The following is a 55907-nucleotide window of genomic DNA, read 5'->3' on the forward strand; positions in this document are numbered from 1 at the left end:
GAAATCCCTTCGGTCACGCTGGCGCAGCGGGTGACGGAGATGGCCTATGCCGAGGCGGGGATCAGCGCGGCGGATCTGGACTGCGTGGAACTGCACGACGCCTTCGCCATAGAGGAGATCCTCTATACCGAAACCTTCGGTCTGGCACCCAAGGGCGAGGGGCAGCATTTCCTGCGCGACGGCGGGTCCTCCATCGGCGGGCAGTGCTGCGTGAACTCCTCGGGCGGGCTGATCGGGCAGGGGCATCCGCTTGGCCCGACCGGGCTGGGGCAGGTGCACGAGATCGTCAACCAGCTGCGCGGGCGCAACGGCGACCGGCAGCAGCCGGACGCGAAGATCGGCATGGCGCACATGATCGGGCTCGGCTCCATCGCGATTGCGCATATCCTTCAGAAAGAGGTCTGAGATGTACGAGTACGAGACGCTTCTGGTCGAGCGGCGCGACAACGGCGTGGCCATCGTCACCCTGAACCGGCCCGACCGGATGAACACGATGAATCTCGCCATGAAGCCCGAACTGGCGGACCTTTTCGGGCAAAAGCTGGTCGAGGACAGGGGGCTGCGCTGCGTGATCCTGACCGGCGCGGGGGACAAGGCCTTCTGTGCCGGTGCGGACATCAAGGAACGGGCGTCACAGAAGCTGCCGCTGGCGGAATACTATGCCAGGCAGAAGGCGACCCATGACATGACGCTGATGATCGAGAATTTCGAACGTCCCGTCATCGGCGCGATCAACGGCTATGCGCTTGGCGGCGGGATGGAACTGGCCCTGTCGACCGACATCCGCATCGCGGCGGATCATGCCAAGATGGGCCTGCCGGAGGTCAACCTGGGCGCCTTTCCGGCGGCGGGGGGGACACAGCGGATGCCGCGGCTGATCGGGGCGCCGCTGGCAAAGGAACTGATGTTCACGGGGCGGCATATCACGGCTGAGGAGGCGCTGGCCTATGGTCTTGTGTCCCGCGTCGTGCCGGGGGTGGAATTGATGAAGAACGCCCTGGAACTGGCTGACACCATTGCGGAAAAGCCGCCACTATCGGTCAGTTTCATCAAGGGCGCGGTCAACACCGGGATGCAGGTCGGGCTGGAGGCCGGGTTGCAGTACGAACGGCTGAACGCCGCCATCGTGCTTCAGTCCGAGGACCGGACGGAAGGCATGACCGCCTTTGTCGAAAAACGCAAACCCGTGTTCCGGGGCGTCTGAGGTGGGCCAGATCCTCCGCACCCGCCTGACCGAGATGTACGGGGTTCCGCATCCGATCGTCGTCGGCGGCATGATGTGGATGTCCCGGGCGGGTTTCGTCGCCGCCTGCGCGCGGGCCGGGGTCATGTCCTTCATGACCGCGAAAAGCTACGCGACGCCGGAGGAGTTCACCGCGGGGCTGGAACGCTGCATCGACCTGGCAGAGGGGCATCCCTTCGGCGTCAACTTCTCCATTTCCCGCTACCGGCCGAACCACATCGTTGCGGCGGGGGTGGATATAGCCCTGGACCGGGGGGTGCGGCACTTCGAAACCGCCGGGTCGCATCCGGGCGAACTGATCGCGAAGATCCACGCGCGGGGCGGCACCGTCATGCACAAGTCGACGCAGGTGCGCCATGCGGTGAAGGCGGCGCGGGACGGTGTGGATGCGCTGGTGTTGGTGGGCATGGAGGCCGGGGGGCATCCTGGGACAAATCCGCATCCTTCGCACATCCTCCTGTCCAACCTGCTGAAAGAGGTGGATATTCCGGTCGCGCTTGGCGGCGGGATCGGCACCGGCCGGCAGATTCTCGGCTGTCTGGCGCAGGGGGCGGATGCGGCGGTTCTGGCGACGCGCTTCCTCACCGCGACGGAGCTGGACCTGCATCCGAACTATGCCGCGCGGATGGCGTCGGCGGGCATGGACGACACGATGGCAGTGCTGCAGTCGCTCAAGGATACGTGGCGCGTGCTTCGGAACGAGACCGCGATGAAGGTGGCGGAGATCGAACTGTCCTTCGCGGGTCGGGAGGTGCGGCATGAGGATTTCGGAGAGCTGGTGAAAGGCGACTACGCCCGCCGCAACGCCTACACGACCGGGGACATGGACGTCGGGCTGATGTCCTGTTCCGCCGCGATTGCCCATGCCGGGGCGGGGCAGAGCGCGGGGGAAATCGTGGCGCAGCTTGTCGCGGAACTTGAGGAGGCGGTTCAGTCGTTGCAAGGGAAAATGCGCTGACCGGCGGTGCAGGGGGTTGCATCTGCTAGCCCGTTTATTGTCTACAGTTTACACTTTGAGCATTTGACGCCCCCGGCGTTTTGGCTAACCATCGGCCCGTTGCGGACTCGGCCCCCGGAACGCGGGGCCGCCGATCGAGGAGATTCCCATGACTGACACCCGCACCCCCCGCAGGGGACGCGTCGAGGATTATCGCCTGACGACCGGACAGGGCCGGTATACCGACGACCTTAAGGCGGAGGGCGCGCTCTGGGCGGTGTTCGTGCGTTCGCCCTACGGTGCGGCGTCGATCGCGGGCATCGACGTGTCGGACGCGGTGGAGATGCCGGGCGTGGTGGCGGTCTTTACCGAGGCTGATCTTGCCGGGGACGGGGTCGGGGCGGTTTCGGCGGCCATGGCGCTTGAAGGGCCGGACGGGCACAAATGGGTGCAGACGGACCGCTACCTTCTGGCGCGGGACGAGGCGCGGTTCATCGGCGAACCGCTGGCCATGGTGGTGGCAGAGACGCGCGAGGCGGCGCTGGACGCGGCAGAGGTCGTGGCCGCGGACCTGTCCGAACACGAAGCGGTCGTCACGATTTCCGACGCCAAGGCCGATGGCGCGCGGCTGGTACATGCGGACCGGCCCGGCAACCTCGGCGCGGACTGGGCGCGGGGGGACTGGGCGGCGGCAGAGGCGGCGCTGGCGGCCTCGGCGCACCGGGTGACGCTGTCCGCCCCGATCTCGCGCGTGACGGCGGTGACGATGGAGCCGCGGACGGCCCTTGCGCGGCCGGAACCGGGCGGACGCTTCGGGCTCTACGCCAGCCACCAGAACCCGCCGGCGATGCGCGGTGCGCTGGCGGCGGCCTTCGGGATGGAGCCTGCGGCGATCCGCGTGGTCGGACCCGATGTGGGCGGGGCCTTCGGCATGAAGTCCGGCCCGGTCCGGGAAGAGATGCTGTGCTTCTGGGCCTGCCGCAAGCTGAACCGCCCCGTACGCTGGCGCGCCGACCGGAGCGAGGCGCTGCTGTCGGACGAGGGCGGGCGCGCGGTGGAGTTCACGGCGGAACTGGGGCTTGATGCGGAGGGGCGGTTCACGGCGCTTACCGTGATGCTGGAGCTGGACATGGGCGCCTATGCCTCGGCCCGATCCCTGCCGCCGGTATTGAATTTCGGTGGTGTGGCGGGCGTTTACCAGACGCCGGTGATCGCCGGAGGGCTGAGGGGCTACCTGACGAACACCGTTCCCGTCGCGCCCTATCGCGGGGCCGGACGGCCGGAGGCGACCTTCATCATCGAAAGCCTGATCGACAAGGCGGCGCGGGAACTTGGCCATGACCGGATCGAATTGCGGCGCAGGAACCTGATCCGCGAAGACCAGATGCCGTGGCCCGCGAACTGGTATTTCGGCTACGACTCCGGGTCGTTCGAAAAGGTGATGGACGCCGGGATCGCGCGCGCCGGGCTGGACGGATACGCCGCGCGGCAGGCGGACTCGCAGGCCAGGGGGCGTGTGCGCGGGTTCGGCCTCGCGCTCTGCATCGAGACGGCGGGCGGCATGTGGGGCCGGCGCGGGGCGGACTGGACCAACGTGGAACTGCATGGCGACGGCACGATCTCGGTCGCCGCGGGCGCGTTTTCCGCCGGACAGGGGGTGGAGACGGCCCTGATCGACCTCGCCGCTGAGGGGTTCGAGGTTTCGGCAGACCGCGTCACCTATGCGCAGGGCGACACCGACGTGATGGCGAAGGGCGGCGGCATGGGCGGTTCCGGCGCGATGATCAAGGGCGGCTCGGCTCTCAAGGGCGCGGTGGAGACGATCCTGGCCGATGCGAAGGCGCTGGCCGGTGAGGAACTGGAGGCCGACGTGGCCGACATCGAATATGCCGAAGGCGTGTTCCGGATCGCGGGGACGGACCGGGAAATCACGCTGGACCAGGTGGCGAAGGTGGCCGGAGAGAAGGGCATCCCCCTGAAGGCAAACGGAGAATTTTCGCCCGAGGCGCCGACCTTCCCGAACGGCTGCCACATCTGCGAGGTGGAGCTGGACCCGGAGACGGGGCGCTTCGACATCGTCGGTTACGCCGCTGTGGAGGACATTGGCCGGGTGCTGCAGCCGCAGATGGCGGAGGGGCAGATCCAGGGCGGGGTGGCCCAGGCCCTGGGGCAGATTTTCCTCGAGGAGATCAAATACGGGGAGGGCGACGGACAGCTACTGACAGGGTCCTTCATGGACTACGCCATGCCCCGCGCCGCGGACCTGCCGATGTACAACTGCGGGTTCTACGAGGTGCCCACGGGCATGAACCCGCTTGGCGTCAAGGGCGTGGGAGAGGCCGGATCGGTCGGCGGGCTCGCGGCAGGGATGAGCGCGGTGATGGACGCGCTCGCCCAGGTCGGGGTGACGGAGTTCGCGATGCCCGCGACCCCGGGCCGGGTCTGGGCGGCGATTGCGTCGGCGAAGGGGTAGGGCGGAGCGGCCCGGCGCGGGGTCTGTCCTGCGGGTTCCGGTCTTTGCGCGGTAGTGGAAAACCCGCCCTACGGACTGACCCGCCGTTTGCGCAGGGTGGGTTTCCAACCCACCAGTTAGTCACGTCGCCGGATCACGCCGCCGCAAGGTTGCCGAGCGTCGCGACCTTGTCCGCGAACCTCAGCGGCGCGCCGGTCCGGGCCTGAAGCTCATCCCGCGACAGGCCGGCGATCATGTCGGTCACGGTGAACTGCCCGTCCGCCACGTCGATCACGCAGAGGTCGGTGAAAAGCCGCCGCACCACGCCTGCGCCGGTCAGCGGATAGGAGCATTTGTCCACCACCTTCAGCCCGCCGTTCTTGTCGGTGTGGGTCATCATCACGTAGATGCGCTGCGCCCCGGCGGCGAGGTCCATCGCGCCGCCGATCGAGGGCAGCGGGTCATCCGCCCGGCGTGCCCAGTTGGCGAGGTCGCCGTTCGGCGCGACCTGATAGCCCCCCAGAACGCACAGCTCCAGGTGCCCGCCGCGCACGATGCCAAAGCTCCAGGCATGGTCGAAGAACGATGCCCCCCTGACCGTCGTGATCGGCTTCTTGCCGGCGTTGATCAGGGTCCAGTCGATGTCTTTCTCCTCGGGGTACGGACCCATGCCGAGGATGCCGTTTTCCGAATGCAGCAGGATCTCGCGCCCCTCGGGCAGATAATTGGCCACCAGTTCCGGCATGCCGATGCCGAGGTTCACGTGCCAGCCGTCCTCGATATCCTGGGCAAGGCGGGCTGCGATGCCGTCGCGGGTCAGCGGGGTCATGCGGATTTCCTCCAGTCCTGCCAGCTTTCTTCCGAAACCGGCTGCGTCGTGAAGACATAGTTGGTGAAGACCCCCGGCGAATGCACGTTGTGCGGGTCGATGTCGCCCAGTTCCACGATCTCGTCCGCCTCGACGATGGTGCGGGTGGCGGCGGCGGCAATCAGCGGGTTGAAGTTGCGGGCGAGGTTTTCGAAGGTCAGGTTGCCGAACCGGTCTGCCTTGTGCGCCTTTACCAGACCGATTTCGGCCTTGAGCGCGGTTTCCAGCACATGGCCGCGCCCGTCGAATTCGCGGGTCTCCTTGCCCTCCGCGACAAGCGTTCCGAAAGAGGTCGGCGTGTAGAAGGCGGGAATGCCGCAGCCACCGGCGCGAATCCGCTCGGCCAGGGTGCCCTGCGGCATGACCTCGAGCTCCATCTCGCCGCGGGTCACGAGGTCCAGCATCACGTCCTGCATCGCGCCGCGCGGGAAGGAACAGGTCAGCTTGCGCACCCGGCCCGCGCGGAACAGCGCGGCGAGCCCGGTTTCGCCGTCGCCGGCATTGTTCGAGATCAGGTCCAGGTCCTTGATCCCGCTGTCCAGAAGCGCCTTGATAAGCATGTTCGGCCGACCTGCCTCACCAAAGCCCGCGACCATCACGCGGGCCCCGTCACCGATGCCGGCAAAGGCTTCGGCCAGGTCGTTGCATCGTCTGTCCAGCACCTCTGGTCCTCCGTCTTGCGGGTATGGTTCAGCTTTTCTACCGGTCGGTCAATAGCCATTGACGCGTGCCGACAGCATGTTTTAGCGTGACCGTAGAGTGCAAAAGGGAATTCTGCAATGCGGAAACCCTGGCGCGGGGAGGACTGATTTGAGCGAACAGAAAGTCACCGTCCGGCGGGACGGCGAGGTCGGAGTCATCGAGATCGACAACCCTCCGGTGAACGCGCTTGGCGGCGCGGTCCGGAAGGGCATCTGGGACGGGTTGCATGACTTGCAGGGGGCGGGCGTCAGCGCCATCGTGCTGGCCTGCAAGGGGCGGACCTTTTCCGGGGGCGCGGACATCACCGAATTCGGCAAGCCGCCGGTGGAACCGGGCCTGTCGGTGCTGATCGACGAGATAGAGGCCTCCGACGTGCCGGTTGTGGCTGCGGTCTTCGGCACGGCCCTTGGCGGCGGGTTCGAAATCGCGCTCGGCTGTCACTACCGGGTCGGGCCGTCCTCGGTGAAGCTGGGCCTGCCCGAGGTCAAGCTGGGTCTTCTGCCCGGCGCCGGGGGCACGCAACGCCTGCCGCGCGCCATCGGGATGGAGGCCGCGCTGCCGCCGATCGTGACCGGTGATCCGATCCCCGGGGATGAGGCAGCGAAGCTTGGCCTGCTGGACCGGGTGATCGAGGGCGATCTGACCGAGGGCGCCATCGCCTTTGCGCGCGAGGTTGCGGGCAAACCGGTGCGGCGGCTGTCGCGGGATGACACGGCGCTGGCGTCGACCAAGGCGGACCCGATCGCGTTCGAGGAGGCGGCGACACGCCTGCTGTCCCGGTCGCGCGGGCTGAAGGCGCCGGCTGCCTGCGTTCAGGCGGTGCGCAACTGCCTGACGATGGATTTCGCCGATGGATCGAAGTGGGAGCGTGAGACCTTCCACGACCTGCGCAGCGGCGAGGAGAGCGCGGCACAGCGGCACCACTTCTTTGCCGAACGCGCGGCGCTCAAGCTGCCGGGCGTGGGCAAGGAGGTGCAGCCGCGCCCGGTGAAGAAGATCGCTGTGATCGGTGCGGGGACCATGGGCGGTGGCATCACCATGTCGATGGCCACCGGCGGCTATGACGTCGTCATGATCGACAAGAGCCAGGAGGCGCTGGACCGCGGCTTCGGCATTATCGAGAAGAATTACCGCAAGACCCAGGCCCGCGGCGGCTTCACGGAGGCGGAGGTCGACGGCGCATTGTCCCGCATCTCTCTGGCGACAGAGCTGTCGGCGGCGGCGGATGCGGACATGGTGATCGAGGCGGTTTACGAAAACCTCGACCTGAAAAAGTCGATCTTTGCGGAGCTCGACAAGGTGGCCAAGCCGGGTGCGGTGCTGGCGTCGAATACCTCCACGCTGGATGTGGATGAGATCGCGGCGGCGACGTCGCGACCTGCGGACGTCATGGGGATGCACTTCTTTTCCCCGGCCAACGTCATGAAGCTGCTTGAGAACATCCGGGGGGAAAAGTCGTCTCCGGACATTCTGGTGACCGCGAATACGGTCGGGAAGCAGGCGGGCAAGATTCCCGTGACCGTCGGCGTCTGCAACGGGTTCGCCGGTAACCGCATGGGCGGGGCACGGGCGCGGCAGGTGCAGCGGATGCTGCTGGAAGGCGCGATGCCGCAGGATGTGGACCGGGTGGCGAAGGCCTTCGGGTTCGCCATGGGGCCGCTGGCGGTGAACGACCTTGCCGGGCTCGACATCGGCTATGCGGTGCGGAAGGAGCGGGGAGAGAAGAGCCCGATCGCGGACAAGCTGGCAGAGATGGGACGTTATGGCCAGAAGACCGGGGCGGGGTTCTACCTTTACGAAGGCGGATCACGCACGCCGATCCCTGACCCTTTCGTCGAGAACCTGATCCGCGAAACAAGCGCCGAACACGGCTTCACCCCGCGCGAGATTCCGGAGCAGGAGATCCTCGACCGGCTTCTGTTCCCGCTCATCAACGAGGGGGCGCAGATCCTCGACGAAGGCATCGCGATCCGGTCCTCGGACCTCGACCTGATCTGGGTTAACGGGTTCGGCTTTCCGCTGGCGAAGGGCGGGCCGATGTTCTGGGCCGACCGGGAAGGCGTCGGCAATGTCTACGAACGGCTGAAGGGGTATTACGAGGTTTCGGGCGATCCGAACCTGGAGCCCAAGCCGCTGCTGCAGCACCTGGCCAAGACCGGGTCCAGCTTTGCCGACTGGTCGAAGGGGAGAGGATGATGAGCGCAACCGCAAGGGCCACCGCGCCCGCAGACCGTCCGTGGTATCGCTGGTACGCCGAGGGGGTGGACCCGCATTTCACGCCGAAACCCCAGACAGTGAACGACCGCATCGCGCATAGTTTCGCCACCTGGCCGGACATCGCGATGATCGAATACTACGGCCGCGAATTCACCTATGCCCAGATGCACGGTCTCGTCAGCCAGGCGGCGCGGGCGCTGAAGGCGGCGGGCATTGGCAAGGGCGACCGGGTCGCGCTTCACCTGCCGAACTGTCCCTGGCATCCGATCTTCTTCTTCGGCACGCTCTGGGCCGGCGGGGTGGTGACGCATCTGTCGCCGCTGGATGCGACGCAGGAGATCGCGCACAAGCTCGAGGACTCCGGTGCGAAGCTGGTGATCTCCCTCACCACGCCGGAATTCGCGGGCCGCTTCCCGTCGCTGATCGAGGCGGGGACCTGCCCTCCGCTCTACCTCTGCCCCGATCCGGTGTCGGCACAGGGGCGCGACTGCCCGGTTCTGCCCGGGGCGCATGCGGTGGAGGACCTGCTGTCCGGGCAGAGCACGGACCCCATGGATGCGGCTCCGGTCAGCCCGGAAGACCTTGCACTTTTGCAATATACCGGCGGTACGACCGGCATTCCCAAGGCCGCGATGTTGACACATTCGAACCTTGCGACCACTTCGCAGATGTATTCGGAGATGGGCAAGAACGAAGCGGCTTCCGCCCCAGGCAAGCCCGCGCTCGGCTACTCTCCGCTGTTCCACATCATGGGGCTAAGCTCCGGCATGATCAAACGGGTGAGCGAGGGCGGCACGCTCTGCCTGCGGCTTCGCTTCGACGCGGCTTCCGCCATCGACGAGATCGAGAAGAAGGGGATCGTATCGCTTGGCGGCGTGCCGACGACCTGGATCGCGATCCTTGCCCTGCCGGATATCGACAAGCGGAACCTGTCCTCGCTCGAATACGTCGGGTCGGGCGGCGCGCCGCTTCCGGTCGAGGTTTACAACCGGGTCAAGCAGCTTACGGGTCTGAAGATCCGCGGGGGCTGGGGGATGACCGAGACCTCTCCGGCCGGGACGACGGTGCCGAAAGGCATGCCGGACGAAAAGCTGGGCACCATCGGGGTGCCGGTGCCGGGCGTGGATATCTTGATCGTGGACGTGGACGACTGCGAGAAGGTGCTGCCGCCGGGCCAGTCGGGCGAGATGGTCATCAAGGGGCCGAACGTCACCGCCGGCTACTGGGGCCGGACGGCGGAAGAGAATGCCGCCTGCTATACCAGGGACGGTTACTTCCTGACCGGCGACATCGGCTACATGGACGAAGACGGCTGGTTCTACATCGTCGACCGCAAGAAGGACCTGATCCTGTCGGGCGGCTTCAACGTCTACCCCCTGACGATCGAGAACGCGATCCACCAGCATCCCGACGTGCTGGAGGCGATGGTGATCGGCGTGCCGGATGCCTACCGGGGCGAAAGCGCCAAGGCCTTTGTGGTGCTGAACCCCGGCGCGTCGGAATTCACCCTGTCGGCGCTGCAGGAGTTCCTGGCGGACAAGCTGGGGCGGCACGAGATCCCGCGTCACCTGGAATTCCGCGCGGATCTGCCGCGCACGGCGGTCGGGAAGGCGTCCCGCAAGATGCTCAAGGAACAGGAACTGGCCCGTGCGGCCGAGGATACGGCGTGAGGAGAGAGAGATGGAGCTGACATTCACCCCCGAGGAGGAGGCCTTCCGGCAGGAGGTGCGCGACTTCATCGCCGCCAACCTCCCGGCCGAGACGCGGGATCACATCAAGAAGGGCAATCCGCCGACCAAGGAGATGACGGTCAGCTGGCAGAAGACGCTGCACAAGAAGGGCTGGGCGACGCCGCGCTGGCCCGCGGAATGGGGCGGGCCGGGCTGGTCGGTCACGCAGATGTACATCTTCCAGCAGGAAAACCAGATCGCCGGCGCGCCGGATCCGCAGGGTTTCAACGTCGGCATGATCGGGCCGGTGCTGATCCGCTTTGCGTCGGACGAGATGAAGAAGGAATTCCTGCCCAAGATCGCGTCGCTCGACTACTGGTTCTGCCAGGGCTTTTCCGAACCCGGCGCGGGGTCCGACCTCGCTTCGCTCAAGACAAGCGCGAAGTGGGACGAGGACGGCCAGCAGTGGATCGTCAACGGGCAAAAGACCTGGACCACCTATGCGCAGTATGCCGACTGGATCTTCCTGCTCGTGCGGACCAGCAACGAAGGCAAGAAGCAGGAGGGGATTTCCTTCCTGCTCGTCGACATGAAATCGCCGGGGGTCGAGGTGCATCCGATCCAGACGATGGACGGCGGGCACGAGATCAACTCCGTCTTCTTCACCGACGTGAAGGTACCGGCGAAGAACCTGATCGGTGAGGTCAACAAGGGCTGGACCTATGCCAAGTTCCTTCTTGGCAACGAACGGCTCGGCGCGCCGCGCGTCGGCGCCTCCCAGGCCAAGCTGGAGCATCTGAAGGAGATCGCCAAGACCCGCATCGTGCGCGGCAAGCCGCTCTGGGATCATCCCCGGTTCCGCGACAAGTTCGTTGAGGCGCAGATCGAGCTGAAGGCGCTCGAGATGACGGTGATGCGCGTGCTGTCCTCGATGCAGGCGGGGGCGGATACGGGCAAGCCCGATCCGGCGACCTCGGTCATCAAGATCAAGGGCGCGCAGATGATCCAGCATTTGACAGAACTGTTCGTGGAGATGGCCGGAGAACAGGCCGCGCCCTGGACGGACGGCGAACTAGGCGACAATGCCCGCATCGGCGACGACTGGGTCGAACGGGCGGCACCGAACTATTTCAACTATCGCAAGTCCTCGATCTACGGCGGGTCCGATCAGGTCCAGAAGGGCATCATCTCGAAGGCAATCCTGGGGCTCTGACATGAATTTCGAACTGAATGACGAACAGCGGATGCTTTCTGACTCCGTCTCGCGCTTCCTCTCGGATCGCTACGATTTCGAGAAGCGCAGGAAGTACATGGAGATGGAGGGCGGGTTCGATCCGAAGATCTGGCAGGGCTATGCCGATCTCGGGATCTTCGCGCTGCCCTTTTCCGAGGATGAGGGCGGGATCGGCGGCACCTCGGTCGAGACGATGATCGTGGGGGAGGCCATGGGCTTTGCGCTGGCCAACGAACCCTGGGCCGAGGCGATGGCGATTGCCCCGTCGCTGCTGACCGCCGGATCGGCAGAGCAGCGGGCGGCGGTGGCCGAGGGCATCATCTCGGGCGAGACAGTGCCGACCTGGGCGCATCTGGAGCCGGGCATGATCGACCGGGGCGAAGGTGTGCAGTGCTCTGCCTCCGCCGAGGGTGTCCTGAACGGGACCAAGACGGTTGTCGCCTTCGGCGCGGAAGCCACGCTGATCTTCGTCACGGCCATGGGTCCGGAGGGGCTTGGTCTCTATATGGTCAAGGCGGGGGCGAAGGGGATGGAGGCGCGGGCCTACAAGACCCAGGACGGCAAACGCGCGGCGGAGCTGAGCTTTGACGGCACCCCGTCGGAGAAGCTGTCGGGCGGTGTTCCGGCAGAGGACGCGATTGCCCTGGCCGAGGCGCGCGGCGTCGCGGCGGTGCTGGCCGAAAGCGTCGGGCTGATGGAGAAGTCCATCGATCTTACGGTGGAATACATCAAGGGCCGCGAACAGTTCGGCCGCCCGATCGGGTCCTTCCAGGCGCTGCAGCATATCGCGGCGGGCGCGGTGGTGGAGAAGGAGCAGGTGCGGTCCATGGCGATGTATGCGTCCGTCATGTGCGACGATGCGGATGCGCAGGCGCGGGACCTTGCGATGTCTGCGGCCAAGGTGAAGATGGTCGACGCCTCGCGCATCGTCGGGCAGATGTCGATCCAGTTGCATGGCGGTGTGGGGATGACGATGGAATATGCCATCGGGCACTACTTCAAGCGGCTGACACTGCTGGAGATCGCCTACGGGGACCGGGATTTCCACATGGACCGGCTGTGCGAGGCCGGGGGGCTGGCGGCCTAGTCTTCCCTGCGGGAAGATGCCTCCGGCGGGAGTATTTGGAGCAAGGTGAAGCGGGGGCGCGGCGCGGGCTGCGCCCTTCGGGTTCGGGAAGGAGAGCTTGATGGAACTGGAACAGGCAATGCGGGACCGGCGGTCGATCCGGGGATTCACGGATCGTCCGGTGAGCCGGGAGATGATGGAGGAGATCCTGGCGGTGGCCAATCTCGCGCCGTCGTCGATGAACACGCAGCCCTGGCATTTCCACGTGCTGACCGGCGCTGTGCTGGAGGCCGTTCGGCGCGGGAACACGGAGCGGATGCTGGCAGGCGTGCCGCCGAGCCGGGAGATTCCGGCGCATGGCAAATACGAAGGCGTGCATCGGGACCGGCAGGTGGAGATCGCCAAGCAGCTGTTCGCCGCCATGGGCATCGCGCGCGAGGATGCGGAGCGGCGGCAGGACTGGGTGATGCGCGGCTTCCGTCAGTTCGATGCGCCGGTGTCGGTCGTGGTGACCTATGACAAGGCGCTGGACGATCACGGGCCGGTGGCGATTTTCGACGCTGGCGCGGCGGTCTACGGGCTGGTGCTGGCGGCGTGGGAGCGGGGGCTTGGTGCCGTCATCAACGGGCAGGGGATCATGCAGTCGCCCGTCGTGCGGGAATCCGCGCGCATCCCCGAGGATCAGGTGATCCTGACCTGCGTGGCGCTTGGCTGGCCGGACGAGGGGTTTGCCGCGAACGGGGTGAAGTCCCTGCGGCGGGAGCTGTCGGAAAACACCTCCTTCCAGGGGTTTGACGAGGACGGCATGGGCTGGCGGCTGTCAGAGGCCGCGGAGTAGCTCCACCGAGGGCTGGCCGGTGACCGGCAGCCCGTTTGCCTGCTGGTAGGCGGTGATGGCGGCGCGGCTTTTCGGGCCGATCACGCCGGAAGTGCCGCCGGTGTCAAAGCCTTTCGCAGTCAGCTTCTGTTGCAGCGTGATGCGGTCCTGCTTTGTCAGGCCGAAGCGGTCGGGCGGGAAGGAGGCGCGGATCGGTCCCGCACCGCCGATCCGGTCGGCGAGATGGCCGATGCCGATCGCGTAGAGGTCGGAGTTGTTGTAGCGCTTGATGGCGGCGAAGTTGCCGGTGACGGTGAAGCTGGGGCCGCCGGGCTGGGGCGTGATGGTGCGGCCCGCGGGGGTGCCCGGCGCGCCGGTCTCGCCGCCCCATTTCAGCCCGCGCGTCCAGCCGGACTTCGCAAGGTAGGCGGCGGTAGAGGCAAGTGCGTCGGTCGGGTCGTCGGACCAGATGTCGCGCCGCCCGTCGCCGGTGAAATCGACAGCGAAAGCGAGGTAGGAGGTCGGGATGAACTGGGTGTGCCCCATGGCCCCGGCCCAGCTTCCGACCATGCGGTCGGGCGTGGTGTCGCCGGACTGGAGAATCTTCAGCGCGGCGATGAGCTGTTTCTCGAAGAACGCGCCGCGGCGTCCGTCAAAGGCCAGCGTAGCGCAGGCAGAGATCACGGGGACGGTGCCGCGCCGTTCGCCATACTGGCTTTCAAGGCCCCAGATCGCGCAGATGATTTCCGCGTCGACGCCATAGCGGCTTTCCAGCGCGTTCAGCGTACTGCGTTCGCGGGCGAAGGCGGCGCGGCCCTTGGCGAGCCGTTCCTCGGAGGCGGCGATGGCGAGGTAATCCTCGAGCGAATAGGAGGTTTCCGGCTGATCGCGGTCGCGGGTCACGACGCCGGGGATGAAGCCCGCACCGCGGAAGGCGGCGTTCAGGGTCGTATCGGAGATCCCGGCTGCAGAGGCGCGGGGGCGGAAGGCGGCGACCCAGGCATCGAAGCCGCTGTTGGCGACGGGGCGCAGGTCGTCGGGGATCGCGGCCGCCGGGCTGCGGGTGGACGGCATTGGCACGCCGCCGCAGGCCGCCAGAGCGGTGAGCGAGGTGATGCCGGTCAGGAAAATACGTCTGCTGCTCATGTCCATGGTCTCCGCCGTGTTTCGGGGAGATTAGAGCACAGGCGGCGGAGGAGTCATAGGGCCGGATGCATGTCGGCGGGTCTCGGCGCGCGGGCAGGTCTGCGCCATGCCGCGCCTTGGGATCAGCCGGTCCGCACCGTGATCGCCGCAGCCGACCGCGTGGTGACGCGTTCGTCCACCTTGGCCTCGATGTTGTTGCCGTCCGGGTCGAGGAGGAACGCGGCATAGTAGCCGGGGTGATAGTCGCGCAGGCCCGGCGCGCCGTTGTCGCGGCCGCCCGCGTCGAGGCCGGCGGCGTGGAAGGCGTCAACCTCGGCGCGGCTGCCGGCCTGAAAACACAGGTGCAGGCCGCGGGTGACGGTGCCCGCGGTGCTGGCAGCGACGTAAAGTTCGTCCGAATTCAGGGTGTCCCCGTCGTCCTCCACCTCCCGCCCGAGGGCAGCGAGGATCGCGCCGTAGAAACGACGGGAGGCGGCGGCGTCACTGGCCCAGAGGCCGAGGTGATCGACCAGCCGCCCGAGGGTGTAGCTCACTCTGCCGCCTTGGCCTGGGCGGTCCAGCCGAGCGTTCCGGCCAGCCGCTGCTGCGCCTCGGCATATTCGCGGGCGAAACGGTCGACCAGCTGCGCCGCCGGAACGACCTCCCGGATGGCACCGATGCCCTGGCCCGATCCCCAGATGTCCTTCCATTTCTTCGCCTTGGACCCTTCGCCCGAGCCGAAGTTCATCGCCGAGGGGTCGGACCGTTCCAGCGCCTCGGGGTCCATGCCCGCATTGGCGATGGAGGGCTTGAGGTAGTTGCCCCAGACCCCGGTGAAGAGGTTGGAATAGACGATGTCCGACGCGCCGTGCTGCGTGATCATGTCCTTGTAGCCCTGCACGGCGTTGGCTTCCTCCGTCGCGATGAACGCGGACCCGGCATAGGCGCCGTCCGCCCCCATGGCCTGCGCGGCGAGGATGGAGGAACCGGAGGCGATGGCGCCGGAGAGGAACACCGGGCCGTCGAACCATTCGCGGATTTCCTGGATCAGGGCGAGCGGGGAGAGCGCACCGGCATGGCCACCGGCCCCGGCGGCGACGGCGATCAGCCCGTCCGCGCCCTTTTCGATGGCCTTGTGGGCGAAGACGTCGTTGATGATGTCATGCAGGACAATGGCGCCGACGGAATGCGCGGCCTCGTAGACCCAGGGCTGCGCGCCGAGCGAGGTGATCCAGACCGGCACCTTGTGCTTGACGCAGATCTCCACGTCGCGCTCCAGCCGGGCGTTGGACTTGTGGACGATCTGGTTGACCGCATAGGGCGCGGCGGGGAAGTCGGGGTTGGACTGGTTGTGGGCGTCCAGTTCTTCCGCGATGCGGGTCAGCCACTTGTCCAGCTCGATCTCCTCGCCGGGCTGTTCACGGGCGTTCAGCGCGGGAAAGGAGCCGACGATCCCCGCCTTGCACTGGGCCAGCACCAGGTCAGGGTTGGAGATGATGAACAGCGGGCTGCCGATAAGCGGGATCCGCAGGTTCTGGAGTTGGGCGGGCAGCGTCATGTCTCGGTTTCCTCCCTCGGGAATGCGCGTGTTGGCGACATTGTGGGGCGGGGGCGGACGGAATGCAATTGGGTGCATGTGCATGGAACAGGCTGTCGCGGCGGAAGCGGGCTTGCACGGCGCGGGGACGCAGCGCAGGATCCGCGCCATGCGCGATGCCGTCCATACCGTAGACACCCCGTTCGGTCCTTTCCGCCTGCGTGACGGCGGCGGGGCCATCACCGAGGCCGGTTGGCGGCGGATGGAGGGGGCGGGGCCGTCCAGACTCCTTTTAGAGGCGGAGGAGCAGCTGCGGGCCTATTTTGCAGGGGAACTGACGATGTTCAACCTGCCCGTGAGGGTGGAAGCATCGGAGATCGTACGGCAGGTCTGTGGCTGCCTGATGCGGATACCTCTTGGCGAGACGCGGACCTATGGCGACCTCGCCAGGGAACTCGGCCGTCCGGCGCAGGCGATCGGTCAGGCCTGCGGGCTCAATCCCGTGCCGGTGATCGTGCCGTGTCACCGGGTGCTTGGCGCGACGGGGCTTGGCGGGTTCTCGGCGCCGGGCGGGGTGGAGACGAAGGTGGCGCTGCTGCGGCTGGAGGGAGCGGCGGGGCTTCTGATCTGACGGACAAAAATGACCAGATTGACGATTTGGGTCATTTGGTCAGAAACGGGTAGACGGTTGAAGAGGGGCCTCAGGGTTTGATCGGGGATGGCTGAGCGGGGAGATCCTCGGGGCGAGCCCGAGGATGACGGTTCGCGGGGAGGTCGGGTCGTCGGGGAGACCGGGGTATTGGGAGGTCTGTGCCGGGGAGGTCGGTGCCGGGGACGCGATGCCAGCGGAGGTCGAGTCGCGGGGATGGTTATGCGCCGCGGCAGGGTGGCGCCTTGGTGGGCTGGAAGCCCACCCTACGCCGGGATGTTCCGGGGCGTTGCTGCGGATGACTTGAACGGCTGGCGCTGGCGGCCCGTCCGATGCGGATGCGTCGGCGGACCGGGTGCCATCTGATCGTCCCTGCGGCAGCTGCTTCGTTAGCAGTTGAGCGATGATTTGTCCGGGGGCGGTCACGGTTGGAGGAAGGGGGGACCGTGAGGGTGGCGGTACACCTGTCATCGGACAGGTGCTGCCTTGGGGAGGTGCAGAGCGTGTCGACGGCTGCCGGTGGCGATGTCTGTCGGGAAAAGGCCGGGGGTGAGGTGCGGGATCACCGGCCTGTCCCGGTGGCGGGAGAACCGCGGGTCGGGCCCGAGGGTGACGGGGAGCCGGAGGTGGGGCGTGACGGACGGACGCTGAGCGCGGCCACTCCCTCTCCCGCGGAGGAGAGGGCCGGATTAAGGTGGGGGGGGGAGAGCCTACTTCGCCACCGACAGCTTGGAGGCCCTGGTCCGCGTCGCGGCGGCCTTCTTCGGGGTGGCGGGGGTCGCGTTGGCGTCGATGAAGTCGAGCACCAGCGGGCGGATGTTGTTGCGCCAGGACGATCCGGCGAAGATGCCGTAGTGGCCCGCGCCCGGTTCGAGATGGCTCGCCTTCTTGCTGTCGGGCAGGCCGGTGCAGAGTGCGAGCGCGGCGACGCACTGGCCGGGGGCGGAGATGTCGTCCTTCTCCCCTTCGACCGTCTTCACCGCGACATCGGTAATCTTGCCGATGTCGACCATGTGGCCGTCGACCATGAAGCGGTTCTCGGCGATCTCATGCTCCTTGAAGATGCGGTGCACGGTGGAGAGGTAGAATTCCGCCGTCATGTCCATCACCGCCAGGTATTCGTCGTAGAAGCGGTTGTGGTGGTCGTGGTCCGACGCCTCTCCGCGCATCACGCGGAAGATCTGTTCCTGGAACGCCGTGGCGTGGCGGTCGAGGTTCATGGAGATGAAGGAGGTCAGCTGCAGCAGGCCGGGATAGACCCGCCGCCCGATGCCGGCGTAGTTCGCGCCGACCCGCTGGATCATCGTCTCCTCGAGCTGGCCCATGGTGACGGAATGGCCGAAGTCGGTCACCTCTGTCGGGGTGGCACCGGGGTCGATCGGACCGCCGATCAGGGTGAGGGTCGCGGGCTGTGCGTCCGGGTCCATTTCGGCCAGGTAGGCGGTGGCGGCCAGCACCAGCGGCGCGGGCTGGCAGACGGCGATCACGTTCACGTCCTTGCCGAGGTGCTTCATGAAATCGACGACGTAGAGCGTGTAGTCCTCGATATCGAACTTGCCTTCAGAGACGGGAATGTCGCGGGCATTGTGCCAGTCGGTGATGTAGACCTCGGCGTCCGGCAGCAGGGAGATGACGGTGGAGCGCAGCAGCGTCGCGTAGTGGCCGGACATCGGCGCGACCAGCAGGATCTTGCGCGGCAGCGTCTCACGGCCCTGAACGTGGAAGTGGATGAGGTCGCCGAAGGGGCGTTCGATCACCTTCTCGATCTGCACCAGATGGTCGCGGCCGTCGTTGCAGGTGACGGAGTGGATGCCCCAGTCGGGCTTGGCCACCATGCGGCGGAAGGAGCGTTCGGCGACCTCGCCCCAGGCGGCCATCCAGCCGATGGCGGGATTGGGGATCAATTGGAAGGCAGGGTAGGAGGCCATGGAGAGCGCGGTCGAGCCAAGCCATTGCTGGGTGTTGCGGAACGACTCCATAAGATCGTAAGTTGCCATATAGCGCATGTGCGTCTCCCGGCGGGTCCGAATGGGCAGATCGGCACTTGGTGTCGGTCCCGACTGACCCGGCCCAGGAGGAGGGCGGGGGGACGACAGCGCGGATGCTGCATAGCAGCAATCTAGAGGGGGAGAGGCGACATGGCAACTCAAAGCGGCGGAAACAATGAATCCGATGCGGGGCGTGCCGAGGAAGCCGCACTCGACCGGCTGGCCTGCAATCTCAAGCGGATGGACGAGCTGACGCAGCGCCTGACGGCGGCGATGGCCAAGCGCACGCCGGTCAACCCGGCGCTGAACGGCCCGGATCCGGAGGTCTTCACCCGTGCCGCGGGTGCATGGTGGGCCGACATGATGCAGAACCCCGGCCGGGTCTTCGAACATCAGGCGAGCTTCTGGACCAAGTCGATCCAGCATTTCCTGGATGCGCAGAAGGCGCTGTCCTCGGGCAAGCTGGTCGCGCCGGAGGACATGACCCCGGACGATCCGCGCTTTTCCAACCCGCTGTGGAAGACGCACCCCTGGTTCAATTTCATCAAGCAGCAGTACATGCTGAACGCGGAGGCGATCCGCACGGCGGTTGCCGATGCCGAGGGGCTGGACGACACGGAGCGCAAGCGGCTGACCTATTTCAGCCAGCAGATCATCGACATGATGGCACCCACCAATTTCCTGGCGACCAACCCGGACGCGCTGGAAAAGGCGGTGGAGACCGAGGGCGAGAGCCTGGTCAAGGGGCTGGAGAACCTGATCTCGGACATCGAGGCGAACAACGGGGAACTTGTCGTGCGGCTGGCCGATGCCTCTGCCTTCCGTCTGGGAGAGAACATCGGCGCCTCGGACGGGCAGGTGGTCTATCGCAACCGCATGCTGGAGCTGATCCAGTACGCGCCGAAGACCGAGCAGGTGCATGCGATGCCGCTCATCATCTTCCCGCCGTGGATCAACAAGTTCTACATCCTCGACCTGAAGGCGCAGAATTCCTTTATCAAGTGGGTGACGGAGCAGGGGATCACCCTGTTCGTCGTGTCCTGGGTCAATCCCGACACCAGTTATGCCGAGACCGGGCTGGAGGATTATATCGAGGAGGGTTACCTCGACGCCATGCAGCAGGTGCTGGCGATCACCGGGCAGAAGAAGCTGAACGCGATCGGCTACTGCATCGGGGGCACCACGCTGGCGCTGACGCTGGCGCTGCTGAAGCACCGGAAGAAGTCCTTCGTCAATACCGCGACCTTTTTCACGGCGCTGACCGATTTCTCGGACCAGGGGGATTTCACGCCGTTCCTTCAGAACGACTTCATCGACGGGATCGAGGCGGAGGTCGGCAAGGCCGGGATCCTGCGGTCGCATATCATGGCGCGCACCTTCTCGTTCCTGCGATCGAACGACCTGATCTATCGTCCGGCGATCCGCAGTTACATGATGGGAGAGACCCCGCCGGCCTTCGATCTGCTTTACTGGAACGGGGACGGCACCAACCTTCCGGGCCGGATGGCGGTGCAGTACCTGCGCCAGCTTTGCCAGCGCAACGAATTCGTGACCGAGGGGATCGAGCTTTGCGGCGAGCGGCTGCATGTGTCGGATGTCACGGTGCCGCTGCACGCCATCACCTGCGAGACCGACCACATCGCCGCCTGGAAGACCAGTTACCTCGGCGTGCAGAAGATGGGGTCGAAGGAGAAGACCTTCATCGTCTCGCAATCCGGCCATATCGCCGGGATCGTCAATCCGCCGAGCAAGGGCAAGTACGGGCATTACACCAACCCCGACCTGTCGGGCACGCCGGAGGAGTGGCGGGAGGCGGCGGAGTTCCATCAGGGCAGCTGGTGGCCGCGCTGGATGGAGTGGCTTTCGGCCAACTCGGGCAAGATGGTGGAGGCCCGGATTCCGGGCGACGCGACTCACCCCCCGCTGTGTCCGGCCCCGGGAAGTTACGTCAGGGCACCCCTTCCCGCCTAAGGTTTGGGCGTCATCCCCCGGATTCCGCATGATTTTCTGCATCGCAGCGGAAACCTCTTGATTTTCTGCGGCGCAGCATTCATATTGTTTCTGGAGACGCAATACGGTTCCGAATGGTCAGGGGCCGACACCGAAAAGGAAACACTATGGCTACCACTCAAGATTTCAGCGCCATGATGAAAGACATGATGGGCGCATTCCCGGTCGACACCAAATCGTTCGAAGAGTCCTTCAAGACCTCGGCGACCCTGAACGAAAAGCTGTCCGGCGTTGCGCTGGAAGCGGCCGAGAAGTCGACCGAACTGTCCACCAAGTGGACCAAGGACACGCTGGCCAAGATGGCCGAGCTGAGCAAGGTCAAGTCCGAGCCCGCCGACTACGCCAAGGCGATGTCCGACTTCGCAACCGCAGCGGCCGAGATGGCTGCAGAGAACATGGCCTCTTTCGCCGAGATCGCGAAGAAAGCCCAGACCGAGACGGTCGAGCTGATGATGGCTGCCGGCAAGGACATGGCCGAGGAAACCTCTGCCGCCGTCCAAAAGGCCGCGAAGGAAACCACCGCAGCCGCCAAGAAGGCCGCCGCGAAGTAATCTCACGGAATACCGCGCCACCCTTCCTCCTCCCTGAGGGTGTCGCGAAAGAAGAGGCGGGTCCCATGGACCCGCCTCTTTTGTTATCCGCCGGACTCGCCGCGTTTGTCGCCGGTGTGGAAACAGTCCTGTTGCGGTGCGGCGGGATCAGCGGGGGTCCTTCATCGCGTCGAACAGTGCGGTGACGTGGTCCGCGGCGCGGGACCAGTCCTGCAGGTGCATGACCGGCATGCGGAAGGTGATGCGCGCCCGACCTTCGGTGACCTGCACCTCGCAGAGCCGGTCGGCCCATGCGCCCATGAGACAGTCGATCCGTATATCCCGGCCCCGGTCGTCGGGCCCGACGACATGGAGCCGGGCCTTTCCGCTGGCCAATGCGTCGATGTCGATCGCGGAGGAGCCGGGCAGCTCGGACAGGGGCAGGGCATCGGGGAGGCGCGGGTAGGGGCGGTCGTCAAAGCTCAGGGTGATGCCGGGCGGGATGGCGATGCCGCCGGGCGCGGGCGGGACGGGGCTGGTGAGGGTCAGGCGCCGGGGCGTTGCCAGCATCGTGTCGGTGTCGGGCACGGTGAAGACCGACGCGCCGACCGCGACGCGGCGGGGGAGGATGTCGCCGGTCCGCAGGGCCGCGGCAAAGTCGGTGCGCGGGTCGCAGGTGCCGGTGTCGTCGATCAGGCCGGGGCGGAAACTCTGCAGGCGAACGGACCAGTGGAACTTCTCCAGCCTTTCGCCGTCACGGATCAGCAGCGCGAGGTGCGGGGTTCCGGGGCGCTTCGGCAAGCTGAAGAAGCCAAGCTGGGAGAGGTTGTTCAAGGTGCCGTCGCTTTGCCCGGACGCGAGGCAGAATGGTCTGCCTTCGGCGAGGGCGGCGGCCTTGACCGGGATTCGGCCGGACTGGGTGGAGCCGTACCCCGCAACCGCGCCAACCGTCAGGCTGAGAGCGACGGCGGCGGTACGGAGCGGACCGCGCAGGAGGGCGGCAAGGGCGAGAGCCAGGCCGAGTCCGATCGCCGCAACGGAAAGGTCGAGCGTGCGTCCGCTGGTTGTTCCGGCGAGGTGGCGCGCCAGCGTCACCGACAGGACCAGCCCGGCTACCAGTCCCGCAAGCGCCGTGACGGCTTGGTCCAGCGCCCGGCGCGCGGGCGTGTCGGGGCCGCGCAATGCCGTCACGGTCAGGCGGCATTTCCACGCAGACCAGACCAGCCGGCCAACAAAGATCAGAAGCGCCACCGCGGCGTAGAGCGTCAGGACGAACTTTCCGATGGACGCGCCTGCGTTCATGTCCGTCCAGTGTATCGGCTGCCGGATGATCGTTCCGCAGATCAGCGCCAGTGCGGCCAAGGCGGCCACACGCCACATCAGACCGACCGGAAGCAGCAGGCTGAACGGGGCCAGCACGAGAAAGACGAGGTAGGCGTATCCGGCCAACTGGTTCAACATGCCGAACCCTGAGCGCGACCGCGCCCGCCGATCAAGTCCGGACGCTGCGTGACTTGGCGATTGACCCCGGCGGGCGGAGGGTTCACCACATCCGCAACCGATTGTGTCCGGCTGACCGCATCGCACTGGAGGGACCCATGAAGACCATCACCGATATCGAAACGCTCGAGTCGATCTACGGGGCGGCGGTGCCGCGCTCCATCGACAAGGTGGTCACGCGGATCACGCCGGCCTACCACCGCTGGATCAGTGCCTCGCGCTTCGTCGTGCTGTCCACCGTCGGGCCGGAGGGGACGGACGCCAGCCCGCGCGGGGATGTCGGGCCGGTGGTGCGGATCGACGCGCCCGACCGGCTGAGCCTGCCGGACTGGATGGGGAACAACCGGATCGACTCGCTCCGCAATATCGTGCGGGACCCGCGGGTGAGCCTGATGTTCATGGTGCCGGGCAGTACCAACGTGGTGCGGGTGAACGGGCGAGCCGTGGTGTCGGCCGATCCGGAGGTGGTCGGGTCTTTCGAGCAGAAGGGCAGGCATCCCCGCACGGTTGTCGTCGTTTCCGTCGAGGAGGCCTATTTCCAGTGTGCCAAGTCGATCATCCGGTCGGAGCTTTGGTCAGAGGGCGACCGCAGCGCGGAGGTGCCGAGCGCGGGGGACTTCGTACGGGAGGTCGACGCCGGGTTCGACGGGGCCTCCTATGACGCGGGCTATGCGGAGTACGCCCGGTCCCGGCTGTGGTAACGAGGCACCGGCGCAGGCTACGCCGCAGTATGGTGGCGGGCGGTCTTGCAGATGCAAACGGGGTAGTCTCCCAGAATTCCTTTGCAATTCGGTGACACGGCCTTAGGCTGTGCTGCACTGCTGCATAGGGAGGGATGGCCCGTGGCTGACACCGAAAAACCGCTTCTCATCAAACGTTATGCGTCCCGTCGTCTCTACAATACGGAGACCAGCGACTACGTGACGCTGGAGGACATCTCAGGCTTTATCCGCGAGGGCCGGGAGGTGCAGATCGTCGATCTGAAATCCGGCGACGACCTGACCCGGCAGTACCTGCTGCAGATCGTGGCCGAGCACGAGAGCCGGGGCGAAAACGTCCTGCCGCTTGGCGTGCTGACCGACCTGGTGCGCAGCTATACCACGCAGGCGCAGTCCATCGTCCCGCAGTTCCTGGCGCAGAGCTTCGACATGCTGCGCGAGAGCCAGACCAAGATGATGGAAAACATGAAGGCCGTGAACCCGATGGCCAAGATGCCGGGGTTCGAGGCCATGCAGGCGCAGCAGGAGGCGTTCCTCAAGGCGATGTCCGGCGGCATGGCCAACTGGAAGATGCCCGGCGCGGAGGAGCGCGGTGGCGAGAAGGGCGGCAAGGACGACGACCTCGACGCGATCAAGAAGCAGCTGGCCGAGCTTCAGAGCAAGCTGAACAAGATGAGCTGAGCCCATGCAGTCGAGCCCCGGCCGCATCACGCTCTGGGGGATCGAGGTGTTTGTGGCCACGGCCGAGGAACGGTCGATCACCGCCGCCGCACGGCGGCTCGGGGCCAGCGCCTCGGCCGTGTCCCAGCAATTGACGAACCTCGAGGGCGCGCTTGGCGTGACCCTGCTGGTGCGCAACGCGCGGCCCGTCACGCTGACCCCGGCGGGAGAGGCGTTCCGGCGGCGGGCGCAGTCGATCCTGAACGAGGCGGCGCAGGCGCGGGCGGAGCTGGCGGTGACGGGCGGTTCGGCGCTGCGGCGGCTGCGGCTTGGCGTGATCGACGATCTGGAAGCCGACGTGACGCCGCAGCTGCTGGTGCGCATGGCGGACCGGCTTGAGGGCTGCCAGTTCCTGCTGGAGACCGAGGCGTCGCACTGGCTGTACGACCAGGTCGAGGCGGAGGCGCTGGACGTCATCGTGACGGCAGAGATGGGGGAGGCCCCGCCCTGGGCGGAGGTGCATCCGATCCTGTCGGAAGGCTTTGTCGTTGCGGCGCCGAAGGGGATGGTCGAACCGGGCGGCGATCCGCTGGCGCAGCTCAAGGCGCATCCGCTGGTGCAGTACACGACGCGGCATCACATGGGGCGGCTGATCGCGACGCATCTGGTGCAGCAGAATCTGACGCTGGCGCACCGGTTCGAACTGGACAGCTACCACGCCATTCTCGCGCTGGTCGGGCAGGGCGTGGGCTGGACGATCCTGCCGCCGCTGGCGCTGATGCGGGCGCGGCGTCTGATTGCGGAGCTGGACCTGCTGGACCTGCCGTTTGCGCCGGTGTCGCGGCGGATCGTGCTGATGGCGCGGCAGGGGATTCTGGAGGAGGTGCCGGGGGTCGTGGCCACGGAGCTCAAGGACTTGCTGGCGCAGGTGGTGGTGAAACCGGCGGTGGAGGCGTATCCGCATCTGAGCGCGCGGCTGCGGTTGTTGTGACCGGGGGCGGGTGTTGGGGGGAAACGCACCCCACGGGGGCGGTTCCATATTAGCGGGATGAAGCCCGCCCTGCGCGACCCTCGACCGTTTGCGTAGGGCGGGCTTTCAGCCCACCACCCCGGCCCCGACATCGCCGCCGCGGGACAGGTGATCCGACCGCCCGGCTCCGGTCACGCCCGCACCATCAAACGCTCCAGCCCGTGGAAATGGTAGGTGTTGGCGTACCGCGCCGGTTGCTCCAGCCGCAGGGTCGGGCAGCGCCGGAACAGGACGGGCAGGGCGGTGCGCAGTTCCAGCCGCGCCAGCGGCGCGCCAAGGCAGAAGTGCAGCCCGCCGCCGAAGCTGGCATTGGTGCGCACCGGGCGCAGCGGGTCGAAGCGGTCGGGGTCCGGCCACGCGGCGGGATCGCGGTTGGCGGCGGCGAGCAGCAGCGCCACCCGGTCGCCGCGGGCGAAACGGTGGCCGCAGACCTCGACCTCCTCGAGCGCGTAGCGGGTGAACATGTGAAGGGGCGGGTCGTGGCGCAGGATCTCCTCGACCGTGCCGTCGATGTGTCCGGGGTCCAGCAGTTCCGGCAGCGGCAGGGGCAGCGGGCGGGTCAGCAGCCCTGCGACGCCGTTGCCGATGGTGTGGACCGTGGCCTCGTGACCGGCATTGAGCAGCAGGATGCAGGTGGCGATCAGTTCCGCGGTGGAGAGGCGCTCTCCGTCCGCCTCGGCGCGGATCAGGTCGGTGATGAGATCGTCGCGCGGGGTGGCGCGGCGGTCCGCGACATAGGCGGTCAGGAAATCGGTGAAGGCTGCTGCGGCTTCGGCGGCGGCGTCCTCCACCGCGCGGTCGCGGCGGGCCTGGTACATGGCGACCATGGCGTGGGACCAGCGCAGGAGATCCGGCGTCCGGTCCTCCGGCACGCCGAGAAGGCGGGCGATGACGATCACCGGCAGGGGTGCGGCGAAGGCGGGCAGCAGGTCGAAAGGCCCCTCCGGGAACGCGTCGATCAGGCGGTGCGCGAGGGCTGTGATCCCCGGTTCCAGCGCGGCGATGCGGCGGGAAGTGAAGGCGCGCAGCACCAGCCCGCGCAGGCGGGTGTGCCGGGGCGGTTCAAGCTCGAGCATCGAATGATCGTCGATCGCGTAGAAGGGCCGCAGGTGGTCGGGGACGGGGCGGGCGAGCTCTGCCGGGATTTCGCGCCCGAAGCGGCGGTCGCGCAGCAGGGCCGTCACCACATCGTGCGAGAAGGCGGCAGGCATGGCGTAGTCCTGCCACCAGACCAGCGGGCCGAGCGCGCGGGCGCGGGCATAGGCGGTGTAGGGGTCCTGCACGAAGGCGGGGTCGGTCGGGGACTGCGAGAGGACCGGAAGGGACGGGCGGGCTGACATGGCGGGATCATTGGGCGCGGACGCTTCCCAAGGCAAGGGGGGCGCCGGTATAAGGGGCGGATGACACGCGGGTTCGGGCGGCGGGCGGCCGTCATCATGCTGTATCTGCTGCTGACGCTGGCCCTGGCCTGGGGGGTGCTGCATGTCGGATTTGCCCGCGCGCTGGTTCCCTTGCGCGAGCGCGGGCTGTCCGACCTCGCCCTGACGGCCGACCGGCTGACCGGGCGGCTGCAGCGGTACCAGGACCTTGCGGTGCTGATGTCGTCGCATCCCGACCTTGCCGTGCTGACGGAGCCGGGTGGCGCGGGGGCGGAGGCGCGGGCGCGGGCGGACCGGCTGCTGCTGTCGGCGGCGGACCGGACCACGGCACTGAACCTCACCTTCCTTGCCGCCGACGGGCGGGTGCTGGCGGATGCGGACCGGCTGACCCTGCCGGAGACGGAAATGGCGGCCCTGCGGTCCGGTCCGATCTTCCGGCGGGCGCTGGACGGGGCGCTTGGCACCGGCAGCGCGCTGCTGACCGCCGTGCCCGGAGAGCCGGAGCGGCGCAGCTACCTTTTCGCCGCGCCGAGTTTCGATCCGGGTGGCGGGGTGCGCGGCGTGTTGGTGGTGGCGGTCGACATGGATCACGTGGAACTGGCCTGGCGGGGGCAGCGTCCGGCCGTCTACTTCACCGACGCGGGGGGGCGGGTCTTTGTCACCAACCGGTCGGAGCTGCTGTTCTGGCGCGAGGGGGCGGAGGGGTTCCGTCCGCCCGATGCGCCGCCGGTCCCGGTGGCGCGGCGCACAGTCGGGGGGATGGAAATCTGGCGGGCCGACCTGGGCGCCTATGTCCCCGATCCCGCGCTGCGGCTGGTGCAGGACCTGCCGCAGGTCGGCATGCAGGCGACGGCGCTGATCGACATCTCGACCGCGCAGCGGCTGGCGCGGCTGCAGGCGGCGGTGGCGGCGCTGGTGATGCTGTCCTTCGGCGCGGTGATCTTCTGGGCGACGGAGCGGCGGCGGGTGCTGGCGCGGGCCAACGCGCAGCTGGAAAGCCGGGTGGCCGCCCGCACCGCGGAGCTGTCGGGCGCCAACATGATGCTGCGGCGCGAGGTGGCGGAACGGCAGGAGGCGGAGGCGGCGCTGAAGAAGGCGCAGGCGGAGCTGGTGCAGGCGGGCAAGCTGTCCGCGCTTGGCCAGATGTCCGCCGGGCTGGCGCACGAGCTGAACCAGCCGCTCATGGCGATCCACCAGTTCGCGGAGAACGGAGCGCTGTTCCTGTCCCGCGACCGGCCCGAGAAGGCGGCGGGCAACCTGACGCGGATCTCCGAGCTGTCCGCGCGCATGGGCCGGATCATCCGCAACCTGCGCGCCTTCGCCCGGCAGGAGAGCGAACCGGCGCGGCGCGTGGACCTGAGCCAGGTGATCGCGACCGCGCTCGAGATGACGGAGGCGCGGCTGTCGAAGGAGGGCGTCGTCGTCGCGCTGGACCTGCCGGAGGTGCCGGTGATGGCGATGGCCGGAGAGGTGCGGCTGGCGCAGGTTCTGGTGAACCTCATCACCAATGCCGCCGACGCCATGGCGGGACGGGAGGAGCGGGTGCTGCGGCTGACCCTGACGGCCCGCCCGCGCCCGACAATCCGGGTGGCGGATACCGGCGCGGGCATCGCGCAGCCCGAGCGGATCTTCGACCCATACTACACCACCAAGGAGGCGGGGGCGGCCGAGGGCATGGGCCTGGGACTGTCGATCTCCTACGGGATGGTGCAGAGCTTTGGCGGCGCGATCCGGGGCGCCAACCTGCCCGGCGGCGGAGCGGAGTTCGTGGTGGAGCTTGAGCCGGTGCCGGAGGAGATGGCGGCGGAGTAGGGGCGGCCCTGCGGGCCGTGCCTCCGGCGGGGATACTTGCGAAACCAAAGAAGGGGGCGGGTCAGCGGTTGAAGCGGGACTCGCGCAGGACCTCGCAGACCTGGAGATGGTAGTCGGCGTAGAGCTCTGCCCGGCCAAGGCGCTTGGTGGCGACATGGTCGGGGTGGCGGGCCCAGGCGTCGAGGGTTTCGAGGCTTTCCCACTGGAAGAAGGTGAGGCGTTCGCCGTCCTCGGCCCGGTAGGCCTTGTGAAAGATGTAGCCGGGCAGGGTGGTGGCAATGGCTTCCATCCTTGCGAGCGCGTCGTAATAGGCGGGGCCGTCCCCGGCTTCGGTGCGGTGCGCGCGGAAGGTGACGACGATCATGGCTCTGGTCCTCCTGTCCCGACAGGCTATGGCGCGCGGTGGCCCGGCGGCAAGCATGTGCCTGCGAAACGGGCAGGGACGGGTGGCGTTCCGGGCCGGGACGGGCGCGTCACAAAAGTTTCGCGGAACCGATACATTTCCTTAGCGGCACGGCCCTAGCAACCCGTTCAGCAAAGTTCGGGCAGCAAAGTTCGGGCAGCAAAACCGGGGGACAGGGCGTGCTGACAATCGAGAAGCTGACGAAGACGTTCGGCGGGAAGACCGCCGTGGACTCTGCCAGCATCTCCGTCGACCGCCCGATGATGATCGGGATCATCGGCCGCTCCGGTGCGGGTAAGTCGACGCTTCTGCGGATGCTGAACCGGCTGACCGACCATACCTCGGGCGCGATCCGTTTCGAGGGGCGCGAGGTCACCGCGCTGCGCGGCGCGGCCAAGCGCGAATGGCAGGCCGACTGCGCGATGATCTTCCAGCAGTTCAACCTGGTGCCGCGCATGGACGTGGTGTCGAACGTGCTGCACGGGACGCTGAACAAACGGTCCACCCTGGCGACGCTGTTCAACCTGTATCCGGATGCGGACATCCATCGCGCCATCGACATCCTTGACCGGCTCGGCATTGCCGAGCACGCGCCGAAACGGGCGGAGGCGCTGTCGGGCGGGCAGCAGCAGCGGGTCGCCATCGCGCGGGCCCTGATGCAGGATCCGAAGATCATCCTCGCCGATGAACCGATCGCTTCGCTCGACCCGATGAACGCGCAGATCGTCATGGACGCGCTGCGCCGCATCCACGAGGAGGACGGGCGCACCGTCATCGCCAACCTGCACACGCTGGACACCGCGCGGCGCTACTGCGACCGGGTGATCGGCATGCTGCACGGGCGCATCGTCTTCGACGGCACGCCGGAACAGCTGACCACCGGCACCGCCCGCGACATCTACGGGGCGGATGCGTCGTTCTCGGAAGAGGCGACCTCCACCCAGATCGACGCGCTGACCCGCGCGAAGGTCGCACCCGTCCACGCCTGAAGTTTCATCTGCCCCCGTCGCCTGAAGCGGCGGGGTTTTCACTATGGGAGCATACCTGATGAAAAGACTGATCGCCGCCGCACTGGCAACCACCGCCCTCGTCCAGCCCGTTCTGGCGCAGGACGTGACCGAGTTCCGCATCGGCATCCTCGGCGGGGAAAACGCCCAGGACCGGCTGAACAACCACGAATGCCTGAAGACCTACACCGAGGAAGCGCTTGGCGTTCCCGTCAAGCTGTTTGCCCCGGCCGACTATGACGGCGTGATCCAGGGCCTGCTGGGCGGTACACTGGACATGGCGTGGCTGGGTGCTTCGGGCTATGCCAAGATCTACCTCGACGATCCTGAGGCCGTGACCCCGGTTCTGGTCAAGGTGAACGTGGACGGTTCCATCGGCTACCACTCCATCGGGTTTGCCCGCAAGGACAGCGGCATCACCTCGCTGGAGGACATGAAGGGCAAGAAGTTCGGCTTCGGCGACCCGAACTCCACCTCCGGCTACCTGATCCCGTCGATCGAGATCCCGCAGCAGACCGGCTCCACCATGGAGAACGGCGCGTATTTCGGTGAGGTCGTCTTCACCGGCGGTCACGAGCAGACCATCGTCGCGGTGAACAACGGCGATGTGGACGGCGGCGTGACCTGGGCCGACGGCCAGGGCAACTGGGAAGACGGCTTCAACTCCGGCGCACTGCGCAAGGCGGTCGATGCCGGCCTGATCGACATGAACGACCTGGTCGAAATCTGGCGGTCGAAAGAGATCCCCGAGGGTCCGGTCGTCCTGCGCACCGCCCTGCCGGAAGAGGTCAAGGTCAAGATGACCGACCTCGTCGAAGGCATGTACGAGATGGACAAGGACTGCACCTACAACATCTCTGCCGGTGAATCGCTTGGCTTCAAGCCGATCACCCACGAGGCCTACGACTCCATCGTCGCGGCCCGCAAGTCGAAGTCCAACTGATCCCATCCGATCCTCCGGCGGGTCCCTGACCGGGGCCCGCCGTTCCTTTGCAGGGGCCTTTCCGACATGTCAGACGCCACGGGCATCCGCCTGATCCACGATGACTATATCGCGCTGACACGCCGCAAACGCCTTTATTCCGGCATCCTGCTGGCGATCTTCGTGGCGCTCATGACCTCGGGCTTCATGCTGGCGGATTCGCGCAATGCGGGCGGGTTCTGGTCCGGGCTGCACCGGGTTCTGGACTTTCCGAAAACCGTGGTGGCCGAGGCGGTGGACAAGGCCGCGGAACTGCCGGGCCATGTCGTGACCTACTTTCCGGCGCTTGTCGAAACGCTCAACATCGCCGCGGTGTCCACCCTGACCGGGGCGCTTGGCGGGATGGTCCTGTCGATGCTGGCGACCCGCGGCATGGCGCGCTGGCCGGCGCTGATCCCGGTGTTCCGGCGGATCATGGACGTGATGCGGGCGGTGCCCGAGATCGTCATTGCGCTGGTGCTGATCTTCGTGCTGGGCGGCGGGCCGGTCCCGGCGATGATCGCGATTGCCTTCCACACGACCGGCGCGCTCGGCAAGCTGTTTTCCGAGGTGAACGAGAATGCCTCGCTCAAGCCGGTCGAGGGGCTGGCCTCCGTCGGCGCCAACTGGACGCAGCAGATGGTGCTGGGCGTGGTGCCGCAGGTGGCGCCAAACTACCTGTCCTATGCGCTGCTGCGGTTCGAGATCAACATCCGCGCCTCTGCCATCCTCGGCTTTGTCGGCGCGGGCGGGATCGGGTACGAGCTGAAGAACGCGATGAGCTGGGGGCAGGGCAAGTATGACGAGAGCGCGGCGATCTTCCTGATGCTGTTCACGACCATCGTGGTGGTGGACCAGACCTCTTCGTGGTTCCGCGACCGCCTGACCCATGGCCGCCGGGTGGAGATGCTGGCATGACGATGACCGCTGACCCCTCGGCCCTGAACGGCGACCTCAAGCGGCAGGCCAGCGCGCTGTTCCGCACCAAACGGACGTGGTCCTTCGCGCTGCCGCTGATCGTGCTGGCCTACCTGACCTACGCCTTCTTCGCCTTCGACGTGCCGGGGCTGATCCGCACCGCCAGCCCCGAGAACGGCCAGACCCTGCTGCGCGACAGCTATTCCTACAAGACCCATGTGACGCGGGACAACCGCAGCGCGGAGGTCTCCATCGCCGTGGAGGGGGAGCGCAAGGGGGCCTATCCGGAGGGCGCGTCGCCGGACTGGGTCACGCTTGGCGAAGTGACGGAGATCCGGCTGGCCGGGGGCGGGCTTGTCACCTTCGGGCCGGAGGAGGTGTCCTATGACATCCCGGGCTACGGCCTTGTCACCGCGCGGCCCGGCGACGGCGGGGCTAATGCGACGTTCCCGCCCGGCGACCTGCCGGAGTGGATCAATGCGTCGAAGAACCGCGTGGCGATCACCACGGACGAAGGCCGGCTGACCATCACCCGCAACCGGACCGAACTGTTCCGTTACACGACGGGGTGGGAGCTGTTCTTCTTCACGCTTGACAGCCCGTATCACGGCAAGGGGCCGGGAGAGCTGCTGAGCCTTGCCCTGAACGGTGAGGCGGCGGGCATCTGGCACGACTTCTGGTACAATCCGATGTGGATGCATGCCTCTGTCGCATGGGCGCTGTTCGAGACGGTGCTGATGGCGTTCCTCGGCACCTTCGGGGCGGCGATCGTGGCGCTGCCGCTGGCTTTCCTCGCCGCGAAGAACTTCGCGCCGCTGATGCTGGTGCGGCAGGCCTTCCGGCGGCTGTTCGACCTGTTCCGCGGCGTGGACGCGCTGATCTGGACCATCGTGCTGGCCCGTGCCTTCGGGCCGGGGCCGCTGACCGGGGCGCTGGCAATCCTCGTCACCGACACCGGCAGCTTCGGCAAGATGTTCTCGGAGGCGCTGGAGAACGTGGACGGCAAGCAGATCGAGGGGCTGTCCTCGGTCGGGGCCAAACCGGTGCAGCGCTACCGGTTCGGGGTGATCCCGCAGGTGACGCCGGTGCTGCTGTCACAGGTGCTCTACTTCTTCGAATCCAACACACGGTCGGCCACGGTGATCGGCGCGATCACGGGCGGCGGGATCGGGTTGCTGCTGACGCAGGCGATGATCACCCAGAAGGACTGGGAAGAGGTGACCTACTACATCGTCCTCGTCGTGCTGATGGTCTTCGCGATGGACTGGTTTTCCGGCTGGGTCCGTCGCAGGCTGATCGCCGGGGACGGCGAGGGGCACTGAGGCGGGATCCCGCCGACGCGCCGCGCGACCTGACCCAGGGTCAACAATTGTTTCGGTGACGAGGACAATGGTGTTACCCTCCTGTGCGGAGCCGGCTGAGTCCGGGTCCGATTTGACACCAGGAGATTTGTTATGAAGACCTTGAAACACAGCGGCCTCGCCCTGGCCGCGACCTTGGCATTGACGGGCGCTATGACGGGTGCGGGCCATGCGGCCAGCGTGTCGCCCACATTCACCGACGAAGGCATCGACACCACCGGGACGGCGACGTCGACACGGATGTTCCGCGCCGACCTGACGGGGCTGGGCCTGACCGAGATCGTCGCGGTCACGGTGCGGGATTCCGGGTCCGGCTTCGGCGGATCGACCGGGATCTATTCGGGCTTCGACCTCGACGCGATCTTCCTCGACCTCGACGGCCTGCTGACCACGACCGCCGACCGGATTTTCGCCAGCAGCTTCCTGTTCACGGCCGGAACGACGCGGTCGGGCAGCTTTGCGCCGCCGTCGCCTTCGGGCGGGCCGACCAACGGGTCCTCGGATGCCTCGACCGTGGACGAGGGCTGGGCGACGCTCGACTCCATCGACGGGGTGTTCTTCGGCACCGGGAGCCTGACGCTTGGCGACGGCGGCAGGCTGACCGCGATCTTCAGCCCCGAGGTGCCGGTCGGGTCCTCACTCTTCCTCTTCGCGGGCGAGGTCAGCGGCGATCCGGGCGAGACGCTGACAGGCTTCGTCGACGTGTCGGACACGCCTCCGCCGAACGTGCCGCTTCCGGCGGGGCTGGTGCTGCTGGCGTCGGGTCTGGCCGGTGCCGGACTGCTGCGGCGGCGCGGCGGGCGGTTCTGAAGCCCGGCGGCCGTCTGGCTGAGCTGAACAAGACGGACGGTCCGTGCCGTTTCGGCGCGGGCTGTCACGGATGTTTCACATTGCAGCGCCAAAAGGTCGGCTCATCCCGCCGCGCGGTTCGTCGCGGCGGCACAGGAGCGGGACCTTGCCCAGACTGACTGAAGACACGCCTTTCATCCACGACGGCTGTTCCATCACCGAGTCGACCTTCGGGCGGTTCACGGAGGTGGGGCAGGGGTCCCGCATCGCGTATTCGGCGTTCGGGGATTATTCCTACTGCGACCGCTACGCCGACATCGCCAATGCGAGCATCGGCAAGTTCGCCAATATCGCCGCCTTCACGCGGATCGGGGCGACGGATCACCCGCTGCATACGGCCGCCTGTCACCATTTCCTCTACCGCTCTGCCGACTACTGGGACGATGCGGAGGATGATGCGGATTTCTTTGCGCACCGCCGGTCGCGGCGGGCGGTGATCGGGCATGACACCTGGCTCGGGCACAACTGCATGGTGAAGCCGGAGGTGACGGTCGGCGACGGTGCGGTGATCGCGTCGGGGGCCATCGTGACGAAGGACGTGGAACCCTATGTGATCGTCGCGGGAACCCCGGCGAAGATGATCCGGCGGCGGCAGCCGGTGGCGGTGGCGGAGCGGTTGATCGCGCTGGCCTGGTGGGACTGGAGCCATGACCGGCTGCGCGGGGCGCTTGCGGATTTCCGGGCGCTGAGTGCGGAGGCGTTTCTGGAGAAGCATGACGGCTAGGGGGCTGTCCGCCCCCGCCGCGCGTGCCGCGCGACTCCCCCGAGGATATTTCCTAAACCGAAGAGGAGGGGCGGGTCATTCCGCGGCCAGCGCCGTGCCGAGTCCCGACCAGGCGAAACGATGCGCGGCCTCTCCGGCGAGATAGGCGATGCGGCCGCCGGAGATCGTCGCCTCGATCGCGCGGGTTTCGGTGTTGACGATGGTCATGTCGGCGCGGCGGCCGGGGTCGAGCCGCCCGCGGTCGGGCAGGCGGAGGATGCGCGCCGGAGTCTCGGAGATCATCGCCCAGGCCCGGGCAAAGGGCATGATGCCCTCGTCCGCGAGGTGGAAGGCGGCGAGGTGAAGGGCGGGGTAGTAGTAGTCCGACACCAGCGCATCGCAGAGCCCCATGCGGATCAGGTCCTCGGCCGCGATGTTGCCGGACTGGGACCCGCCGCGCACCACGTTCGGCGCGCCCATGAGGACCGGGTCGCCAACGGCGCGGGCGAGGGCGGCGGCGGAGCGGGCGGTCGGGAACTCGGCGATCTTCGCGCCGATCATCGAGAACATCTCGCGCGTTTCGCCGTCGGGGTCGTCGTGGCTGCCGTAGGTCACGCCAAGCGCGTCGAAGCGGTCAGCCAGCTTGCAGAGGTAGCGTGGAACCTGGGTCTTCTGGCGGTGCGCCTCGCGGATGATGGCGAGGTGTTCCTCGGACGTGCGGCCGGCGCCCTTGGCCCAGGCGTATATCTCCTCAGGCCGGTAGGCGGCCATGTGGTCGGCCTGGTCGAGGTGGTTGTTGAAGATGACGTAGTCGATGCCGTAGGTTTCGATCGCCGAGAGCAGGCGGTCGCCGGTATCGACGGTGTGGGTCTCGCAGCGGATCTGCAGGCGCAGGTCGGTCAGGGCCTGCGGGCGGTAGTCCTGCAGGGCCTGCATCATCGCCACGGCGTAGTCGGGGCCGCGCTTGCCGCCTTCCCAGCTCCAGCTCTGCGCCATGTAGGCGGTGGTCACGCCGTTGGCGGCGGCGTCACGGTCGGTCGCGCGCAGGCCGGTGGCCGAGGGGAAGGGGGCGGAGGGGCGCGGCGCGATATGGCGTTCAAAGGCGTCGCCGTGCAGGTCGATGATGCCCGGCAGGATCATGTAGCCGGTCAGGTTGACCTCGGGCAGGGGACCGCGCGTGATCCGGCCCTCGGCAATCGCGACGGAGCGCAACTGCAGTTCCCCGTCGCGGAGAACCTCGGCGCCGGTAAAGCGCAGAGCGGGTTGGGACATGGGCATCGGATTCGCCTGTTCTTCCTGTTTGGCCTTTAAAATAACCCTATTTTGTATCGGGTGCGTGACAAATGCGCGGAGGCGCATGTGACGGGGCGTTCACACATGCGGGAGCGCATGGTTTGTGGTCATTCCGCGTCGCCGGGACCCAGTGTCAGGGTCACGCGGTCGGCGGCGAACCAGGTGCGGCCGTATTCGACAGGCTGTCCGTCGGGGTCGTGGCTGACGGAGACGGTGCGCAGGACCGGGTCGCCTTCGCGGCACTGCAGGTGCAGGGCAAGCGTGGCGGTCGCGCGGCGGGCGGTGATGCGGGTTGAGGTGCGGGTGTAGTCGGGCACGCCGCAGGCCTTCAGCGCCGCGGTGACGGAGGACAGTTCGGCCAGCCGGGTCAGCATGTCCGGAAGGCGGTCGGCGGGGAAGGCGGACCGGAAATAGGCGACCGGCAGGCCGTCGGCCAGCGACAGGCCTTCGGCGACATGGATCGGTGCGCCGGCGGGCAGGGCGAGCGCGGCGGCCTCCTCCGCATCGGCGGCGCGGGTTTCGTGGGTCAGCAACCGGCGCGAGGGCAGGCGCCCGGCGGCGCGGATGTTCTGGTGAAAGCGGACGCGGCGGCCGAGCGGGTAGTCGGCGGGTTTCTGACGGACAAAGACGCCCGCGCCGCGCCGGGAGAGGATCAGGCCGAGGTCGGAGAGGTCCTTGAGGGCGTGGCGCACCGTGTGCCGGTTGACGCCGAAGCGCGCGGCGAGCTGCGCCTCGGTCGGCAGCTTGTCGCCTGGGATGTAGCGTCCCTCCGCGATGTCCTCGGTCAGGGTCGCGGCGATGGATTTCCAGAGCGGGGTCTTCGGTTGTGCGGGGTGCTGCGCGGGGACCTGCGTGTCGGGCGGCGGCGTCTGGCCTGTCATGAAAGTTTCACCCTTCGGGGGTTGTGCGACTCGGCGCTTTGGCGTAGTGACTTGTCTAGTTGTATAGTAGTTTAGACAAATCAGCAAGGTGTCTAGATGAAAGATTTCACCAGGGACGAAAACGCGGAACGCCGGGGCTGGATGGGGCTTCTGGCCCGGTCCGCAGCGGCCGAACTGCTCGCGCAGTGGGACGCGGCGGGAATGGCACCCGCCTTTACCTGGCTGCGCGCTCCGGAAGTCGGGGGCGTCATGGTGCGCGGCCGGGCCGGGGCGGTTGGCGCGGCGTTCAACCTGGGCGAGATGACGGTGACGCGCTGTTCGCTGAAGCTGGCGGACGGGCGGGTCGGCCACGCGGTGGTGCAGGGACGGGACCGCAGGAAGGCCGAGGTCGCGGCGCTGTGCGATGCCCTGATGCAGGGGGACGAGGCCGGGGCGGTTCGGGCGGCGGTGCTGGACCCGTTGGCGGCGGCGGCCAAGGAACGGGCGCGTGTGCGTGCGGCGAAGGCGGCGGCGACGAAGGTGGATTTCTTTACCATGGTCAGGGGGGAATGATGGAAGCGCTGTCTCTTGAAGGCGGGTTTTCCGACGTGCCGGTGCAGGCGTCGCTGGCGTTCCGCGCGGCGATGAACGCGATGGCGCGGCCCGGCACGATCGAGGTCGTCGCGGGCGCGGCGGGGCCGGCGCCCCTGTCGGTTGCGGCCTCCACCCTGATCCTGACGCTCTGCGATCCTGAAACGCCGGTGCATCTGGCCGGGGCGCATGACACGGCGGCGGTACGGGGGTGGATCACCTTCCACACAGGCGCGCCGCTGGTCGGGCCGGAAGACGCGATGTTCGCGCTTGGCACCTGGGAGGCGCTGCCGCTGTCCCGCTTCCCGGTCGGCACGGCAGAATATCCCGACCGCTCGGCCACGCTGATCGTTGAGATGGCGGAGCTGGCCGCGGCGGGGGCGGAGCTGCGGGGGCCGGGCATCCGGGACCGTGCGGCGCTGAACCTGCCGGAGAGGGAGGCGTTCCGGGCCAACGCCGCGCGCTATCCGCTCGGGCTGGATTTCTATTTCACCTGTGGCGGGGCGCTGGCCGCGCTGCCGAGATCGACGAAGGTGTCCTGATGTATGTGGCGGTCAAGGGCGGCGAGCGGGCGATCGACAATGCCCATGCCTGGCTGGCGGAGGAGCGACGCGGCGATGTCTCGGTCGCGGAGCTGTCGGTGGCGCAGATCCGGGAGCAGCTGGCTCTGGCGGTCAACCGGGTGATGGCGGAAGGGTCTCTCTATGATCCCGACCTCGCCGCGCTGGCGATCAAGCAGAGCCGGGGCGACCTGATCGAGGCGATTTTCCTGATCCGCGCCTATCGCACCACGCTGCCCCGCTTTGGTTATTCGGAGCCGGTGGAGACCGGGCGGATGGCCTGCGACCGCCGCGTTTCGGCGACCTTCAAGGATGCGCCGGGGGGGCAGGTGCTGGGGCCGACCTTCGACTATACGCACCGCCTGCTGGATTTCGCGCTGGAGGCGGAGGGGCTGGTGGAGGAGGCCGCCACGGGCGCGCCACGCGAGGCGGAGACGCCGCATGTGACGGCGTTCCTGAACGCCGAGGGGCTGATCCAGGAAGAGCATGTGCCCGAGGACGACCGCCCGCGCGACCTGACGCGGGAGCCGCTGGAACTGCCCGCGGGCCGTCCCCTGCGGTTGCAGGCACTGACACGGGGGGACGAGGGCTTTGTGCTTGGCATGGCCTATTCGACGCAGCGCGGCTACGGGCGCAACCATCCCTTCGTGGGTGAACTGCGCATCGGCACGGTGCCGGTGGAGATGGAGGTGCCGGAGCTTGGCTTCTCGGTCGAGATCGGCGAGGTGGTGCTGACGGAATGCGAGACGGTGAACCAGTTCACCGGGTCGAAGTCGGAGCCGCCGCAGTTCACGCGCGGCTACGGGCTGGTCTTCGGGCAGACGGAGCGCAAGGCGATCTCCATGGCGCTGGTCGACCGGGCGCTGAGGTGGGAGGAGTTGGGCGAGGACAACGTCGGTGCCCCCGCGCAGAACGAGGAATTCGTCCTTTATCATTCGGACAATATCCAGGCGACCGGGTTTCTGGAGCATATCAAGCTGCCGCATTACGTGGATTTCCAGTCGGAGCTGGAACTGGTGCGGAAGCTGCGGCGCGAGGCGATGGTTGGCGAGAAGCGGGAGGCGGCGGAGTGAACGGCGGCGTTGCGACCCCCTCCCTAACCCTCCCCCTCGCAGGGGGAGGGGACTGCTTCACGCGAGTTGTTAGGGAGTTCTTAACTACCGTAGGGATTTTGTGGTCGGGACACGCCAGCGCATTCCCTCCCCCTGCGAGGGGGAGGGGCAGGGAGGGGGTCATGTCCGGCTTCCGCGACGCCACGCAGAAGAAACTCGCCCGCGCCCTCCGCCGCAACATGACCGATGCCGAGAAGATCCTCTGGTACCACCTCAGGGCGCACCGCTTCGTGGGCCTGTCGGTCCGCCGACAGGCACCGGTTGGCCCCTATATCGTCGATTTCCTGATCCCGTCCTGCCGCCTCATCCTCGAAGCGGACGGCGGCCACCACACCCCCGCGCGCGACACAACCCGCGACGCTTACCTCGCCGCGCTCGGCTACCGCACGCTCCGCCTGTCCAACGACGACATCCACCGGAACCTTTCCGGCGTCCTCACCCGCATCGCCGAGGAGGCGCAGCGATGACCCAGCACTACAACTTTGCCTATCTCGACGAACAGACCAAGCGGATGATCCGGCGCGCGATCCTCAAGGGGCTGGCGGTGCCCGGCTACCAGGTGCCCTTCGCCAGCCGCGAGATGCCGATGCCCTATGGATGGGGGACCGGCGGGGTGCAGGTCTCTGCCGCCTGCCTGACGCCCGACGATACCTTCAAGGTGATCGACCAGGGGGCGGACGACACGACCAATGCGGTCTCCATCCGCAAGTTCTTCGAGAAGACCGCCGGGGTCGCCGTGACCGAACGCACGGGCGATGCCACGGTGATCCAGACCCGCCACCGTATCCCCGAGGAGCCGCTGACCGAAGGGCAGATCCTCGTCTACCAGGTGCCGATCCCGGAGCCGCTCAGGTTTCTCGAACCCTCGGAGGTCGAGACGCGCAAGATGCACGCGCTCGAGGAATACGGGCTGATGCATGTGAAGCTTTACGAGGACATCTCGCGCCATGGCCATATCTCCACCGCCTATGCCTATCCGGTGAAGGTGGAGGGGCGCTATGTCATGGACCCCTCGCCGATCCCCAAGTTCGACAATCCGAAGATGGAGATGGCGGCGATCCAGCTGTTCGGCGCAGGGCGGGAACAGCGGATCTACGCGCTGCCGCCCTACAGCCGGGTGGTGAGCCTCGATTTCGAGGATCATCCGTTCGACCCCTCCAAGGCAGACCATCCCTGCGATCTCTGCGGGGCGGAGGACAGTTATCTTGACGAGGTGATCGTCGACGATGCGGGCGGGCGGATGTTCGTCTGTTCCGACACGGATTACTGCGGGTCGCGCCGGGCGGCGGGGCACCGTGGGCGGCTTGCGGCGGAGGATGTGGCATGAACGGGACAGGGGGACCCCTGCTGTCGGTGCGCGGGGTGGAGAAACGCTATGGCGCGCGGATCGGCTGCACCGGGGTCAGCTTCGATCTCTGGCCCGGCGAGGTCATGGGGATCGTGGGCGAATCCGGTTCGGGCAAGACGACGCTGCTCAACTGCCTTGCCGGGCAACTGGCGCCGGACGGCGGTCAGGTGCTGTTCGACACCCGCACCTCGGGCATGGCCGACACCGTGACGATGAGCGAGCCGGAGCGGCGGATGCTGCGCCGGACCGACTGGGCGTTTGTCCATCAGCATGCGCATGAGGGGCTGCGGATGAACGTCTCGGCCGGGGGCAACGTGGGCGAACGGCTGATGGCGGTCGGCGCGCGCAACTACGCGGAGATCCGGGAGTCCGCGCTCGACTGGCTGGGCCGGGTGGAGATCGCGGGCGACCGGATCGACGACCGCCCTTCGGCCTTTTCCGGCGGGATGCGGCAGCGGTTGCAGATCGCGCGCAACCTTGTGACGGGGCCCCGGCTGGTGTTCATGGACGAACCGACGGGGGGGCTGGACGTGTCGGTGCAGGCGCGGCTGCTGGACCTGCTGCGCGGGCTGGTGCGGGAGATGGGGCTGTCGGCGATCATCGTGACGCATGACCTTGCCGTGGTGCGGCTGCTGGCGGACCGGCTGATGGTGATGAAGGGCGGGCATGTGGTGGAGCAGGGGCTGACCGATCAGGTGCTGGACGATCCGCAGCACGGGTATACGCAGTTGCTGGTGTCTTCGGTGCTGCAGGTATGAGGGCGCGGGGGACAGAGGGCTGCGGTCGACCGCGGGAGGCCGTTGCCAGATCTGTGGTCGCCGCTTTATCGATCCGTCGAAGCCGTCAGTTCAATCGTCGCGCCACTGGTGACGAAGCGGCCGCCCGGGGGGCGGTCGGCCGCTGCCCGGACCGCTGCGCGGTCGTATCGGGCAAGGTGCTCGGTTTGGAATCCGGGAGAGCGTCATCGTCGGACTTAATCCGAGGATCTCTGGCCGGGGAGGTCCTCGGGTCGAGCCCGAGGAAGACGGTGCGAGGTGTGGGCGATGTGCCGGGCGACGGACGGCGGGGCAGTCGCGTCCCGGCGCTGCACGACGTCGCGGCAAACCAGATCAACCGGCCAACCGTAGCCAGGGGACCAGCCAGATGATCCACATCGAGAACCTCTCAAAAACCTTCACGCTGCACAATCAGGGCGGCGCGGTGATCCCGGTGATGACCGGTGCGCATCTGTCGGTGGCGCAGGGCGAATGCGTCGCGCTGACCGGGGCCTCGGGTGCGGGGAAATCCACGCTGATGCGGATGATCTACGGCAACTACCTTGCCGCGTCCGGTCACATCTGGGTGGGCGAGACGGATGTCGCCGCCGCCGATCCGCGCGAGATCCTGCAGTTGCGCCGCCACACGCTCGGCTATGTCAGCCAGTTCCTGCGCGTCGTGCCCCGCGTCCCGACGGTCGAGGTGGTGGCGGAGCCGCTGCTTGCCATCGGAACGCCGAAGGACAAGGCCATCGCGCGGGCCGAGGATCTGCTGACCCGGCTCAACATCCCGAAAACGCTCTGGTCCCTGTCGCCGACGACTTTCTCGGGCGGGGAACAGCAGCGGGTGAACATCGCGCGCGGCTTCGCCCATGCCTATCCGGCGATGCTGCTGGACGAACCGACGGCAAGCCTTGATGCAACCAACCGGGAAACCGTGCTGAACCTGATCGAGGAGGCGAAGGCGCGCGGTGCCGCGATCGTGGGCATCTTCCATGACGAGGCGGCGCGGGACCGGGTCTGCGACCGGGTGGTCGACGTGACCGGGTTTTCCCCGGCAAACGCGGCATGACGGGGCGGTTGATCGGGGTGGTCGGGCCTTCGGGCGTCGGCAAGGACACGGTGATGCGGGCGGTGGCCGCGGCCTGGCCGGGGCTGCACCTGGTACGCCGCGTCATCACCCGGCCCGAGAACGGGACGGAGGATTTCGAGGGCGTAAGCGCCGAAGAGTTCGCCACCCGCGCCGCCCGGGGCGATTTTGCCCTGCACTGGCAGGCGCATGGTCTACGCTACGGCATCCCGGCCTCGGTGCATCAGGTGCTGGCGGAGGGGCGGAGCGCGATGGTCAACCTCTCCCGCGCGGTGCTGGCGGAGGCGGAGGCGATCTTCCCCGGCTTCGCGGTGCTGTCGCTGAGCGCCCCGGCGGAGGTTCTTGCGCAGCGGCTCGCCCTGCGCGGCCGGGAAAGCGCCGACGAGATCGCGCGGCGGCTGGACCGTGCCGGTTACGCGCTGCCCGAGGGGCTGGCGACGGTCGTGACGATAGACAACGGCGGGGGGCTGGACCGGACGGTGACGCAGGTGCTCACCGCCTTCCACCCGGCCCGCGAAGAGGTGACGGAATGAAGGATACGACGGAAACCGGCGAAACGGTTCTGACCAACGCGCAGCTTGTGCTGGCGGACGAGGTGGTGGTTGGGCATCTGGTGATGCGCGATGGCGTGCTGGCCGAGGTGGGTCTCGGCCCGGCGCGTGGCACCGACTGCGGCGGCGACTGGATCGCGCCGGGGCTGGTGGAGCTGCACACCGACAATCTCGAACGCCACATGTCTCCGCGGCCCAAGGTGAAATGGCCCCATGACGCCGCGATCATCGCGCATGACCGGGAACTGGCGGGCTGCGGCATCACCACGGTCTTCGACGCGATCCGGGTCGGGTCGATGGCTGGCGAACACGAGAAACGCTATGGCCGCTACGCCCGGTCCATGGCGGACGAGATCCTCGCCATGCGGGCTGCCGGGGCGCTGAAGATCAGCCACCATCTGCACCTGCGGGCGGAGACCTGTTCCGAAACGCTGCTGGAGGAACTGGATGAATTCGGCCCGGAGGACCGGGTCGGGATCGTGTCTCTGATGGATCATACGCCGGGGCAGCGGCAGTTCTCGGACATGCAGAAGTACAAGGATTACGTCTGCGGCAAGCACGGGCTGTCGGAAGCGGGGTTCGGCGATTACTGCGACTTCCTCACCGCGCTGCACGACCGGCTTGGCGCGGCGCACGAGGCCGGGGCGGTGGCGGCGGCGGAACGGTACGGCGCGGTTCTGGCCAGCCACGACGACACGACGGAGGCGCATGTGGCGACCTCCGCCGGGCATGGCATCCGGGTGGCGGAGTTCCCGACAACCAAGGTCGCCGCACGGGCCTGCCACGCGCATGGCATCCGGGTCATCATGGGCGCGCCGAACCTGATCCGGGGCGGGTCGCATTCGGGTAACGTGGCTGCGCATGAACTGGCGGAGAAGGGGCTGCTGGACATCCTGTCGTCCGATTACGTGCCGGCGGCGCTGCTGCAGGCGGCGGTGCGGCTTGGCGATCTCTGGGGGGACATGGCCCGCGGGATGGCGACGGTGACCTCAGGCCCCGCACGGGCGGCGGGGCTGACGGATCGCGGCGTGCTGGAGCCGGGACAGCGGGCGGACCTGATCCGCTTTGGCCGGGTCTCGGGCGTGCCGGTGCTGAACGGGGTCTGGGTGCAGGGCGCGCGGGTGGCGTGACCGGCCGGACGGGGTGGCTGCGCCCCCTCACTCCGGCCCTCTTCCCCGCGGGGGGAGGGTGACCCGTTGCGCCTTCGGGGAGCCGCGACATTTCGGTGCCGGTCATCACCGGACTTGATCCGGGGAACTCTGGCCGGGGGATCCTCGGATCAGGTCCGGGGATGACGGAGCGAGAGGTATGACATCCGCGGACTTCTCCGCAATCCTTTGACAAGACGCAATTTACCACCGTTCGGTGCAAAAACCCCCTTTGAATTTTCTTGCCAATTGGCTATCCCCCTGTACGGTTTCACAGTAACCGGCCGCCAAAGGCCGGATCATGGGAGGACTATCATGAAGAAATACCTGCAGGGCGCAGCCGTCGCCGCGATCTCCGTTGCCATCGCCACGCCGTCCATGGCGCTGGAATGGAACGTCTCCGTCTGGGGCAAGCGCCGCGCCTTCACCGAACATATCGAAAAGCTGGCCGAGCTCGTCTCCGAGAAGACCGGCGGCGACTTCACCATGAACGTGTCCTACGAAGGCCTGTCGAAGAACACCGAGAACCTCGACGGGATCCAGATCGGCGCTTTCGAGATGGCGCAGATCTGTGCCGGCTACCACGAGGACAAGAACCCGACCCTGACGGTGCTGGAACTGCCGTTCCTCGGCGTGCGCAACCTGGAGGAAGAGGTCGCCGTGTCCGATGCGCTCTACGCGCATCCGGCGGTGAAGAAGGACCTCGAGCGCTGGAACGCCATGCTGCTGATGTCCTCTCCGATGCCGCAGTACAACCTCGTCGGCACCGGCGAGCCGCGCGACACGCTGGAAGAGTTCTCCGGCATGCGCGTCCGCGCCACCGGCGGCATGGGCGAGGCGTTCAAGGCTGTCGGCGCAGTGCCGACCTCCGTGCCCTCGAACGAGGCGTATAACGCGATGGAATCCCACGTGGTCGACACCGTGGCCTTCGCGCAGCACGCGCATCTGTCGTTCCGCACCATCGACCAGGGCACCTGGTGGACGGAGAACCTGAACCCCGGCACCGTGAACTGCCCGGTCGTCGTCAACATCGACGCCTACAATTCGCTGACGCCGGAGCAGAAAGAGGCGCTCGACAGCTCCGTTCCGGAAGCGATCCAGTACTACATCGACAACTACCAGTCCGAAGTTCTGACCCAGTGGGACAAGATCCTGACCGAGAAGAACGTGACCAAGGTGCAGTACTCCGACGAGGAAATCGCCAAGTTCGAAGCCGCGACCCAGGGCGTGGCCGACGAATGGATCAAGGCGCGCTCTGCCGAGGGTATCCCGGCGCAGGAGCTCTATGACCTCGTGAAGGCCAAGCTGAAAGAACTGCACGGCATGTGATCCACGCCTTTCGGGGTGTAAACGGGGCCCCGGCGACTGGCCGGGGCCTTGACGTATCCGCCCTCCGGGGCGGCGATGAACAGGGGGTACGGGGATGGCGGGATCGTCCGCAGTTCTGAGCGACGACAGCGCGCTGTCGCGGATCGACCGGGGGATATACCGGATCGAAAAGGTGTTCGGCGTGATCGCCGGAACGACGGTGCTGATCCTGATGCTGCTGGCGGTGGTGTCGGTCGGGGGGCGGAACCTCTTCAACGCGCCGCTGCCGGGCTACGTGGACTGGATCCAGGTGCTGATGCCGCTGATCGCCTTCCTCGGCATCTCCTACGCGCAGCGGGACGGCGGGCACATCCGCATGGACATCCTGATCGGGCGGCTGCAGGGCCGGGCGCTCTGGACGGCGGAATTCGTCACCACGCTGGTCACGCTCGGGCTGATCCTGCTGCTGGTCTGGGGAAGCTGGGCGCATTTCGGGCGCAGCTTCGACTGGAACGCGCGGTACTTCAGCCGCGACAGCACCATCGACATCGCCCTGCCTCTCTGGCCGGCGAAGCTGCTGGTGCCGGTTTCGTTCGGGATCATGGCGCTGCGGCTGGTGCTGCAGCTCTGGGGCTACGCTGTGGCCATCGCGTCGGGGAGCACGACCCCGGTGGCGGTGCCGCTGGTGAAATCGGCTGCCGAACAGGCGGCGGAAGAGGCCGAGCATGTCTCGTCCCTCGACAGGTAAGGACAGGTCATGAGCAGCGTAGATATCGGACTCTGGGTCACCGGCGGGTTGTTCGTCCTGGTCGTGCTTGGCATGCGGGTCGCCTTCGCGGCGGGCATGGCGGGCGTGGTCGGGCTGATCTGGATCTTCTGGGACAAGAAGCAATACGCCTGGGACCAGTTCGGCTGGGCCCTTGGCGTGGCGGTCAAGACGGCGGGGCAGGTGCCCCATTCCAAGATCGCCAGCCAGGAACTGTCGCTGATCCCGGTCTTCATCCTGATCGGCTACATGGCCTATTACGCGGGCCTGACCACGGCGCTGTTCGATGCGGCGAAGAAGTGGCTGGGCTGGCTGCCGGGCGGCATGGCGATTTCGACCGTCTTCGCGACCGCCGGTTTCTCGGCCGTGTCGGGGGCATCGGTCGCGACCTCGGCCGTCTTCGCGCGCATCGCGATCCCGGAGATGCTGCAGGTCGGCTATGACAAGCGCTTCGCGGCGGGGGTCGTGGCGGCGGCGGGCACGCTGGCCTCGCTTATCCCGCCCTCGGCGATCCTCGTCATCTACGCGATCATCGTGGAACAGGACGTGGGCAAGCTGCTGCTGGCGGGCTTCATTCCCGGCATGTTCTCCGCCGTGGTTTACGCCGGTCTGATCGTCGGGCTGGCGCTGACGATCCCGAGCTTCGGGCCGGCGGTCGGCGGTTTCACCTGGGGCGAGCGGATGCGGGCGATCCTGCCGGCGCTGCCGATCGTGCTGGTGGTGCTCATCATCATCTCGTTCATCTACAACCCGTTCGGGGATCCGCTGGGCACGCCGACCGAGGGCGGGGCGCTTGGTGCGGCCCTGATCTTCGTCCTCGCGCTGGCCAAGGGGATGAAGTGGTCGGAGCTGAAGGACGCGCTGCTGGAAACGGCCAAGCTGGCCACGATGATCTTCACCATCATCTGGGGCGTGCTGATCTACGTCCGGTTCCTGGGCTTCGCCAACCTGCCGCGCGCGTTCTCCGACTGGATCAACGGGATGGAGCATTCGCCGATGCTGACGCTTGTCCTGATCCTGCTGGCCTACGCGGTGCTCGGCTGTTTCATGGATGCGATCGGGATGCTTCTGCTGACCCTTCCCGTCGTCTACCCGGCGGTGATGGAGCTGAACGGAGGCGAGCTGGTCTCGGCGGCTGACAGCGCCTTCGGGATGTCGGGGCCGATGTGCGCAATCTGGTTCGGGATTCTGGTGGTGAAGATGGCGGAGTTCTGTCTGATCACGCCACCAATCGGTCTGAACTGTTTCGTGGTGGCCGGGGTCCGGCCGGAACTGTCGGTGCAGGACGTCTTCCGGGGCGTGACGCCGTTCTTCATCGCGGATGCGCTGACGATCGCGGGGCTGGTGGCGTTTCCGGGGATCGTGCTCTGGCTGCCGTCGCTGGCTTAGGGGGCAGAGCGACGAGCCGCGCAGGGCCTGTCCGCGGATAGGCGCTCTGACGATTGAACCGCGCGATTTATGGCGCCCTTCACATCTGCCTTCCACGGTCGTTGCGCGGGTGTCAAAGCGCCTGTCCGGGGGGCGGACAGGCGCTGCGCGGCGGCTTCGCCGCTGTTTCGCGCAGGGGGCCGTCTGCCCCCCTTCGCCATTGTCGCTCGGACCAATGGCGCGAAAATGGCGCCCCCCGAGGACACTATTGGCAAAGAGAACTAAGGGTTACGCGTCCCGCCACGCACCCGGCGCAAGCCCGTCCAGCCGCCAGTCGCCAATCGCGACGCGGATCAGGCGGAGGGTCGGATGGCCGACATGGGCGGTCATGCGGCGGACCTGGCGGTTGCGGCCCTCGGTGATGGTCAGTTCGATCCAGGCATCCGGCACGGTCTTGCGGAACCGGACCGGAGGGTCGCGGTCCCAGAGCCATGCCGGCGGGTCGATCAGGCGGGCCTTCGCGGGCAGGGTGGGGCCGTCCTTCAGGGTGACGCCGGTGCTGAGCGCGGAGAGGGCGGCACGGTCCGGCACCCCCTCAACTTGGGCGAGATAGGTCTTCGGAGCCTTGTACCTCGGATGAGAAATACGCGCCTGCAGGCGGCCGTCGGAGGTGAGGACCATCAGGCCTTCGCTGTCGCGATCCAGCCGTCCCGCCGGATAGACGCCGGGCATGTCGATGAAGTCCGAAAGCGTGCGGCGGGGCGAGCCTTCGGTCCCGCGGTCGGTGAACTGCGAGAGCACGTCGAAGGGCTTGTTGAAGAGGATCGTGCGGGGCATGGCCCCGGTTATCACCACGCCGGGGCGCAGACAACGAACGACCCGGCAGATCGGGCCAGATGACCTGCCGGGCCGTCTTGTAACGGAGGGCGTGGCCCTCCGCTATTCTGATGCTCAGGCGGCGGCTTTCAGGGACTCGCCGGTGCCGATGAATTCGCCGTGCAGCGCCTTGATCGCCGGTTTCAGCACGTCACGGTCCATGACGAACTGAACGTCCACATTGCGCGGCCCCTGAGTCGCTCCGATGCATTCGTGGCCGGCGTCGGCAATGGCGCAGAGTCCCCGTTGCAGCACGCGCAGGGTCGACAGGTCGCGACCGATGACAGAGGCAAGCGCCAGCGTCTTCGACCGGATCTCGGCCTGCGGATAGAGCGCGGCGATGTCCTTTTCGACCCGCTTCATCACCTTGAGCGATGAATCCACGTAATGCGTGATCGTGTTGGCGTTGGACAGCTTGGACACGATCCGCACGTCATGGCGCTTCAGCACATCGAGGATTGCGGCGTCGTAGCCCTTCACCCCGACCATGTCCTGTTCGAACACCTCCAGCGCGATGATGTCGAGGCCGGTGACGATTTCCACGCCCGGCGTCTCGGCCGGCTGGTCGTCGATCAGCGTGCCCGGATCGTCGGGTTCGAAGGCGTTGGTCACGCGCAGCGGCACCTCGGCCTGACGCAGGGTCTTGGCGGCCTTGGGGTGGATCGCCTCCATCCCCATGTTGGACAGCTGGTCGGCCACGTCGTAGTTGGTGCGGCCCAGCTTGCGGACCGCGTCCTGACCGACGAGGTTGGGGTCGGCGGAGGAGAGGTGGAACTCCTTGTGGATGATCGCCTCTGCCGCGCCGGTGAGGGCAGCGAGACGGGAGAATGTCACCTCGGAATAGCCGCGGTCGAATTCGCGCATCAGGCCTTCGGCGCACTGGGCGTAGCCGGTGACGATCGGCATTTCCGTCGCCGGATCGACCCGGTCCATCGCCCTGAGGATGCGGTCGTCGAGGGTCACGTCCCCCTCGTCCCGCCAGCCGGACAGGTCCACGAGGCGGGCATTCACGCCGGCGCGCTGAAGCAGGAGGGTGGTGGCGAAGGCGGAATGCGCCTCACCCAGACCCGAAAGCAGTTCGCGCACCTGAAGCAGATGCTCCGCAAGCCGGAAGTGGCCGTAGTTGCACAGCCGCTGGAGGTCGGTGAGGGCGTTCCGCACATCCTCGATCCGGCCCCGCACGAAATCGGTGGCGCGTTCGACATCGGCCGGATGGTCCAGCACGGCTTCGTGCGCCTCGATCATCGCCACGGCGACCCGGTCCAGCCCCTCGTGCCAGCCGCGGTCGTTGTCGGCATGGGCGAACTGGGCATAGACACCGGGGTCGCCGGATTTCTTGTGCTCCAGCAGCAGGTTGGTGATGCCACCGAATGCCGAGACGACGAAGATGCGTCCGTAGAGGTCGCCGTCTCGGCGGAACAGCGTATCGCGCAGTTCATGGACGCGGGACATGGAGGTCCCGCCGATCTTTTCGACAGTGTGGGTCATGGCAGCGCCTCAGGCGTCTTCCTTCGCGGGGGCGTAGGAGCCGTCGGCCTGATGCACCTCCGTCCCCGTGACGGGGGGATTGAAGCAGCAGGCCATGACCAGTTCCTCGTCCGCGACCAGCGTGTGCTTGTCATGCTCGTCGAGCGCGTACATCACGCCCGGCGTGATCTCGTGCGTTTCGCCGGTGGCGAGGTCGGTGATCCGGCCCTTGCCCTGCATGCAGTAGACGCTTTCGAAGTGGTTCTTGTAGTGGAACGTGTGTTCCGAACCGGCCTCGAGGAAGGTGATGTGAAAGGAAAAGCCCATGTTGTCGTCGGCCAGCAGCATCCGGACCGAGGTCCAGTTGGCATCCGCGACGACGCGGTCTTTTTCGTCCTGAACGATCTTGTTGAAATCACGTACGATCATGTCGGTTACTCCGCAGCAATCTTGTTGGTTTCGGTGACCTCGCGGGCAGCGTCCAGCAGGATGGCAAAGCCCTTGCGGAACGTTTCGTCCGGGGTCGTGAGTGGGGCGAGGATCTTGACGACTTCGTCATCCGCGCCCGAGGTTTCGATGACCAGGCCCTTTTCGAAGGCGCGCGCGCAGATCGCGGCAGCCAGATCGCCCGATCCGACGTCGACGCCCTGCATCAGGCCGCGGCCCTTGAGCGTGGCGCCGGGGATCAGCGCGGCGAGGTCCTGGAGACCGGTGGTCAGCAGGGTGGTCTTGGCCTGAAGTTCGGTCTCGAAGGTCTTGTCCTTCCAGAACTTCTCGATCGCGACGCGGGCGGTGACGAAGGCGTGGGTGTTGCCCCGGAAGGTGCCGTTGTGTTCGGCTGGCTTCCAGATGTCATGTTCCGGCTTGATGAGAAGCGCGGCGAAGGGCAGGCCGAAGCCGGAAAGGCTTTTCGCCTGCGTGACCATGTCGGGCACGATCCCGGCGCGTTCAAATCCGAAGTAGGTGCCGGTGCGACCGCAGCCGGACTGGATGTCGTCCACGATCAGCAGCGCGCCCAGCTTTTTCGCCAGTTTCGCCACGCCCTGCATCCATTCGTCGGACGCCGCGTTCAGGCCACCTTCGCCCTGCACGGGTTCAAAGATGAAGGCTGCGGGCGCATCGACGCCGGAGGAGCCGTTTTCCAGCATCGCCTCGATGAACTGAAGCGTATCAACGCCTTCGCCCATGGCGCCGTCGAACGGCAGGTGCGTGACGTCGCCAAGATGCGCGCCACCCGCGCCGCCGCGCTTGCCGGAATTGCCGGTCAGCGCCAGCGAACCGAGGGTCATGCCGTGGAAGCCGTTGGTGAAGGCGATCACGTTGCGGCGGCCGGTCACCTTGCGGGCCAGCTTGATCGCCGCCTCGACCGCGTTGGTGCCGGTCGGGCCGGTCATCATGATCTTGTAGTCGAGACCGCGGGGCTTGAGAATATGCTCCTCATACGCCTCGAGAAACGCGGTCTTCGCATCGGTGTGCATGTCGAGACCATGGGCGATCCCGTCGCCGGAGATGTGGTCGATCAGCGCCGCCTTCATGTCCGGGTCATTGTGCCCGTAGTTCAGCGACGAGCAGCCGGCGAGGAAGTCGATGTAGTCGTTGCCTTCGGCATCGGTGAGCACGGAGCCCTTGGCGGAGGTGAATTCCGTCGGGAAGGCGCGGCAATAGGAGCGCGCGGCGCTTTCGCGGCGGGAATAGACGGATAGGTTCTGGGTCATGTCTTTCGGCATGTCGTGTCCTTTCGGAATATCGGAAATGGGGCAGGGGGAGGCGTGGGCGGGTCAGGCCGCCTTCGCCAGATCGTCCTCTGCCGGGAGGGTGATGGTGACCATGTGTTCGGTGTCGTGCTGACCGCCGAAATGGTCTTCCTCGTGGTAGTGGGGTTCGTCGCTGAGATCGCCGCCGATGTTGCGGGCAAAGCTGCGGAACAGCGCCCAGGAGGCATCGTTGTCTTCGGTGATCGTGGTCTTCAGCGTCTCGGCCTCCGCGCATTCGTCGCGGTTGATGAGATGGGTCAGCATCTTGCGACCCAGTCCGAGCCCGCGCGCCTTGGGGCTGACGGCAACCTGCCAGACAAAAAACGCGTCCTCGTTCGGAATCATGTGGCCGGAAATCCAGCCGACAACCTCTCCGTCCAGTTCGGCCACGACGCAGGTGTCGCGGAAGTGGTCTGCCTGGATGAGATTGCAATACATGGAGTTTTCGTCGAGCGGCTTGCACGCGCGCACAAGGTCCCAGATGGCGGAACCGTCGGTCTTGCGTGGCTTGCGCAGGATCGGCTGAGGACTTCGGGTCTTGTCTGACTGTGTCTGCATGTTTCGTCTGGCCCTTTAGTTGCTTCGGTCATCTAACTAATGGAGAATGGGTAAAGTTTCAACCTTCGAAGGAATATTTTGCGGCGGGGTGGCGGTTTTCGGCCTCTTATCCCCCATATTTTGCTTGTCTGACTACGGTTTCGGTTTATCTGTATACTTCATTCGCCGAAGTTTCGTTCTTTGGCGCTCCTTCGATCCTTAGCCAGTTGAACGAACAGATGCGCGGTGCGATACTTTCCGTCATGAACGAAACCGATCCCAACCGGGTGGACGACAGTCTCATCGCCCTTCGCCGCATCCTGCGCGCGACGGAGCAGTACGAGCGTGACCTCGCGGCTTCGGCCGGGTTATCGCCGGCGCAGCTGCGGGTGCTGCAGATCATCGCGGGCAAGCCGGATGCCAGTGCCACGCCAAGCGCGCTGGCGCAGCAGATGGGTGTCAGCCAGGCGACGGTGACCTCGGTCGTGGACAAGCTGGTGGCGCGGGGATTGGTCCGGCGGGTGCCCTCGGAAACCGACCGGCGGCAGACCAATGTGATCCTGACCGTGACCGGGCGATCCGCGCTGGACGAGGCGCCGGATGCGCTGCAGCAGCGCTATGTCCGGGAGTTCGTGAAGCTGGAGGACTGGGAGCAGGCGCAGCTTGTCGCGTCACTGGAGCGGGTGGCGGCGATGATGGATGCGCATCTGATCGACGCGTCGCCGGTGCTGACGGTCGGGGCGATCGACGGGAAGCGGAAGTAGGCCAGGGCGCGGGCCGGGCGTTCCGGGGCTTTGCTCTGGCGGGGGCGCGTCATCTTTGGGCAAGGCGTCATCCTCGGGCAAGGCGTCATCCTCGGGCTTGACCCCAGTATCTCCTGCCACGTCGTGCGCCCCTGCCGGAAAGATGACCGGTTCATGCCCGAGGATGACAGTTTCTCTGGCGCTCGAGCATACAGCTGATCGCCCCATGCCTGAGTTTGACTTTTGCATCGCCCCCCAAATTGAACGGATCCGAGTGCCCACCCCACGGGCCGCCGCCTGATCGTCACGCAATGCATACAATTGTATGCCGCATTCCGCCGCACCCGCGTGCGACACGGTAGACCTGACCCGCACCTTGCGATAAGCGTCGCTCAACAGCAACGGAGGCTTACCCAAATGGCTGACAGCACCACCCCCGACATCATCTACACCAAGGTCGACGAAGCGCCGGAGCTTGCCTCCGCCTCGCTGCTTCCGATCATCCAGAAATTCGCCGCGGCCGCGGGCGTGACCGTCGGGACGAAGGACATTTCCCTTGCCGGGCGCATCATCTCGGCCTTTCCGGAGGCGCTGAGTGCGGAGCAGCGGATCGATGACGACCTCGCCATTCTGGGCGACCTTGTGAAGACGCCCGAGGCGAACGTCATCAAGCTTCCGAACATCTCCGCCTCCGTCCCGCAGCTGGTCGCGGCGGTGAAGGAGCTTCAGGCGCAGGGCTACAAGCTGCCGGATTACCCGGAAGAACCGGCGACGGATGCGGAAAAGGCCGTGCGGGCGAAATACGACGCGATCAAGGGGTCTGCCGTGAACCCGGTGCTGCGCGAGGGCAACTCCGACCGGCGTGCGGCGATTGCGGTGAAGAAATTCGCCCAGGCCAACCCGCATCGCATGGGCGACTGGAGCAAGGACAGCAAGACGCGCGTGGCCTCCATGTCGGGCGGCGACTTCTGCTCGAACGAGGTGTCGGCGACGCTCGCGAAAGCCGCAACCGCAAAGATCGTTCTGGAGACGGCTTCGGGCGAGACCGTGCTGAAAGAGGGGGTGAAGTTCCCGGAGGGCACCGTCGTGGACGCGACCTTCATGTCCGCCAAGGCGCTGGATGCCTTCCTGCTGGACGAGATCGCGAAGACCAAGGCGGAAGGCGTCCTGTTCTCGCTGCACATGAAGGCGACGATGATGAAGGTGTCCGATCCGATCATCTTCGGCCATGCGGTTGTCGCCTATCTCAAGCCCGTCTTCGACCAGTACGGCGAGAAGATGAAGGCGCTTGGCGTGAACCCGAACTCCGGCCTCGGCGACCTGCTGGAGCGGGTGAAGGACGATGCAGAGATCATGGGCGCCATCGACAGGGTCATGAAGGACCAGCCGCCGATGTACATGGTGAACTCCGACAAGGGGATCACCAACCTGCATGTGCCGTCGGACGTGATCATCGACGCCTCCATGCCTGCGCTGATCCGCGCGGGCGGCAAGGGCTGGGGCCCGGACGGGAAAGAGCATGACACCGTCTGCGTCATCCCCGACAACTCCTACGCGCCGGTCTATGACGAGACGATCAAGTTCTTCAAGGAACACGGGAAACTGAACCCCGCGACTGCCGGGACGGTGCAGAACATCGGTCTGATGGCCCAGAAGGCCGAGGAATACGGGTCCCACCCGACCACATTCGAGATCCCGGAGGCCGGGACGGTGAAGATGATCCTCGACGACGGCACCGTGCTGCATTCGCACAAGGTCGAGGCGGGCGACATCTGGCGGTCGGCCTCGGCCCGCAAGGCGCCGATCGAGGACTGGGTGAACCTGGCCATCGACAGGCAGCGGATCGAGGGCTGCGAGGCGATCTTCTGGCTGGACGAGGACCGCGCGCATGACGCGGAGCTGATCAAGCTGGTCAAGCCGATCCTCGAGGCGAAGGGCGTGGCGGACAAGTTCGCCATCATGTCCCCGGCCAAGGCGACGGTGCAGGCGCTGAAGACGATCACGGCGGGGGGCAATTCCATCGCGATCACCGGCAACGTGCTGCGCGACTACCTGACCGACCTGTTCCCGATCCTTGAGCTCGCCACCTCGGCCAAGATGCTGTCGATCGTGAAGCTGATGCAGGGCGGCGGCCTGTTCGAGACGGGGGCGGGCGGGTCCGCGCCCAAGCACGTCCAGCAGCTGCAGGAGGAGAACCACCTTCGTTGGGATTCGCTCGGCGAGTTCTGCGCTCTGGGCGAGTCGTTCAAGTTCCTCGCGGATGCGCGCGGCAATGCCAAGGCGCAGGTGCTGGGCGAGGGCGTGGATGTGGCGACGCAGGGGATCCTGGACCACGACCGGTCGCCGTCCCGCAAGGTCGGAGAGCCGGACAACCGCGACAGCCATTACTGGTTCGCCCGTTACTGGGCCGAGGCACTGGCCGCGCAGACCAAGGACGCCGATCTGGCGGCAGAGTTCGCGCCCGTGGCCAAGGCGCTGGCGGACGGCGAGGCGGCGATTGTCGCAGAGCTGGCGGCGGTGCAGGGCAAACCGGCGGACCTGGGCGGGTATTACCACGCCGATCCGGAGAAGGTGGCGGCGGTGATGCGGCCGTCGAAGACGCTGAACGCGATCATCGGGTGACGGTGGTCCAAGACTTACGGAAGGCCCCGGAGTTCCGGGGCCTTTTTGTTTGTGCCGGCGGCGGGTTGCGAGGTGCCGGTCATCCTCGGGCTTGACCCGAGGATCCTGTGCCGGGGAGATCCTCGGGTCAAGCCCGAGGATGACGGTCCAGGGGCGATGGCCTTTGTGTCGCCGTGATTCCCTCTCCCCCGCGGGGGAGAGGGTTGGGGTGAGGGGTGTTTCGCGCTGAAATGTTTGAAATGAACAATTATCGTTCCGGCATACCCTCCGAAAGCGCATCAGAAAGTTCGCTTTCGGTAATCGCCTCCATCTTCTGCATCTGCCTGAGGACGTAGTCCCGCTGGCTTTTGGTCCTCTCCCGGTTCGCGGGTTTCAGCGCCAGGACCGGTGCGCGGGACAGGACGGCGAGGTACGCAGCCTCGGCGGGGGTGAGCGCATCCGGGGCCTTGTCAAACCAGGTCCTCGCGCCGGCCTCCAGTCCCGTGATGTCCTCGCCAAGCGGGATCAGGTTGAGGTAGAGGCTCAGGATCTCGTCGGCGCTTGCAGCTGCCGTCATGGCCTCGACCGCGTCTTCCTTCTCCAGAGGAGAGGCCTGGACCCAGTCGGTCGGCGTTCCGGCGATCAGCAGCCGCACGGCGGCCTGGGTCAGGGTGGAGTCTTTGCCGGCGGCGTGGCGTTCGCGGAAGAAGCGGTCCTCCTGCGCGATGAAGGCGGCGGTGACATGGGCGGGCAGCCTGGTGACGTCCACGGGAAAGGCGGCGACACGGCGGTCGATTTCTGCATCGTCGGGCAACTTGATCGGCAGGGCCGA

53 protein-coding genes (2 of these 53 only partly in view) are annotated in these 55907 nt (G+C 66.9%); 36 read left to right on the forward strand and 17 right to left on the reverse strand.

From position 1 onward, the window contains the following. The 4 genes from IEV87_RS03355 to IEV87_RS03370 all read left to right on the forward strand — a co-directional run. On the forward strand, positions 1-405 hold the 3' end of the coding sequence (locus IEV87_RS03355; RefSeq protein WP_188476256.1) for a thiolase family protein. 738 nt of this gene lie to the left of the window's left edge; the window shows 405 of its 1143 coding nt (coding positions 739-1143); its start codon lies beyond the left edge, outside the window; it ends in the stop codon at positions 403-405. A 1-nt stretch (position 406) separates the two neighbouring features. Continuing rightward, a complete protein-coding gene (locus tag IEV87_RS03360) occupies positions 407-1204 on the forward strand; it encodes an enoyl-CoA hydratase/isomerase family protein (protein WP_188476258.1) in 798 nt (265 codons plus the stop codon). A gap of 1 nt (position 1205) precedes the next feature. After that, entirely contained in the window at positions 1206-2201 is a 996-nt protein-coding gene (locus IEV87_RS03365; protein ID WP_188476259.1) for an NAD(P)H-dependent flavin oxidoreductase, read from the forward strand. 148 nt (positions 2202-2349) lie between these two features. Next, positions 2350-4653, forward strand: coding sequence for a xanthine dehydrogenase family protein molybdopterin-binding subunit (locus IEV87_RS03370; protein ID WP_188476260.1), 2304 nt, complete (start codon positions 2350-2352; stop codon positions 4651-4653). A 133-nt stretch (positions 4654-4786) separates the two neighbouring features. Here IEV87_RS03370 and IEV87_RS03375 read toward each other — a convergent pair whose 3' ends face one another. Together IEV87_RS03375 and IEV87_RS03380 are read right to left on the reverse strand one after the other, a co-directional pair. Further along, on the reverse strand, positions 4787-5461 hold the full coding sequence (locus IEV87_RS03375) for a 3-oxoacid CoA-transferase subunit B (RefSeq protein WP_188476261.1): 675 nt from the start codon (positions 5459-5461) through the stop codon (positions 4787-4789). Beyond that, on the reverse strand, positions 5458-6162 hold the full coding sequence (locus tag IEV87_RS03380) for a 3-oxoacid CoA-transferase subunit A (RefSeq protein WP_188476262.1): 705 nt from the start codon (positions 6160-6162) through the stop codon (positions 5458-5460). Before IEV87_RS03380 ends, IEV87_RS03375 begins: the two co-directional genes overlap by 4 nt. Positions 6163-6310: 148 nt before the next feature. On the opposite strand from IEV87_RS03380, the gene IEV87_RS03385 reads away from it, so the two are divergent. The 5 genes from IEV87_RS03385 (at position 6311) to IEV87_RS03405 (ending at position 13227) form a co-directional block, all read left to right on the forward strand. Beyond that, on the forward strand, positions 6311-8398 hold the full coding sequence (locus IEV87_RS03385; protein WP_188476263.1) for a 3-hydroxyacyl-CoA dehydrogenase NAD-binding domain-containing protein: 2088 nt from the start codon (positions 6311-6313) through the stop codon (positions 8396-8398). Further along, on the forward strand, positions 8398-10089 hold the full coding sequence (locus IEV87_RS03390) for an AMP-binding protein (protein WP_188476264.1): 1692 nt from the start codon (positions 8398-8400) through the stop codon (positions 10087-10089). The genes IEV87_RS03385 and IEV87_RS03390 overlap by 1 nt, the downstream gene beginning before the upstream one ends. Before the next feature lie 10 nt (positions 10090-10099). Then, positions 10100-11302, forward strand: coding sequence for an acyl-CoA dehydrogenase family protein (locus IEV87_RS03395; RefSeq protein ID WP_188476265.1), 1203 nt, complete (start codon positions 10100-10102; stop codon positions 11300-11302). A gap of 1 nt (position 11303) precedes the next feature. Beyond that, positions 11304-12410, forward strand: a complete 1107-nt coding sequence (locus IEV87_RS03400) for an acyl-CoA dehydrogenase family protein (RefSeq protein WP_188476266.1) — start codon at positions 11304-11306, stop codon at positions 12408-12410. A gap of 100 nt (positions 12411-12510) precedes the next feature. Then, the gene (locus tag IEV87_RS03405) at positions 12511-13227 is read left to right on the forward strand and encodes a nitroreductase (protein ID WP_188476267.1); all 717 of its coding nucleotides are present in this window, start codon (positions 12511-12513) and stop codon (positions 13225-13227) included. Here the strand turns inward: IEV87_RS03405 and IEV87_RS03410 are convergent. The 3 genes from IEV87_RS03410 to IEV87_RS03420 form a co-directional block, all read right to left on the reverse strand. Continuing rightward, on the reverse strand, positions 13210-14352 hold the full coding sequence (locus IEV87_RS03410; RefSeq protein WP_188476268.1) for a lytic murein transglycosylase: 1143 nt from the start codon (positions 14350-14352) through the stop codon (positions 13210-13212). The two genes, IEV87_RS03405 and IEV87_RS03410, sit on opposite strands and share 18 nt — an antisense overlap. A 122-nt stretch (positions 14353-14474) precedes the next feature. Then, a complete protein-coding gene (locus tag IEV87_RS03415; RefSeq protein ID WP_188476269.1) occupies positions 14475-14885 on the reverse strand; it encodes a VOC family protein in 411 nt (136 codons plus the stop codon). Continuing rightward, positions 14882-15889, reverse strand: coding sequence for an NAD(P)H-dependent flavin oxidoreductase (locus IEV87_RS03420; protein ID WP_188476270.1), 1008 nt, complete (start codon positions 15887-15889; stop codon positions 14882-14884). The genes IEV87_RS03415 and IEV87_RS03420 overlap by 4 nt, the downstream gene beginning before the upstream one ends. Positions 15890-16037: 148 nt before the next feature. Between IEV87_RS03420 and IEV87_RS03425 the strand changes: the two genes are divergently transcribed. After that, entirely contained in the window at positions 16038-16499 is a 462-nt protein-coding gene (locus IEV87_RS03425; protein ID WP_188478331.1) for a methylated-DNA--[protein]-cysteine S-methyltransferase, read from the forward strand. A gap of 728 nt (positions 16500-17227) precedes the next feature. On the opposite strand, the gene phaZ is transcribed toward IEV87_RS03425, so the two are convergent. Continuing rightward, complete coding sequence (phaZ, locus tag IEV87_RS03430) at positions 17228-18523, reverse strand: polyhydroxyalkanoate depolymerase (RefSeq protein WP_188476271.1); 1296 nt, start codon at positions 18521-18523, stop codon at positions 17228-17230. A 132-nt stretch (positions 18524-18655) separates the two neighbouring features. Here phaZ and phaC point away from each other — a divergent pair, with 132 nt between their 5' ends. Together phaC and IEV87_RS03440 are read left to right on the forward strand one after the other, a co-directional pair. Then, positions 18656-20476, forward strand: coding sequence for a class I poly(R)-hydroxyalkanoic acid synthase (phaC, locus tag IEV87_RS03435; RefSeq protein WP_188476272.1), 1821 nt, complete (start codon positions 18656-18658; stop codon positions 20474-20476). Between the two features lie 146 nt (positions 20477-20622). Continuing rightward, entirely contained in the window at positions 20623-21066 is a 444-nt protein-coding gene (locus tag IEV87_RS03440; RefSeq protein ID WP_188476273.1) for a phasin family protein, read from the forward strand. A 147-nt stretch (positions 21067-21213) separates the two neighbouring features. Here IEV87_RS03440 and IEV87_RS03445 read toward each other — a convergent pair whose 3' ends face one another. After that, positions 21214-22506 carry a hypothetical protein gene (locus IEV87_RS03445; protein WP_188476274.1) on the reverse strand — a complete coding sequence of 431 codons (1293 nt, stop codon included), beginning with the start codon at positions 22504-22506 and terminating at the stop codon, positions 21214-21216. Positions 22507-22643: 137 nt separating this feature from the next. Between IEV87_RS03445 and IEV87_RS03450 the strand changes: the two genes are divergently transcribed. The 3 genes from IEV87_RS03450 to IEV87_RS03460 all read left to right on the forward strand — a co-directional run bounded on the left by IEV87_RS03450 (position 22644) and on the right by IEV87_RS03460 (position 24915). Continuing rightward, positions 22644-23246 carry a pyridoxamine 5'-phosphate oxidase family protein gene (locus tag IEV87_RS03450; protein ID WP_188476275.1) on the forward strand — a complete coding sequence of 201 codons (603 nt, stop codon included), beginning with the start codon at positions 22644-22646 and terminating at the stop codon, positions 23244-23246. A 141-nt stretch (positions 23247-23387) separates the two neighbouring features. Continuing rightward, entirely contained in the window at positions 23388-23945 is a 558-nt protein-coding gene (phaR, locus tag IEV87_RS03455; protein WP_188476276.1) for a polyhydroxyalkanoate synthesis repressor PhaR, read from the forward strand. Positions 23946-23949: 4 nt separating this feature from the next. After that, complete coding sequence (locus IEV87_RS03460) at positions 23950-24915, forward strand: LysR family transcriptional regulator (RefSeq protein ID WP_188476277.1); 966 nt, start codon at positions 23950-23952, stop codon at positions 24913-24915. Between the two features lie 170 nt (positions 24916-25085). Here the strand turns inward: IEV87_RS03460 and IEV87_RS03465 are convergent, their stop codons facing one another. Then, complete coding sequence (locus IEV87_RS03465; protein ID WP_188476278.1) at positions 25086-26294, reverse strand: cytochrome P450; 1209 nt, start codon at positions 26292-26294, stop codon at positions 25086-25088. Between the two features lie 60 nt (positions 26295-26354). Here IEV87_RS03465 and IEV87_RS03470 point away from each other — a divergent pair, with 60 nt between their 5' ends. Then, positions 26355-28145, forward strand: a complete 1791-nt coding sequence (locus IEV87_RS03470) for a sensor histidine kinase (protein ID WP_188476279.1) — start codon at positions 26355-26357, stop codon at positions 28143-28145. Positions 28146-28206: 61 nt separating this feature from the next. On the opposite strand, the gene IEV87_RS03475 is transcribed toward IEV87_RS03470, so the two are convergent. Then, a complete protein-coding gene (locus IEV87_RS03475) occupies positions 28207-28509 on the reverse strand; it encodes an antibiotic biosynthesis monooxygenase family protein (RefSeq protein ID WP_188476280.1) in 303 nt (100 codons plus the stop codon). 218 nt (positions 28510-28727) lie between these two features. Between IEV87_RS03475 and phnC the strand changes: the two genes are divergently transcribed. The 6 genes from phnC (at position 28728) to IEV87_RS03505 (ending at position 34368) form a co-directional block, all read left to right on the forward strand. Next, a complete protein-coding gene (gene phnC / locus IEV87_RS03480) occupies positions 28728-29537 on the forward strand; it encodes a phosphonate ABC transporter ATP-binding protein (protein ID WP_188476281.1) in 810 nt (269 codons plus the stop codon). A gap of 58 nt (positions 29538-29595) precedes the next feature. Then, positions 29596-30498 (forward strand): phosphonate ABC transporter substrate-binding protein, encoded by a 903-nt coding sequence (gene phnD, locus IEV87_RS03485; protein WP_188476282.1) that lies wholly within the window; start codon positions 29596-29598, stop codon positions 30496-30498. A gap of 66 nt (positions 30499-30564) precedes the next feature. Next, positions 30565-31434, forward strand: a complete 870-nt coding sequence (gene phnE / locus IEV87_RS03490) for a phosphonate ABC transporter, permease protein PhnE (RefSeq protein ID WP_188476283.1) — start codon at positions 30565-30567, stop codon at positions 31432-31434. Further along, the gene (phnE, locus tag IEV87_RS03495) at positions 31431-32756 is read left to right on the forward strand and encodes a phosphonate ABC transporter, permease protein PhnE (RefSeq protein WP_188476284.1); all 1326 of its coding nucleotides are present in this window, start codon (positions 31431-31433) and stop codon (positions 32754-32756) included. Before phnE (IEV87_RS03490) ends, phnE (IEV87_RS03495) begins: the two co-directional genes overlap by 4 nt. A 132-nt stretch (positions 32757-32888) precedes the next feature. Continuing rightward, entirely contained in the window at positions 32889-33605 is a 717-nt protein-coding gene (locus IEV87_RS03500) for a VPLPA-CTERM sorting domain-containing protein (protein WP_188476285.1), read from the forward strand. A gap of 145 nt (positions 33606-33750) precedes the next feature. Next, positions 33751-34368: a chloramphenicol acetyltransferase gene (locus IEV87_RS03505; protein ID WP_188476286.1), complete on the forward strand. Its 618-nt coding sequence runs from the start codon at positions 33751-33753 to the stop codon at positions 34366-34368. Positions 34369-34443: 75 nt separating this feature from the next. Here IEV87_RS03505 and IEV87_RS03510 read toward each other — a convergent pair whose 3' ends face one another. Together IEV87_RS03510 and phnF are read right to left on the reverse strand one after the other, a co-directional pair. Then, on the reverse strand, positions 34444-35625 hold the full coding sequence (locus IEV87_RS03510) for an alpha-D-ribose 1-methylphosphonate 5-triphosphate diphosphatase (RefSeq protein WP_188476287.1): 1182 nt from the start codon (positions 35623-35625) through the stop codon (positions 34444-34446). A gap of 122 nt (positions 35626-35747) precedes the next feature. Then, positions 35748-36521 (reverse strand): phosphonate metabolism transcriptional regulator PhnF, encoded by a 774-nt coding sequence (phnF, locus tag IEV87_RS03515; RefSeq protein WP_188476288.1) that lies wholly within the window; start codon positions 36519-36521, stop codon positions 35748-35750. Positions 36522-36617: 96 nt separating this feature from the next. Here phnF and phnG point away from each other — a divergent pair, with 96 nt between their 5' ends. From phnG to IEV87_RS03575, 12 genes are all read left to right on the forward strand, one after another. Further along, entirely contained in the window at positions 36618-37073 is a 456-nt protein-coding gene (gene phnG / locus IEV87_RS03520; protein WP_188476289.1) for a phosphonate C-P lyase system protein PhnG, read from the forward strand. Then, on the forward strand, positions 37073-37633 hold the full coding sequence (gene phnH, locus IEV87_RS03525) for a phosphonate C-P lyase system protein PhnH (RefSeq protein ID WP_188476290.1): 561 nt from the start codon (positions 37073-37075) through the stop codon (positions 37631-37633). The genes phnG and phnH overlap by 1 nt, the downstream gene beginning before the upstream one ends. Then, the gene (locus IEV87_RS03530) at positions 37633-38724 is read left to right on the forward strand and encodes a carbon-phosphorus lyase complex subunit PhnI (protein WP_188476291.1); all 1092 of its coding nucleotides are present in this window, start codon (positions 37633-37635) and stop codon (positions 38722-38724) included. Before phnH ends, IEV87_RS03530 begins: the two co-directional genes overlap by 1 nt. 161 nt (positions 38725-38885) lie before the next feature. After that, positions 38886-39230 (forward strand): endonuclease domain-containing protein, encoded by a 345-nt coding sequence (locus IEV87_RS03535; protein ID WP_188476292.1) that lies wholly within the window; start codon positions 38886-38888, stop codon positions 39228-39230. Beyond that, positions 39227-40090, forward strand: a complete 864-nt coding sequence (locus IEV87_RS03540; RefSeq protein ID WP_188476293.1) for an alpha-D-ribose 1-methylphosphonate 5-phosphate C-P-lyase PhnJ — start codon at positions 39227-39229, stop codon at positions 40088-40090. The genes IEV87_RS03535 and IEV87_RS03540 overlap by 4 nt, the downstream gene beginning before the upstream one ends. Then, a complete protein-coding gene (gene phnK / locus IEV87_RS03545) occupies positions 40087-40869 on the forward strand; it encodes a phosphonate C-P lyase system protein PhnK (RefSeq protein WP_188476294.1) in 783 nt (260 codons plus the stop codon). Before IEV87_RS03540 ends, phnK begins: the two co-directional genes overlap by 4 nt. A 385-nt stretch (positions 40870-41254) precedes the next feature. Continuing rightward, the gene (gene phnL, locus IEV87_RS03550) at positions 41255-41938 is read left to right on the forward strand and encodes a phosphonate C-P lyase system protein PhnL (protein WP_188476295.1); all 684 of its coding nucleotides are present in this window, start codon (positions 41255-41257) and stop codon (positions 41936-41938) included. After that, the gene (phnN, locus tag IEV87_RS03555; RefSeq protein WP_188476296.1) at positions 41935-42489 is read left to right on the forward strand and encodes a phosphonate metabolism protein/1,5-bisphosphokinase (PRPP-forming) PhnN; all 555 of its coding nucleotides are present in this window, start codon (positions 41935-41937) and stop codon (positions 42487-42489) included. The genes phnL and phnN overlap by 4 nt, the downstream gene beginning before the upstream one ends. Continuing rightward, positions 42486-43637: an alpha-D-ribose 1-methylphosphonate 5-triphosphate diphosphatase gene (locus tag IEV87_RS03560; protein ID WP_188476297.1), complete on the forward strand. Its 1152-nt coding sequence runs from the start codon at positions 42486-42488 to the stop codon at positions 43635-43637. Before phnN ends, IEV87_RS03560 begins: the two co-directional genes overlap by 4 nt. A 333-nt stretch (positions 43638-43970) precedes the next feature. Further along, positions 43971-44984, forward strand: a complete 1014-nt coding sequence (locus tag IEV87_RS03565; RefSeq protein WP_188476298.1) for a C4-dicarboxylate TRAP transporter substrate-binding protein — start codon at positions 43971-43973, stop codon at positions 44982-44984. Positions 44985-45078: 94 nt separating this feature from the next. Beyond that, complete coding sequence (locus IEV87_RS03570; RefSeq protein WP_188476299.1) at positions 45079-45711, forward strand: TRAP transporter small permease subunit; 633 nt, start codon at positions 45079-45081, stop codon at positions 45709-45711. Between the two features lie 9 nt (positions 45712-45720). Further along, positions 45721-47118, forward strand: coding sequence for a TRAP transporter large permease (locus IEV87_RS03575; protein WP_188476300.1), 1398 nt, complete (start codon positions 45721-45723; stop codon positions 47116-47118). A 267-nt stretch (positions 47119-47385) separates the two neighbouring features. Here IEV87_RS03575 and IEV87_RS03580 read toward each other — a convergent pair whose 3' ends face one another. From IEV87_RS03580 to ectA, 5 genes are all read right to left on the reverse strand, one after another. Next, on the reverse strand, positions 47386-47934 hold the full coding sequence (locus IEV87_RS03580; protein ID WP_188476301.1) for an rRNA large subunit pseudouridine synthase E: 549 nt from the start codon (positions 47932-47934) through the stop codon (positions 47386-47388). Positions 47935-48048: 114 nt separating this feature from the next. Further along, positions 48049-49461: an aspartate kinase gene (locus IEV87_RS03585; RefSeq protein WP_188476302.1), complete on the reverse strand. Its 1413-nt coding sequence runs from the start codon at positions 49459-49461 to the stop codon at positions 48049-48051. A gap of 9 nt (positions 49462-49470) precedes the next feature. Further along, positions 49471-49869 carry an ectoine synthase gene (locus IEV87_RS03590; RefSeq protein WP_188476303.1) on the reverse strand — a complete coding sequence of 133 codons (399 nt, stop codon included), beginning with the start codon at positions 49867-49869 and terminating at the stop codon, positions 49471-49473. 5 nt (positions 49870-49874) lie between these two features. After that, a complete protein-coding gene (gene ectB, locus IEV87_RS03595) occupies positions 49875-51167 on the reverse strand; it encodes a diaminobutyrate--2-oxoglutarate transaminase (protein WP_229737417.1) in 1293 nt (430 codons plus the stop codon). 51 nt (positions 51168-51218) lie between these two features. Then, positions 51219-51752 carry a diaminobutyrate acetyltransferase gene (gene ectA, locus IEV87_RS03600; protein ID WP_188476304.1) on the reverse strand — a complete coding sequence of 178 codons (534 nt, stop codon included), beginning with the start codon at positions 51750-51752 and terminating at the stop codon, positions 51219-51221. Between the two features lie 242 nt (positions 51753-51994). Between ectA and IEV87_RS03605 the strand changes: the two genes are divergently transcribed. After that, positions 51995-52495 carry a MarR family winged helix-turn-helix transcriptional regulator gene (locus tag IEV87_RS03605; protein WP_188476305.1) on the forward strand — a complete coding sequence of 167 codons (501 nt, stop codon included), beginning with the start codon at positions 51995-51997 and terminating at the stop codon, positions 52493-52495. A 396-nt stretch (positions 52496-52891) separates the two neighbouring features. Further along, a complete protein-coding gene (locus IEV87_RS03610) occupies positions 52892-55096 on the forward strand; it encodes an NADP-dependent isocitrate dehydrogenase (RefSeq protein ID WP_188476306.1) in 2205 nt (734 codons plus the stop codon). A 247-nt stretch (positions 55097-55343) separates the two neighbouring features. On the opposite strand, the gene IEV87_RS03615 is transcribed toward IEV87_RS03610, so the two are convergent. Beyond that, positions 55344-55907: the 3' portion of a biosynthetic peptidoglycan transglycosylase gene (locus IEV87_RS03615; RefSeq protein ID WP_188476307.1), read on the reverse strand. It continues 51 nt past the right edge of the window; the window shows 564 of its 615 coding nt (coding positions 52-615); its start codon lies beyond the right edge, outside the window — the gene reads right to left on this strand; it ends in the stop codon at positions 55344-55346.

The sequence above is a fragment of the Primorskyibacter flagellatus genome (assembly GCF_014638275.1).
Taxonomy (GTDB): domain Bacteria; phylum Pseudomonadota; class Alphaproteobacteria; order Rhodobacterales; family Rhodobacteraceae; genus Pseudooceanicola; species Pseudooceanicola flagellatus_A.

Bases quoted from the DNA above. Each gene is read 5' to 3' on its own strand.
- IEV87_RS03360 (WP_188476258.1), top strand. From the start codon at position 407: ATGTACGAGTACGAGACGCTTCTGGTCGAGCGGCGCGACAACGGCGTG.
- IEV87_RS03370 (WP_188476260.1), top strand. From the start codon at position 2,350: ATGACTGACACCCGCACCCCCCGCAGGGGACGCGTCGAGGATTATCGC.
- IEV87_RS03375 (WP_188476261.1), bottom strand. From the start codon at position 5,461: ATGACCCCGCTGACCCGCGACGGCATCGCAGCCCGCCTTGCCCAGGAT.
- IEV87_RS03390 (WP_188476264.1), top strand. From the start codon at position 8,398: ATGAGCGCAACCGCAAGGGCCACCGCGCCCGCAGACCGTCCGTGGTAT.
- IEV87_RS03395 (WP_188476265.1), top strand. From the start codon at position 10,100: ATGGAGCTGACATTCACCCCCGAGGAGGAGGCCTTCCGGCAGGAGGTG.
- IEV87_RS03400 (WP_188476266.1), top strand. From the start codon at position 11,304: ATGAATTTCGAACTGAATGACGAACAGCGGATGCTTTCTGACTCCGTC.
- IEV87_RS03405 (WP_188476267.1), top strand. From the start codon at position 12,511: ATGGAACTGGAACAGGCAATGCGGGACCGGCGGTCGATCCGGGGATTC.
- IEV87_RS03410 (WP_188476268.1), bottom strand. From the start codon at position 14,352: ATGAGCAGCAGACGTATTTTCCTGACCGGCATCACCTCGCTCACCGCT.
- IEV87_RS03420 (WP_188476270.1), bottom strand. From the start codon at position 15,889: ATGACGCTGCCCGCCCAACTCCAGAACCTGCGGATCCCGCTTATCGGC.
- IEV87_RS03425 (WP_188478331.1), top strand. From the start codon at position 16,038: ATGCGCGATGCCGTCCATACCGTAGACACCCCGTTCGGTCCTTTCCGC.
- phaZ (WP_188476271.1), bottom strand. From the start codon at position 18,523: ATGCGCTATATGGCAACTTACGATCTTATGGAGTCGTTCCGCAACACC.
- phaC (WP_188476272.1), top strand. From the start codon at position 18,656: ATGGCAACTCAAAGCGGCGGAAACAATGAATCCGATGCGGGGCGTGCC.
- IEV87_RS03440 (WP_188476273.1), top strand. From the start codon at position 20,623: ATGGCTACCACTCAAGATTTCAGCGCCATGATGAAAGACATGATGGGC.
- IEV87_RS03445 (WP_188476274.1), bottom strand. From the start codon at position 22,506: ATGTTGAACCAGTTGGCCGGATACGCCTACCTCGTCTTTCTCGTGCTG.
- IEV87_RS03450 (WP_188476275.1), top strand. From the start codon at position 22,644: ATGAAGACCATCACCGATATCGAAACGCTCGAGTCGATCTACGGGGCG.
- IEV87_RS03460 (WP_188476277.1), top strand. From the start codon at position 23,950: ATGCAGTCGAGCCCCGGCCGCATCACGCTCTGGGGGATCGAGGTGTTT.
- IEV87_RS03465 (WP_188476278.1), bottom strand. From the start codon at position 26,294: ATGTCAGCCCGCCCGTCCCTTCCGGTCCTCTCGCAGTCCCCGACCGAC.
- IEV87_RS03470 (WP_188476279.1), top strand. From the start codon at position 26,355: ATGACACGCGGGTTCGGGCGGCGGGCGGCCGTCATCATGCTGTATCTG.
- IEV87_RS03475 (WP_188476280.1), bottom strand. From the start codon at position 28,509: ATGATCGTCGTCACCTTCCGCGCGCACCGCACCGAAGCCGGGGACGGC.
- phnD (WP_188476282.1), top strand. From the start codon at position 29,596: ATGAAAAGACTGATCGCCGCCGCACTGGCAACCACCGCCCTCGTCCAG.
- phnE (WP_188476283.1), top strand. From the start codon at position 30,565: ATGTCAGACGCCACGGGCATCCGCCTGATCCACGATGACTATATCGCG.
- phnE (WP_188476284.1), top strand. From the start codon at position 31,431: ATGACGATGACCGCTGACCCCTCGGCCCTGAACGGCGACCTCAAGCGG.
- IEV87_RS03500 (WP_188476285.1), top strand. From the start codon at position 32,889: ATGAAGACCTTGAAACACAGCGGCCTCGCCCTGGCCGCGACCTTGGCA.
- IEV87_RS03510 (WP_188476287.1), bottom strand. From the start codon at position 35,625: ATGCCCATGTCCCAACCCGCTCTGCGCTTTACCGGCGCCGAGGTTCTC.
- phnF (WP_188476288.1), bottom strand. From the start codon at position 36,521: ATGACAGGCCAGACGCCGCCGCCCGACACGCAGGTCCCCGCGCAGCAC.
- phnG (WP_188476289.1), top strand. From the start codon at position 36,618: ATGAAAGATTTCACCAGGGACGAAAACGCGGAACGCCGGGGCTGGATG.
- phnH (WP_188476290.1), top strand. From the start codon at position 37,073: ATGGAAGCGCTGTCTCTTGAAGGCGGGTTTTCCGACGTGCCGGTGCAG.
- IEV87_RS03530 (WP_188476291.1), top strand. From the start codon at position 37,633: ATGTATGTGGCGGTCAAGGGCGGCGAGCGGGCGATCGACAATGCCCAT.
- IEV87_RS03535 (WP_188476292.1), top strand. From the start codon at position 38,886: ATGTCCGGCTTCCGCGACGCCACGCAGAAGAAACTCGCCCGCGCCCTC.
- IEV87_RS03540 (WP_188476293.1), top strand. From the start codon at position 39,227: ATGACCCAGCACTACAACTTTGCCTATCTCGACGAACAGACCAAGCGG.
- phnK (WP_188476294.1), top strand. From the start codon at position 40,087: ATGAACGGGACAGGGGGACCCCTGCTGTCGGTGCGCGGGGTGGAGAAA.
- phnL (WP_188476295.1), top strand. From the start codon at position 41,255: ATGATCCACATCGAGAACCTCTCAAAAACCTTCACGCTGCACAATCAG.
- phnN (WP_188476296.1), top strand. From the start codon at position 41,935: ATGACGGGGCGGTTGATCGGGGTGGTCGGGCCTTCGGGCGTCGGCAAG.
- IEV87_RS03560 (WP_188476297.1), top strand. From the start codon at position 42,486: ATGAAGGATACGACGGAAACCGGCGAAACGGTTCTGACCAACGCGCAG.
- IEV87_RS03565 (WP_188476298.1), top strand. From the start codon at position 43,971: ATGAAGAAATACCTGCAGGGCGCAGCCGTCGCCGCGATCTCCGTTGCC.
- IEV87_RS03570 (WP_188476299.1), top strand. From the start codon at position 45,079: ATGGCGGGATCGTCCGCAGTTCTGAGCGACGACAGCGCGCTGTCGCGG.
- IEV87_RS03575 (WP_188476300.1), top strand. From the start codon at position 45,721: ATGAGCAGCGTAGATATCGGACTCTGGGTCACCGGCGGGTTGTTCGTC.
- IEV87_RS03580 (WP_188476301.1), bottom strand. From the start codon at position 47,934: ATGCCCCGCACGATCCTCTTCAACAAGCCCTTCGACGTGCTCTCGCAG.
- IEV87_RS03585 (WP_188476302.1), bottom strand. From the start codon at position 49,461: ATGACCCACACTGTCGAAAAGATCGGCGGGACCTCCATGTCCCGCGTC.
- IEV87_RS03590 (WP_188476303.1), bottom strand. From the start codon at position 49,869: ATGATCGTACGTGATTTCAACAAGATCGTTCAGGACGAAAAAGACCGC.
- ectB (WP_229737417.1), bottom strand. From the start codon at position 51,167: ATGCCGAAAGACATGACCCAGAACCTATCCGTCTATTCCCGCCGCGAA.
- ectA (WP_188476304.1), bottom strand. From the start codon at position 51,752: ATGCAGACACAGTCAGACAAGACCCGAAGTCCTCAGCCGATCCTGCGC.
- IEV87_RS03605 (WP_188476305.1), top strand. From the start codon at position 51,995: ATGAACGAAACCGATCCCAACCGGGTGGACGACAGTCTCATCGCCCTT.
- IEV87_RS03610 (WP_188476306.1), top strand. From the start codon at position 52,892: ATGGCTGACAGCACCACCCCCGACATCATCTACACCAAGGTCGACGAA.